Origin of the sequence: Flavobacterium sp. ZT3R18, from assembly GCF_007097385.1 — a bacterium.
GTDB lineage: Bacteria > Bacteroidota > Bacteroidia > Flavobacteriales > Flavobacteriaceae > Flavobacterium.
Genome location: NZ_VJZS01000001.1, coordinates 507,119 through 564,789, shown reverse-complemented (window position 1 = coordinate 564,789; position 57,671 = coordinate 507,119). Strand labels below are relative to the sequence as shown.

Sequence of the window (57,671 nt, the reverse complement as noted above, 5' to 3'; positions counted from 1 at the left end):
TTCCGCAAAAAAGATTCTTATCCGTATCTTTGTCTTTTCTAGATTCTCCCGATAAGAAAATGCTATTAAAGTCCGAGGTCCATTCCCAAACTAATCCATGCATATCATATACTCCCCAATAATTTTTAAAGGTTTTCCCGACTGGATTTACATAGGTTTTGGGCTTTTCATACCAAGATAAAATATACTTATTAAACTCTTCTTTTGATCGAGCATCAACACGTTTTTCATCGGCCATCGCTACATATTCCCATTCGTCCATGGTAGGCATGCGTTTTTCTTGACATTCACAATATTTTTTAGCAATAAACCAAGAAACATTTGTTACAGGCGCGTTGCTCAAATTAGTCTTTCCATAGTCAAAATCATTTTGCCATTGGGCTAAATAACTTTTCTCAGCAAAGATTCCTTTCATTTTTGAACGACTATATTCTGGATGCTTTTTCACAAATGCCAGAAACTGTGCATTGGTAATAGGATATACATCCATTTTAAAAGCGGCTACTGTTATTGGTTTTTTATCTGTGGTACCATAAAGGGGGACATAAGCCCCCCTTTTGATAAGAACCATTTGACTTTCTTGAGCACAAATAGCAAATGTTACTAGTACTAAAAATGTTGACCAGATAGTTTTCGAAAAGAACATATCTACCTCTTTTTTAATTTATAATACTTATTTTCTTTGTGCTTTCACCATTGCAGGTGTAATTGTGTTTTTTTTATTTCCCCAACTAGCATATACATACGTAAGTACATCTGCGATTTGTTGGTCGCTCAAAGCTTGAGCAGGCATAGCTGTAGTGTATTTTTTACCATTTACCGTAATAGGAGCATTAGACCCTTTGATTACTTGCTTAATAGCACGATTCACATCTGCATTCAAATAATCTGATTTTGCTAATGGCGGAAAAGCTCCAGGAATTCCAGCTCCCGTTGCTTGATGGCAAGCAATACACGTTTTAGTATAAACCGCTTTTCCTTTATCTACATTTTGACTAAATCCTTGTATTGCAAACCCTAATATTGCAATAGTGAAAATAAACTTTTTCATAATTTTAATTTTAATTGATTTAATGTATACCGTTTGGTTATTTCTAATATTAAAGAACAAATCTATTTGAGTAGGAAAGATATTCAATAAAAGAGCTATATCCAAACGGCATACTTTTTTATTTATTAATGTTCTGTTTTGCTTTTTTGAGTTTTTACCATCGCTGGAGTTATTACTGTTTTGTTATTGCCCCAACTGCTGTATACATACGTTAGAACATTAGAAATTTCATCAGCAGTCAAGTTTTGGCTTGGCATTACACTATTAATTTTCTTGCCATTGACAGTGATTTCTCCACTTAACCCTTTTAACACTACATCAATAGCACGTTTTGGATTCGCATTCAAGAAATCTGATTTAGCCAAAGGAGGGAAAGCACCTGGTATTCCTTGCCCTTCTGATTGGTGACATGCAAAACATGTTGTTCCATAAATGGCTTTACCTGCAGCAATTTGTTGAGGCACTGTTAAAGCAACTTTTGCTTTTGCCGCTTCTTTTGCTTTTGGCATGGTTTGAATGGTTCCTCCTTCTGGTAAATAAATTCCTTCTTCAGTTGTTCCAGAATATATCGTTTTGTCAGCAGGCCCTTCCACTTTAAGCATACCTAATGCTCCTTTATTAAATGCTCTAAAGATAGAGTGGTCTACCAAGACCAATGTAGCAGGTACTTCACACTTAAATTCAACAATAGCGGCTCCTCCGGCAGGAACTAAAGTGGTTTGAACATTTTTATTGATAGCTTCTCCTCCTTCTATATATACTTTATCAAAAATTTCGCCTATCACGTGGAAAGAAGAAACCAAATTAGGACCTCCATTACCCATAAAGATACGAACAGTTTCACCTACTTTGGCAGTAAGAGCCTTATCCCCTACTAACGATCCTGTTTTACCATTAAAAACCACATAATCTGGTTCTTCTTTTACCGCTTTATTCATATCAAAAGCTTGTAATCCTTGATCTCCATATTTTCCTTGAGTATAGAAATCTCCTTGCATCACGTAGTATTCCTTATCCACTGGAGGCAATCCTCCTTCTGGTTCAACTAAAATCAAACCGTACATTCCATTGGCAATGTGCATCCCAACTGGTGCAGTAGCACAATGGTACACATACAATCCTGGATTTAAACATTTGAAATTGAATACTTTTTCATGCCCTGGCGCAACTAATGAAGAAGCAGCTCCTCCACCTTGTCCTGTTACAGCATGCAAATCGATATTATGAGACAATTTGTTGTCTGGGTGGTTTTCTAAGTGAAACTCTACCTCATCACCCACACGAGTTCTGATAAAACTTCCCGGAACTGAACCTCCAAATGTCCAATAAGTATATTTTACACCATCGGCCATTTCGCCTTCTTGTTCTTTAACTTCCATATGAACAATAAGCTTTGTTGCCTCTCTGTTGCCCACTGGTTTTGGTACAAAAGGAGGTGCGGTCAATTCAGCTTCCTGTTGCCCCTCTACTTTAATGTACCTGTTTGTATCAGCATCACTACCCGCAGTATAGCGATTGAATGCTAATAATCCTAACGAAACAGTTAAGCATGCTGCTAAAACTATTTTGATTCGTTTGCCTTTTTGTTGTTTTGGTTTCATATTAATTTAGGTTAAATGATAATTTAAATAAGAGACAAACTTGTCTTTTATCATGATGTAAAATTAAATGATGAACTTTAAAAATATCATGATAAAAATCATGTTTTTAACTTTTATTTATGAGTCTTATTTTAGACCAATAATCACAACTATAAGTAATCCCAAAGTCATTATTAAACTTATTTTCCAGAACGAATGTGCCTTTTTTAATTCCATAAATTGAAATGCGACCATAAAAAACTTTATGGAGGACAAAACCAAAATTAATGCTACCATAACAGTTGAAACTAACGATGAATTAGCAATCAAAGCTGTAGTTATGGTCATCACCAGCAAAAAAGCATATATTAAAATCAGAGATTTTTTCATTTTTAAAAAATTAAATATAAAACTGGGAATAACAATAACCAAATCAAATCGCACATGTGCCAAAAAGCAGCGCATGCTTCAACATCTTCAACAACAGTATCAGAATCTTTCTTTCTCATTCCGTAATTCGTCCAACCTAGAATAACCAATCCCATGATAACATGGATAACGTGAAACCCAGTTAATAACCAATAAAAGGTATAAAACATATTGGTATCCAATGAAATTCCGCTTTCAATTTTATGATAATATTCAATGCTTTTAAGTCCTAAAAACAAAATACCTCCCAACATAGCCAACTTAAAGAATATGGATGATTTCTGAATTTCATTTTCCTTAAATTGATGCACCGCATTGGCCATAAAAAATCCGCTTGTCAACAAAAAAACGGTATTTATGGCTCCAAAAGTGGTATTCAATTGCATTCTCGAATGATGAAAAACGGCTGTATTTTCTCTTCCGTAATACACAAATGCGACCAATGCCATCCCGAAAGTAATGAGTTCGAGAAAAATAATAATCCACATTAGGATTCCTCCCGGTGGATAATAGATGTTTTTGTAATTTATTTTTAGAACATTCATAATTGTTTACTATTTAAAAAGTTACCCACGGTTGAAACCGTGGGCTATAGTTCAAGCTAAACCATAGCCAACAGTTTCAACTGTTGCAGACGTTTAGATTGTCTTTTATTCCCAATCCAATAATCTTTTTTCGCCTTCAATTTTCTTGATGTCTGTAATATCCTGAGACATTTCAATCACACCTTTGTACTTTTTATTGGCATCCCTTACGGCAAAATAACGAATGTAAATCAGGCGTTCTTTGTAATTTATCCAAAACGAAGATTCATTTTGAGTTCCTTTTCTAAATTCATCCAAGATTTTAAGTACGGTTCCCACACTTTTCGGAGGATGGCAAAACTTTACTTCACGACCAATGATTCCCGCACTTCTAGGAAAAACTCGTTCTTCTCCCCTGTTGTAGAAAATCACTTTATCATTTTCATCGACATACGTCAAATCCAACGGCATGGTTTTGAAAAGTAAATTCACTTGTTCTACTGTCATGTAGCCTTCGTCAAAATGTGAAGTGTTTTCTAAAGAGAATGGCATTTCTCTAATGGTGAAATCTTCACTGGGATGTACATATTCTACTTTTGGGAAAGGCGGTGGCGTTTGCGATAACATCCATCCTATTTCTTCTTCGCCTTTGCGCATTTCGATCCAATCATTTTCGGTTAGTATCTCTAATGCATTTGGAAATAGAACATCTTCTTCAACCCCCATCAATCGAGAAATTCCAGCTGTCAAAAACGGTGTATTAACTTTTATTTTTTCTGGGTTATTCATTTTGAGATAGTACTGAATCAATCGAAATTGCTCTCTCAGATTATCATGAAACGACCACATTCCTTGCGAAGGCCCTACCCATCCTTTTTTTTCCAAAAATGGAAAAAGCTGATTTTCTTTGCGGGCAAAACGCTTCTCTATTGTAAGCAGCTGATGGAATATATTGGTATATTTTGGTAAATCTACCAACGGATTTACCGTTTTAATTTCTTCCAAAAGGCTATTGATAATCTCTTTTTCCTGAAAGTAATTCCAAACAGGATGTCCTTCTGGTAGTGCTGTGGTATTTGATGTTTCTGTCATTGTTATTGTTTTTAAACCATTAAGATTAAGGAAAATAAGTTTTGAAATGTCTATTTTTTTAAACCATATAAAAAATACTCTCGCTGTGTCATTTCGACGAAGGAGAAATCACATAAAGAGAGTAAACAATGTGATTTCTCCTTCGTCGAAATGACAAAAAAGACTTAATGAAACTTAATCCCTTACTGGTTCATTTAAAAAAATGGCTTATTTCATTTTCATTTTTGGTGTTTAATCTTTTCGTATAATTTCACTAAAGATTGTAACAACTCAACAGGGGTCGTTAGAATTTGATAGTGATTTTGCCCAAACATTTGAGGCAAATAATATTTGGCTTCGGCCTCAATGGCCAATGCATAGGAATTGATGTTTTTCGAATTGAGTTCGCGAAGGGCCTGTTTTACATCATTGATTCCATACTTCCCTTCGTATTTATCGTAGTCATTGGGTTTTCCATCAGAGATTAAAATGACCCATTTATTTTTGGTGCTTCGTTTGTCGAGACGTACACCTGCATGTCGCAAGGCCGCACCAATTCGGGTATAGCCGCTAGGTTCTACGGCTCCCACTTTATGCTTGGCGACATTCCAACTTTCGTCAAAATCCTTAACCGTTAGATAGGTCGAATAATTTCTGGTTTTGGAATAAAAACTATCTATCGAAAAATCGATATTGAACTCGTTTAAAATCTCTCCAAACAAAATTGACACCTCTTTCTCTACATCAATCACACGGTTTCCTGCGGCATACCCATCACTGGAAAGACTGATATCCAATAGAATCAAAATCGATAAATCCTTTTCTTTTTTTCGATTCGAAATATAAATTTTATCCGAAGGCGTTCTTCTGGAATGCACATCTACATACAAATCGGTTATGGCGTCAATATCAAATTCGTCGCCTTGGGTTTGGCGTTTTTGCTGTTGCATTTTATTATTGACATTGGTCAACATTTTGCGCAAGCCCATCAACGTGGATGCATTCTTTGTTATTGTTTTTTTGTAATAATCGCTATCCGTTTTGAGTTGTGATTTTGGATATACTTTACAAAAACTTTCTTTGTAACTATTTTTGCTAAAATCCCATTCATCGTAAGTATGATGAAATCCTTTTTCATCCACGGTAGCACTTTCAGAAATCGTGGTGTTCTCCATAAAATCGGCTTGATAGACCGAATGTGATGTATCATCAACCCGAACGGTGTATTTCATGCTCAATTCTTCCAATGCTTCCTGATGGTCTTCGAGTTCATCTGACCCATCAAAATCGCGCCAGTTTCCATTGAATTCTTCGGCGGTTTCTACTTTTTCAAAATTATGCAGCATGACATAATCCTCCTGTTGTTTTTTATCAAGCTCTACGGTGATAACTTCTTCGACAGCTTTTGCTTTAAGCGTAGTTAAAGGCTGAATTTCATTCGGTTTTTTAGTCTTATCCGAGAAGTTTTTCAACGTATCATCACAATCGATTACTACTTCATTTTTCATCCATTTGCCAAAAATCCAAGAATAATCAGGATCCTTTTTAGCGGTTGCTTTTTGAATAAAATGATTTTTAGTATCGACAAGAAACTGTGCATCAATAGAAAATTCTTGAAATAATACACTCAGAATTTCCTTGGAAGTTTCCAATGCCTTTTGTTGTGAAAGGATTAACGTTGGTTCAGTTTCTTCTACTTTCCAATTGTGATTGAGACGTTGTTGCACGCATAAATATAAAAGTCGAAAATGGTAAAAAGTAAGATTCTCTTCCAACGTAGGCAATTCGGCAAACGAGATTGGGAGGAAAAAGTTGTTGTTTTTATACCCACCTTCACGTTCAGCGGGAAATATCTCGATCGGATTACCGGTTAGGGCTCTCGCCAAAATCGTCAAACGCGATTTAATTTCGCTCAACGTAACAGTTCGGGCAGTAATTTCTGGAGAAACTTTTTTGCTTTTTTTTAATTGTTGAAAGAATTTCCCAACTAAGTATTCATCTATTTCGAAACCCATAATTTTTAGTTTTCAGTCTCAGTTTTCAGTCTCGGTCTCCGTTCACACTGCGACTGTAAACTGACCACTGATAACTTTTTATTATATCATCAAATTACATAAATCCTTCAATGCTTCTATGGTTTGTAGATCATCTGTTAAAGGCTCCACAACTGCTACATGTACAGACAATCGTTTTGGCAATCCGCTGTGAATGATTTTGGCAGCATCTACCAGAAGTCGCGTCGAAACCGTTTCGGTTAATCCTAATTCGGTTAAATTTCTAATTTTATTACCAATGGCTACTAGTTTCTTGGCTGTGTCATTGTCAATATTGGTTTCCTTAACCAATATTTCCGCTTCAATTTTCGGCTCTGGATAATCAAAAGAAGTCGCAATAAATCGTTGACGAGTGGATGGTTTCAGTTCTTTGAAACCTCTTTGATAGCCAGGATTGAAAGAAGCAACTAGCATAAAATCATCATGAGCTTTAATCGTTTCTCCCAGTTTGTCTATAAAAAGTACGCGTCGGTGGTCGGTCAGGGAGTGAATCGCCACAATTACATCGGGACGGGCTTCGGCCACCTCATCCAAATAAATAATCGCTCCTTCTTTTACGGCAGTGGTCAACGGACCATCAATCCAAACGGTTTCGGCTCCTTTGATGATGAATCGACCAATTAAATCGGTAGAAGAAGTTTCTTCGTGACAGCTAATCGTGATAAGTTTTTTATCCAATTGATGCGCCATGTATTCGACAAAACGGGATTTCCCCGTTCCTGTAGGACCTTTTAGCAAAAAAGGAATTTTGTTTTTATAGGAATGCTCAAAGACTTCTACTTCTTTGCCAACGGTATGGTAATACGGTGTGTTTTGTGACATTGTTTTGCTATTTAAAACCAATTAAAAATTAACCATATAAGAAATACAAGGGCATATAAGTAGTGTGAAAACACTTTATAAAACAATAGAATTGGCTCCAAAATTGAACTTAAATTATATACTTCAAAAAGCTTAAATGAACTTATATTTCTTATATGGTTTAAAAATTTTCTATCTGTTAATTCTACAAGCGTTAAAAAAAAAACAGAACGCGATATCAATTGTTTTTCTGGAAATGCAGTTCTAAAAAACCATCAATAAAGCGTTCTGATTAAAAAAAAGTGAATTAGTAATTTATTTATATTCTTTAGCTATTAGTAATTAGTCTTTAGTGATTAGCCTTTTAGGATTCCAAAAAACAGAAACAAATCTCTAAGCCATTCGTTTTTCAAAACTTTAGAACACATTAGCATTAAAACTTAAATTTATAAGCCAATTACTAAAGGCTATTCACTAATCACTTAAATAATTATACCTCTAAAGCTTCATCTGAAGGTCTGCCGTATTTAACAAAATCATAAATAAAGAGACCTATTCCGGTAGTGAACATGGTTGCACAAATCAACAATACCACAAAGTGAATACTGATTTCGTTTTGAACGACCATAAATTCCATTTTCATTTTTCTCTCTAAATAAACTTGTACAATACCCGCTACTCCAAAAGCAACTGTCATTCCTAACATTCCGATATTAGACAACCAAAAAGCAGCCATTCCTGTTGCGCTTTGGTATCTCTTACGGCCTGTTAAATTGGGTAATGCGTAACTGATTATCGCTAAAACAATCATAGCATAAGCACCCCAAAAAGCATAATGTCCGTGCATGGCAGTAACCAATGTTCCGTGAGTATATAGATTGGTTTGAGGTAATGTGTGTGCAAAACCTAACAAACCAGCCCCAACGAAAGAAACGATAGAAGAACCAATAGTCCAGAATAAGGCAATTTTGTTAGGATGACTTTTTTCGCCTTTGCGATACATATTCACCGCAAACAACGCCATTGCCAAGAAAGCCAAGGGTTCCAATGCAGAGAAAATTCCACCTACGATTAACCAAATTTTATTTACTCCGATATAATAATAGTGGTGTCCTGTTCCTAAAACTCCAGAAAGGAAAGTCAATCCCACAATTACGTACAACCATTTTTCGATCACTTCTCTATCAACCCCAGTCAATTTGATTAATAAATACGAAAGAATACCTCCCATAATTAATTCCCAAACTCCTTCAACCCACAAGTGAACTACCCACCAACGGAAGAATGAATCCATCACTTGACTATCAAACCAAATCATTCCAGGCAAATACAATAAGGCTGCAAAAAGCAATCCCATAGTCAGCACCAATGCGGTTGTGGTTTGGCGTTTTCCCTTGAAAAGTGTCCCTAAAATAAGACCCAAGAAAAGCAATACATTGATAACTACCAGAAAATCCAGTTCTCTCGGAATTTCAAGAAACTTTCTACCTTCCCAGTGGTTAAAGTGAAAACCAACAATGGCCACCACACCAACAACTGCGAGCGAAATTAATTGTACATAAGCCCATTTTACGCTAATCAATTCGCGTTGGGCTTCTTCGGGAATGATGTAATAAGCCGCTCCCATAAAACCCGTTAACAACCACACCACCAATAAATTGGTATGTACCGCTCGAGCTACATTAAAAGGCACAATCTCGTGTAATCCTTGTATTCCTATTCGATCAAAGCCCATGATAAAACCATAGATAATTTGCAGTGAGAACAAAAGCATACACAGTGCAAAAAACCAATAGGCTACTTTTTGTGATTTATATTTCATATTTGTAAAATTTAATTATTTTCTTTAGCTAATGGAGAAACGATACGGTCAAACCCATTCAAATCGATTTTTCCAATCCATTTGAAGTAAGCCACAACGGCATCGGCATCTTTTTCGTTCATATTATAAACTACCATTTTTCGCCCGTTTGGTGCCCATGGTACTGGCGACATTAAGACCGCCTTGACATATCCTTCGCCTCTGCGATCGATAACTTTGGTCAATTCTGGAGCATAATAGCCTCCTTCTCCCAAAATGGTGTGACACCCCATACAGTTGTTGTGTTCCCAAATTTCTTTTCCTCTCACTACTTGTTTATCAATGGCCTTGTAGTTGGTTTGATCATTTCTGGGCATGAATGAATAAATAGTCAATCCTATAAAGATTAAAAAGGTGACCAATGTTCCTCCCAGAAAAAATGCTCGTGCTTGTGATTTTGACAGCATAATAATCTGTTTTTTGTTAGTTATTAAATTCAATTTTAAATAAAAGATAAAATTGTCCTTTATTTAAATGCAAATATAAAAGATAAATTCATCTTTTATTCTAATAATTATCATTTTTTTTAATAAAAATATTTTTTTCACTTTTCATTGAATAGAATCCTGCGTAGTTCCTCAAAAATTTGATTTTATAAGTTTTCAACAACCAATTGTTCTTAACTAATGTTCGGAATATGATAAAAATCATATTCCGAATTTTTTAATATTCGTAAAATTATATCGTCTAAAAAAAGACATTTAAAAATTACATTCTTTTCTTTATCAAATATTTACAAAAATTTAAAATTTAAAAAATTAATTAAAGATAAATTTGTCTTTTATTAAAATGTTGCCTAATTTTGTATTCTAGATTTTAATTAAAAAAAACAATATGGAAACTTTAGAGATAATTACAATAGGTGAATACGTGGCAAAAGACTTTAGAACAGCCGCTTTATTTTCAAAATACGGTATTGATTTTTGCTGTAATGGCAATAGAAGTATTGAAGAAGCTTGCGCGAAAAAAGCAGTAGAACCAAATGATTTATTACAAGAAATCGAAACTATTTTGTCTTCAAAAACGGATTCTGGAATCGATTTCAATTCATGGCCTATTGATTTATTAGCCGATTATATTGAGAAAACACACCACCGTTATGTTTCCGATAAAACACCTACTCTACTTCAATTTTTAGACAAATTAAGTCGAGTACATGGAGCCAATCATCCTGAATTATTAGAAATAAACGAACTATTTAAAGGTTGCGCAGCTGAACTGGCCCAACATATGAAAAAAGAAGAACTGATTTTGTTTCCTTTTGTCAAAAAAATGGTTCGAGCCAGTATTTCGGATGAATTAATTGAGCAACCTCATTTTGGGACGGTAGAAAATCCTATTGCCATGATGATGGACGAACACGATGCCGAAGGGGTACGTTTTAGAAAAATAGCTGAGTTAACAAATGATTATACTCCACCTTCAGATGCTTGTAATACCTATAAAGTAACCTTTGCGATGCTGCAAGAATTTGAACAGGATTTACACAAACACATTCATTTGGAAAACAATATTTTGTTCCCAAAAGCAGCCAAACTGGAAAAAGATTTTTCGGCACAACACTGAGGGCTAGTCCTAAAACAATTATAAACACTAAACATCAACAACTATGGAGAATTACGTTATCAAAAGGAATGGAAAATACAAACCATTTGAAAGTTTTAAAATTAAAGATGCCATTGAAAAAAGTTTTAAAAGTATCTCCATAGCAGTTGATGAAAGTGTTTTTGAAAACATAATGATACTGTTGAAGGTAAAAGAAGTTTGGGCGGTTGAGGAAATTCAGGATTTGATTGAAAAAAAGTTATTCGAAAAAAATTATTTTAATGTCATGCGTTCTTTCATGTTGTTTCGACACACTCGAAAACTACAAAGGGAACATGTCAACGGACTGAATGATGACACCACTTATGTAGACAGTACGCAAACCATACAAGAATACATCGAACAAACCGATTGGCGCATCAACGCCAATGCCAACACTTCTTATTCTAATGCAGGATTGGTCAACAATGTTGCGGGAAAAATCATAGCCAATTATTGGTTGGATAAAGTCTATACCAAAGAAGAAGGTTATGCACATCGTAATGGCGATATTCACATTCACGATTTAGATTGCCTCACGGGTTATTGCGCAGGTTGGAGTTTGCGTGTGTTACTTAACGAAGGTTTCAATGGTGTTCGTGGTCGTGTGGAGAGTAAACCGCCTTCCCATTTTAGAGAAGCATTGGGGCAGATGGCTAATTTTCTTGGGATTTTGCAAAGCGAATGGGCAGGAGCACAAGCCTTCAGTTCTTTTGATACTTACTTAGCTCCTTATGTTTTTAAAGATGATTTAGATTTTGAGGATGTTCTAAAGGCTGTACGAAGTTTTGTTTACAACCTGAATGTTCCTGCACGTTGGGGACAATCGCCTTTTACCAACATCACGCTGGACTGGATTGTACCAGATGATTTGAAAACTCAGATTCCAACAAAGAACGACTTGCATTTTTTTGAAAATAATTTTGAATACGACCTTTTGGTAAGAGCCAAAGAACGTGGGGTTGTAAAAGTCACTGATTTACGCTACGAACATTTTCAAAAGGAAATGAACCTCATCAATAAGGCGTATTATACTGTAATGACCGAGGGCGATGCCAATGGACAACCGTTTACCTTCCCGATTCCAACGGTAAACATTACCGAAGAATTTGATTGGGACGGAGAAAACACCGATTTACTTTTTGAAAATACTGCTAAAATCGGGTCTTCTTATTTCCAGAACTTCATCGGAAGCCAGTATATTTTAGACGAAAACGGGAATAAAATTGAAAACGAAAATGCGTATAAACCCAATGCGGTTCGCAGTATGTGTTGCCGTTTGCAGCTTGATTTACGTGAATTATTAAAACGGGGAAATGGTCTTTTCGGAAGTGCCGAAATGACAGGAAGCATTGGTGTTGTAACCATCAACATGGCTCGTTTGGGCTATTTGAATAAAGGAAATAAAGAAAAATTATACACTAAACTGGATGAACTTTTATACATCGCCAAATCGACTTTGGAGAAAAAAAGGGTATTTATCCAAGAGATGTATGATCGTGGGTTGTATCCGTACACCAAACGCTATCTAGAACATTTCAGAAATCACTTTTCGACTATCGGGGTGAATGGAATGAATGAAATGATACAGAATTTCGCCTATGATCAAAACAACATTACCTCTGAATCCGGTATTGAATTTGCCTCCGAAATACTGGATCATATTCGAAACAGGATGAAAGAATTCCAAGAAGAGACCGGAAATCTATACAATCTGGAAGCCACTCCTGCCGAAGGAACCACCTATCGTTTTGCTAAAGAAGATAAAAAACGATATGACGAGATTATTCAAGCGGGACAGGAAGAAAATATCTATTACACGAACAGCTCTCAAATTCCTGTGGATTTTACACAAGATCCGTTTGAAGCTTTGATGCTACAGGATCAATTGCAATGCAAATATACTGGAGGAACCGTTTTGCACTTGTACATGAGTGAAAAAATCAGTTCACCTGAAGCTTGCAAACAGTTTGTCAAAAAAGTAATTACGAATTTCAGATTGCCTTATATCACCGTAACTCCTGTATTCAGCATATGTCCATTACACGGTTATTTGAACGGAGAACATGAATATTGCCCGAAATGTGATGACATTATAATTGCCGAAAAAGCGAAATTTATTGAGGTTTAAAAGGTTAAAAGTTTAGAAAAAAGGTTTGGGAAGTTTAGCGTGTTTTAATCTCGTATAAACTATTTAAACTTTCAAACTCTCCAGCTTCTAAACCTTCTAAACTCATAATCCTTCTAAACCATCTAAACTCTCCAACTCCTAAACCTTCTAAACTCATAACCCTTCTAAACCTTCTAAACTATCTAAACCCATAACCCTTCTAAACTTTAAAAAAAATGAAACTAACAACCAACCAGATTTTAGAGCAAAATCAAGAATTACGCACCAAGTGTTTGGTGTACACACGAGTAATGGGCTATCACAGACCCGTAGAAAGTTTTAACATAGGAAAAAAAGGTGAACACAAACAACGAACCCATTTTACAGAAGGAAAGTGCTGCTAAACCCATTTACAGCCTCACCCCTTTTACCTTATTAGATTACCCACATAAATCAGCTTGCATTCTTTGGTTTGCAGGCTGTAATATGCGGTGTTTGTATTGTTACAATCCCGAAATTGTTTTTGGCAAAGGAACCATTTCATTTGAGAAAGTACTTCAATTCCTGAAAAGCAGAATTCATTTACTGGACGCTGTTGTTTTTAGTGGTGGCGAATGTTTATTGCATAAAAAAAGCATTTCGTTTATTGCCGAAGTCAAAAAAATGGGGTTTTTAATAAAAATAGACACCAATGGTTCTCAACCAAATGTACTTGATGAACTCATCCAAAAAGAGCTCATCAATTATGTAGCGCTCGATTTTAAGGCAATGCCAAATAATTTTGAAAAGATAACACAGTCAAAACTTTTTATTCCCTTCGAAAAGTCATTACTTTTATTGCTTCAAAGTGGTTTACCATTTGAAGTCCGCACAACAGTGCATTCCGAATTATTAAGCAAAAAGGACATTCAGGAAATGCTTTGTTATTTGGAAAAAACAGGATACAGTGGCAATTATTACATTCAACATTTTGTGAATGGAGCACCGACAATAGAAAAACTAGGGCATTCGTTCAGGGAATTAGAAAACGAAAATCTTTCAACAGCAAAAATAAAAGTACATTTTAGAGGATAATTATGAGAAAGAGCTGGATTTTGGTGTGTTTTGTCAATTTTTTCATTGCTTCGTTGATGGGATTATTGCTTCGATGGATGTATGTTGCTCCCATTGAAGGAGTCAATTTTCAATTTCTAATGCACGGGCATTCACATGTAGCCATGTTAGGTTGGGTATATTTGATGTTGTACTGTTTGATTTTTTACTTTTTTATCCCCAAAGAAGCCGAACAAAAACCCATTTACAACCGATTGTTTTGGGTTACCGAATTAGCCGTTGTTGGTATGATGATTGATTTTCCAGCGCAAGGGTACGCCTTTGCCTCTATTCTCTCTTCGACTTTACATATTTTTTGCAGTTATTATTTCTGTTATTTGATTTGGAAAGATGCCAAACCAAGTACATTTCCTGAAAAAAGAATGTTGCGAACTGCTTTGTTTTTTATGGTTTTCTCCACACTGGGCGTTTGGTGTTTGGGTCCCGCAGTAGGATTAATGGGTAAAGGAAGTGCTTTTTACCAAATTGCGATTCAGTTTTTCCTTCATTTTCAATTTAATGGGTGGTTCGTGTTTGCGGTTTTGGCTTTGTTTTTCAAACAATCAAAAATAGAAATAGACGAGAAAAAGTTTCGCCTATTTTACCGTTTATTCGTTGCATCTACGTTTTTAACATTGGCTTTGCCTGTAAGTTGGTCGCTATCCAGTCCTGTTTTTTATTGGATAAATGTCGTTGGAGTTGTACTCCAATTATCTTCGGCGGTGCTTTTCATACAAATGATCCGACCTCAATTTAAAGCGTTTTTCAGCAACTTACAATCCATAGAAAAAATCGTATATCGCTTTGCTTTGTTTTCATTGGCTTTAAAAATCATCATTCAATTGGTGGTTTTAGTTCCCGAATTGGCGCAGGTATCACATCATATCCGGAATTTTGTCATTGGATACATCCATTTGACGATGTTGGGTATTATTACAGGTTTTCTATTTGGATTTGCCTTGCAAAATGATTTTATAAACACGAAAAACATCTTTCTAAAATGGGGAATCAAGATTTTTCTATTAGGATTTGTGGCTACGGAAATCCTTTTGTTTCTTCAAGGTCTTTATTTGCTTTTCGAGAAAGGCGAGTTTCCTAACTATTATCAAAATCTGTTTATAGCCAGTATTGCTTTACCTTTGGGCTTGTTGTTCATAACTGCCAGTCTTTTGTATAAAACCAAATTTCAGCTTTCTACCATTAGAAACTGTACTATTTAGCACTTGAGAATACAACTTATTTCTCTAATTTTGTAAAAAAATAATTATGTTTTCTAAAACCTGTGAATATGGCATTCGAGCCACGATTTTTATAGCTTCGCAATCCTATCAAAACAACAGAGTAGGACTAAAAGACATTGCCCAAAAAATTGATTCTCCCGAAGCTTTTACTGCCAAAATTCTTCAAATATTGTCCAAAAACAACATCATTAATTCCATAAAAGGAGTTGGTGGTGGTTTTGAAATTCCCAAAGAAACGATGAGCGAAATAAAGCTTTCGCACATCGTAACCGCATTAGATGGAGACTCTGTTTTTACGGGTTGCGGCTTGGGACTCAGTCAATGCTCTGAGGAACATCCCTGCCCGGTTCATGAAAAATTCAAATCGATTCGAAACGAATTGGCTTTTATGCTCGAAAACACGAATCTGGAGGAATTAGCTTTAGGTATAAAGACGGGCGATACTTTTTTGAGGTATTAATACCATTTAGGCCAAGAATCTAAAAAAATTACGTTTCCGCAAGGTTGAAACCTTGGGCTATAGTTCTGCTATGACAGTTACAAATAAACCAAAAAAAAGGCCTGATTTTCATCAAGCCTTTCCTGTTTTTAAACCACTACTAATTCAGGAATACTAAGTTCGAAAAGTTCTTTCTTATATTGTTTCAATTGATTTTCGATGTTCTGTTTACCTTTCTCAAACCAAGTATTCGAAGCAATTAATGATTGATAATATTCTATTCCTTCATTCAAATTGCTTTTGAAAGCTTTCAATTTCTTTACTTGAGGAGCTGTTATTTGTTCTGAAAACTCATTAATTTCATTTTTCAAGTAATCCATGTACATTTTCAATTCATTGATAATGACATTCGGACGGTCTTTATTCCCCAGTACCGATGCATTGCCATAAATGTGTTTTACCATATCCGAAAGCGAAACTTCTTTGTCAAAATAAGCCAAATTAGGCCCTGGACAAATTACCACACCTTGCGATTGCCCTTTTATTTTAATATTATTTTCTAAATAAGAAGCATTCGCCAAACCAACACAAAGACATGATTTCTCGGTAATACTGTTTTTCTTTTTATCAAAAGAGTCTTTAGATATAGAATCTTTTACGGCTTCTAATTCCTCTAATTTTAAATCTTGGTATTTTTTTGATGCGGGACACATTCCTTTTGGACCATACTCTTTGCTTAAAGCCAAGAATTTTTTCGGACAAGAACTTCCAGCTTTATCCTCTTCAATTCTTTTTTGTTTAAAAAACTCATTCGTAGTACCTTTTACTGCATTGAATGGAATGCCCAGTGGCGAAATATGACTCAAATAAAAATCGTCTTCTTTGGCTTTTTCCAATAATGTTCTTGTTGCGGAATCTACAGAAGTTGCTTCGGGAACCAACAAAAAGGGAGAACCCCAACCCACTGAATCTACTTGATATTGCTCTAATAAAAAATCATGCTCTTCGGCAGTACCAACACCGCCTTGCACAGTGATTTTTAATTCTAATGGAGTTTCAGGCACATGCAGTCCTTTTATATCCAAAGCCTTAACCATCAACTCATGCGCTGATTGGATTAATTGCTCTTTCTTTTGTTTGAATTCTTCCAAAATCGGACCTAACAAATACCCATCGGTTGCAAAGGCGTGACCTCCACAGTTTAGACCTGATTCAATTCTATATTCAGAAACCCAAAGTCCTTTTTTGGCCAAGAAATTGCCTTGAATCATAGCCGAACGAAAATCACTTACTTTCAAAATAATTTTCTTTTGCAACGCATTGTTCTCATCTGGATAAAAAACAGGGAAATTTTCAAAATAAGCGTACAATCTCGGATTCATTCCCGCCGAAAGTACTACTGATGATGACAAATTACTATTGGCAAAACCACGAAGTGAAGCATGAGCATCATTAAACTCCACTGGTAATTGTTCGTCTTTAATAAAATTATCTTTATCAACTTTGGTCATAATATTAACGTCAATCTCTCCTGGAGAAAGGTTGTTTTCAAGGTAACTTTTGATATTATCCTTGAAAGCAATTCCATCATCAATCAAATTTTGCAGTCCTTTTTTAATCTCCGATTTATTAGGTAACATCGCAATGTAATTGTCTAGAGCCTGTTTGCTTTCCGCCAATTCTACTTTAAATTTTTCGAACTTTTCTTTTACGATAGTGTCCATCAAATTCAAATAGGAAGTGACACGTTCGGCACGGTAATCATGGATTTTTTCTGTGATTTCTTGGTATGGCATTTTGAATTTCTCGCTATAAAAAGCGTTCATTCTTTCGATTAAATCATCGTCTATAATAGAAACTACGGATGATATTCCGTATTGTGCCACTCGTATCGGGCTATCAATGGTATACGCCAATCCCATTACTGGTATATGGAAAGTATGTAGCGGTTTTTTTGTTATCATGCGTCTTATTGGTTTAATAAACTTATTTTGCAAAGGTCAAAAAACTTATTAGCTTAAAAACTGATAAATATCATACTATTAAGAAACATATTAGAATACATTTGCAGATTGTAAAATACTTAAAAAACAGTTATTTAACAAAAACCTCACTATAGAACCTTTTCTAAAGCTTTTAGAAAGAGGTACCTTCAAAGTTTTACCTTATCTTTGCAAAAAAATAATCTTCAATTAAGAAAACACAATTAAAGTTTCTAAAAATGAAAAGTCTTAAAGAACGTATATTGGAATTGAAAAAAGAGAAAAATGCGGTAATCTTAGCCCATTATTATCAAGAAGCCGATATTCAAGATGTTGCAGATTATGTAGGTGACAGCTTAGGATTGTCTCAAGAAGCCATGAAAGTGGATGCTGATATTATTCTTTTTGCTGGAGTTCATTTCATGGCCGAAACTGCCAAAATTTTAAATCCTACCAAAAAAGTAATTCTGCCAGATTTGAACGCAGGTTGTTCCCTTGCCGAATCTTGCCCTGCTGATCTATTTCAAAAATTCACGGAAGCACACCCCGATCATATCGTAATCACTTATGTAAACTGTTCTGCCGAAGTAAAAGCGTTGACAGACATTGTGGTTACCTCCTCAAATGCAGTTAAAATTGTAGAGTCTATTCCAAAAGACAAACCTATTATTTTTGCACCAGATAAGAATTTAGGAAAATATGTAATGGAGCAAACCGGTAGAGAAATGCTACTTTGGGATGGTTCTTGTGTGGTTCACGAAGCTTTTTCACTAGACAAGCTTATTGCACTATACAAACAAAACCCGGATGCCCAAATTATTGCACACCCAGAATCTGAAACACATATTCTAAAAACGGCAAACTACATTGGTTCTACCGCAGGAATGATTAATTATGTAAAAACCAATCCGAGTAACAAATTTATCGTTGCAACTGAAGCGGGTATTTTGCATAAAATGAAACAAGAAGTACCAAATAAAATTCTTATTCCAGCGCCATCAAACGAAGATAACACTTGTGCTTGTAGCGAATGTGGGTATATGAAAATGAATACACTTCAAAAAGTATACGACTGTCTATTGAATGAATCTCCAGAAGTTAATGTTCCGGAAGACATTAGAAAAAAAGCATTAATCCCAATAGAACGTATGCTCGAATTATCTTAATAATGATTACAACCAATTATCTAGTTATAGGTTCGGGCGTTGCCGGATTGACATTTGCCATCAAAATTGCAGACCGCTTTCCGGACAAAACTATTACGATTATAACCAAAGCCAACGCTGACGAATCGAATACCAAATACGCTCAAGGCGGCATTGCCATTGTTACCGATAAAACCGAAGATTCGTATCAAAAACACATCGAAGACACCCTTATTTGTGGTGACGGACTGTGTGACGAAGCTGTAGTGAAAATGGTTGTTACCGAAGGCCCTAAACGGCTGAAAGAACTGATAGAATGGGGAGCGCAATTTGACAAAAATGCCAAAGGTACTTTTGACTTAGGTAAAGAAGGCGGCCATTCTGAAAATAGAGTGGTACATCATAAAGACCAAACTGGTCACGAAATTCAACGTGCCATTTTAGAACAAGTAATGCATAAAGAGAATATTACCGTTCTAGATCACTACTTTGCCCTCGAATTAATCACGGTAGATAACCGTTGCATAGGAGCTTATGCCCTTGACGAAAAAACAAACGAGATCATTACGTATCAATCTGATTTTACTTTATTGGCAACTGGAGGTATCGGACATTTATATGGTCACACCACCAATCCCATTATTGCTACAGGTGACGGAATTGCAATGGCCTATCGTGCCAACGCTACCATAAAAGATATGGAATTTATACAATTTCATCCAACAGCTTTATATGACACCTCTGCTGGTTCTAAATTTTTAATATCTGAAGCCGTTCGTGGTTTTGGAGCTCGATTGAGAACCAAAAAAGGAGAACTGTTCATGCATAATTATGATTCTCGAGGGGACCTTGCCTCTAGAGACATTGTCTCCCAAAGCATTGACTTAGAGCTCAAAAAATCGGGTGATGAATGTGTTTATTTAGATTGCACCCATCTGGAAATAGAAGGATTTAAAAATCACTTCCCCATGATTTATGCACATTGCAAAAATGTAGGGATTGACCTTGAAAAAGAGTGGATTCCTGTTGTCCCTGCCCAACATTATTTATGCGGCGGAATTGTAGTAGACATAAACGGAAAGACCTCTGTAAATAATTTATTTGCGTGTGGCGAATGCTCCAGAACTGGTTTGCATGGTGCCAACAGACTGGCTTCAAATTCCTTGTTAGAAGCTTTGGTGTACTCAGATAAGGTTTACCATTATTTGGCAGAGAATCCTTTTATTGCTCCAAAAACAGAAAGTACCATCCCAAAATGGTCTATTGAATCTAAAGCAAAAATTGCTCCCGAATATATTGCCCAAATGAAAGCGAAACTACAGCTTTTGATGCGTCAAAATGCGGGAATCGTTCGATTTGATTCGGATTTATTAAAAGCTAAGGAGCAACTCAAAATCATGCAAGACGAAATAGATGAAAAGATTCAAAATCATCTCGTTTGCACTGATTTATACGAATTGAACAATATGATTGACATTGGAAATCTTATCGTACAACAATCTATTGATCGTAATGGGAATTGCGGTGGATTTGTAAAATTTACTTCGAAGGATATCACAAAGTAAAGAGCTTAAAAAAATAAATATAAAAAGTCCCTTGACAGAAATGTTAAGGGATTTTTGGGTTAGCTTAATGACTTCGCTAATTCGCCATTTCTTGTGCAAAAAAGTAAAGGTGAGGGATAGAAGTTGACTACCGAAGTGCGGGGGTCACGCCCAAATCAATCATAGTTTTCTCCCTTTCCATTTCATTCTTTTATTCTTTTGAATATTTGAAAAGTAAACTTGATTTTTCTCCTAAAAGAAAATAATTAATTCCTTTTGAAATAGATCGAAATGGAAAAGTTAAAATCCAAAAAATATACATTGTTCAAAAAAAAAGATGTTCCGATAATTGAAAACAGTTTTGAATATATGACTGTCCGTAACTAATACCAATAAGATTATTACACGAATTGTTCAATAAATGTAAAAACTTGAATGTTTTTATTTGACACAGATTTCACAGATTAATTTGTGAAATCTCTGTCAAGAAAATCAATCATGGTCTGCTTAACGGATTGTCATATTTGAATATACCAAATTGGATTCAAAGCAGAATGAAAAACGGAGATAATTTTACCTACAGAGTTTTAAAAAATAATTTTTCGACTCTATACTTTTAAACCAACAACACTCCTTCTTTTCTATATTATTTTCAATGAGTAACGACTTAACATTATCAAACGTTACTGATGCGATTTGAGTTAAAGCTTCATTGGCAAAAAAAAGAATAATGTGATATTGCACCTATACTATTTAGTGAATAAATTACTACCTTTGAAATATTATTAACAGCAGAAGTCAATAATTTTGTGAATTGACGCTTTAGAATCAATCTTTTTAAAAACTACTTATTTACAGATGAAAATTAGAAAAATCGGAACCAACAAAGATCTACATGATATCAATAATAAAAATCCTTACAAAATCATTCTCATTACTTTAATCATTCTCTCTACAGCAACTTTTTTTGGGTTTAAATATTTTAAAACGCAACCTACTAATGTTTGCTTAGATTCAGATACCAAAGTCTACAACGAATACAAAGACGCAGTTGTACTTATAAAACATAGGTATGGTTATTTTGCAAAAATTAAGGGAAAAGAAATTCAGCTTACTACTGAGGATGCCAAAGAAGAAACTGTTTACGGAACTGGTTTTTTTGTAGATAAAGACGGGAAAATATTGACCAACAGTCATGTTTTGCAACCATGGAAGTCATCAAATGAAGAAGATGAAAAAACAAATACAACTATAAGAAATCTAAGAATGAAAATTGCTTCAATTCTTACTACTGATGTTTCTGAAGATGAGTACGAAAGTTTTATTGAAAGAAACTGGAAAATTGCTTCGGCGTATGACGAAAATGAAGGCGAAGGCGAAGGTGATTATGAAGAAGGAAATGAAGAAGGAAATGAAGAAAGAAGAGAAGAACCAGCTGGTGAAGAATTTATCAGCTCAAATGATACCGAAGTAGATACATCCAAAGTAGCAACAGATATTGCAGCATCTATTCCGGTTAAAGAATACGTATCGAGGGAAGATATTGAAGTGTATGTAAAAACGGTAGATATTGAGGTAGCACTTCATGATTCGGATGAACAATGGCTTAGTTGCGAGATCGAAAAAATTTCAGAAGATACCAATATTGATTTAGGCATTGTACAACTAACAGATCATACAACCCCAGAAAGTGTTGCAAACATCATCAATCTTGACAATGCAGTTGAGGATGATGCCTCTTTAAATCCCGGCCAAAAAGCGATAATGATAGGCTATCCTTTGGGAATGGATTTGGCAAAGACAGATTCAGGTATTAAAGTGCAACTTTATGATGGTAAAATAAGTAAAGAATCAGACGGTAATAAAATTCAATACAGTATCACTTCTACACATGGCGCTAGCGGTGCACCGGTATTTAATGAATGTGGCCAACTGATTGCAGTCAATTTTAGCGGAGTAGATCAGGTACAGGGTTTTAATTTTGGAATTGTTGCCAAGCATATTCACAATTTTTAATTAGAAGTTATCTTAAAACTCTAAAAACCCTTAGTAAATGTTTTAAAATAAACCTTTACTTATTAATTTTTTAGTTTTTCTTCTTCGTAATCAAATAAAAAATCGCTTTTTTAATATGAACAAAATTTTCACAATAGGTGCGTTAATGGTTTTTAATGCCGTTTTTTCTCAGATTCCAACTCTGGATATAGAAAATCAGAAAAAAAATCTAGTAATCCTGCAAGAAGTAAAAATTGACACCCAGATTTTAGGCAATCTTGCCACAACAACAGCCATTTACACATTTTACAATCCTAGCAACAGAATTTTAGAGGGTAAACTTACCATTCCGTTACCTGAAGGAGTAAGTATAAGTGGCTATGCTTTAGATATCAACGGGAAATTAAGAGATGCAGTTCCTGTTCCCAAAGAACGAGCTAAAGAAGTATTTGAAAGTCTTGAAAAAAGAAATATTGATCCAGGTATTATTGAAAAAGTAGCTGGAAATAATTTCAGAACAAGAATTTATCCGATTCCGGTGAAAGGTAGCCGAACCATTAAGATTACCTATCATCAGGAACTAAAAAACTTCGCTTCAGAATATCTCTATTTTTTAAGTTTTGCCAATGCAGTCAGTATTCCAAAATTTAATCTAAAAGTGTTGATTAATGAGAGTCTGACAACTCCTAAAATTACGGAAAATCCAGATGGAAGTTTTGCTTTTCAGAAACAAGGAAATCAATGGGTTGCTGAGATTAGTAAAGAAAATTTTACACCAAGCGAAAGTCTTAAAATAACAATCCCAAAAGTAAACCAGTCTTCAAATGTGCTGCTACAGAAAGCTTCTGGTGACAAATTTTATTTTGCTGCCAGTGTTTCGATGGATTTCCCTGTAAAAGAAAAGCCAAAATCTCAGAAAATTGCCATTATTTGGGATAATTCTTTCAGCGGATCAAAGAGAAACCTTGAAAAAGAACTTGACTTTCTTAATGCCTTTTTTTCCAGCAACAAAGATATTTCAGTAACTTTTGTTCTTTTAAATAATATTCTAGAAAAAGCAGAAGAATTTACTGTTTCCGGAGGAAACTGGAGTGCATTAAAAAATAAAATTATTAACTTGAAATACGATGGGGGAACCGACTTTGGTGCATTAAAAGAAATTCCAGAAATAGAAGAATATCTTTTATTTTCCGACGGAATTTCAAGTTTTGGCGATTTAACTTTAAAATTCAAAAAACCACTAAACAGTATAGTAAGTACACCTACTTCAGATTTTAACCTGCTTAAACTTTTAGCATCACAATCTGGAGGGAATTTTATCAATCTTAATGAATTAGACACTCAATCTGCACTAAAAGCATATAACAAACTGCCTGTTAAATTTTTAGGATTTAAAGAAAATACGACTATTCAGGAGTTGTTTCCAAATGTTGGAACTGTAGTAAATGAGCCAGTGAATATATTTGGAATTTCATCTCCAAATTTGGGTAAACTTACCGCTCTTTTTTCTGTAGGGAATAAGAAATATGAAGTGCCTATAGATTTTAATACCGCTGTGCAAGTAGATAAATGGCCAATTGCACAATTTTGGGCACAAAGAAAAATTAATGATCTTGAACTTAATTCAACTCAAAATCGCGATGAAATCAAAAATTTGAGCGAACAGTTTGTGGTGGTAAGTAAAAATACCAGCCTTATTGTACTGGATGACATTAATGATTATGTGCGTTACGGAATTACACCACCTCAGGAATTATTATCAGAATACAATAAAATCGTTTCGCAAAATAAAAAGGAAATTTTAGAAAAAAGAAAAAATCTTCTATCCAAATCTTTTGATATAACTCGTGAACTGATAACTTGGTGGAATACAGAATTTAAACCCGTCGAGAAAAAGCAATATCCTACAATTTCTAATCAGTCGGTTAGAGAAAACCAATTAGCAGAGTCTGTTGTTATTAGTGACCGGAAAACTGGCGCGGAAAGTGTTGCCGAAAATAACATTGTTGCATCTATGAAACCGAAAGGTAAAATAACTTTGGTAGATGTAGAAAGCAACGAAGAATATATGAAAGATTTTCAGGCGTTGCAGACAGCTGAATTGATTTACCAGAAATATCTTGAAAATCGTCCAAAATATGAAAAGCAGGTTACTTATTATTTTGATGTGTCTAAATTACTATTCAAAAAAGGAGATAAAGCGCTTTCTTTAAAAGTTTTAAGTACATTAGCAGAGCTTGATCTGGAAAATGAAGAATTATACAAAACGATATATTATCTGCTAAAACAGAGAGGTAATTATGAAAAAGAATTGTGGATTACCCAAAAAATTCTAGAATGGAGACCGTTCGATTCTCAAAGCCACAGAGATTATGCATTGGCTTTGATTGATAATAAAAAACCTCAAGAAGCTCTTAATGTCTATAAATCCATGCTTTATCAGGAATATACCGATGAGATTTCTGTGAGAGACAATGGCATTGAAGAAATTTTGATTATGGAAATCAATAATATTTTGATCCAAAACAAAAATGTTGATGCAAGCAAAATAGATGATCGTCTAAAAGCAAATCTCCCGATAGACATCCGAGTTGTAATCAACTGGAATAAAGACAATACAGATATAGACCTTTGGGTTACAGATCCGAGAGGAGAAGACTGTTCATACTCTCATAAATCTACCGAAATCGGAGGCAGATTAAGTAACGATTTCACTCAAGGTTTTGGTCCTGAACAGTTTTTACTAAAAAAAGCCATCAAAGGAAAATATACAATTAAAACCAATTTTTTCGGTGAGAGACAGAATATCCTTTCTGGACCAACAACTGTGATGGCGGAAGTGTATCTCTATTATTCTGATGGAAGGCAAGAACGCAAAATTGCTGTTTTCCAGAGTCAGAAAGAAAATAAGCGTGAAAACGACAGCAAAATTCTGATTGGAGAATTTGAGTTTTAGAAAAAAGCATATAAAAATACCGAAGATTAACGCTTCGGTATTTTTTTTAAAAAAATTTCCCTAAACTCAAGACTTAAGCAATTGGTTTAAAAAAAAATTATTTATAATTTTTCTTCTCTTCCATTTCTTCTTTTATTCTTTTGTTGATATCAACTTTGGCCCCTTTTAATACATAAATTGTAATCTCCGGCTCTCTGGAATATTTATTGCTTCGCTTCCCAGCTAAATAAACAGTATTAAATAATGGTTTTTCAACTTTTCGTTCTGGGTCATCATCACCTTCTTCTTTTACTAAAACGACATTTTTAATTTTCATGTCTAATGGAAGCCAATCAATATAATCCGCATTAAAGGAACTCGCAACCACTTTTCTATTGTTGGTGTAATAATTGATAGCTCCTGCTTGCCCATAATTATCACAAAGGATTAAAGTATGTTCAAGATCGGGTATTGTTGCACAAACCGAATCAACTTTCATAGCCAATTCTTTCCAACCCAACATATCGGCAAAATCTTGTGGCAATAAATGATCTTTACCATCTTCCCATCGAAGCAAGCCGAATTTCTGATACGGTTTAGCATGATTCACTATGTATTCTGGACTTTTGTTTGGAAAAAAAGCATTGTACATCGGAATAAAAAGTAGAATTGGCAGTACAATTAAAACAGGCTGCAAATATCTTTTCCATCCCTCTTTTAATTGGTTCGCCAGATAAACGGATCCAAAGGAAATATAAATAGGATAAAGTCCAATAGCATAATAATCTTTGGCTTTAAAATACATAAAGACTACAAGTGTAAAAATAATGGTCCAAAAGAACAATTTGTATTTTTGGAACGGTTTGTACAACAATAAGGCTAACCATCCCGATACAATAACAAAAAAAGAACCAATAAAAAAAAGCAATTGTGATTTTAAAAACCCGAATCTATCCACATAAACCAATTGCGTATCGGCTAACTCCTTTAAATGATGAATCACTGGGAAGTTGTTATTATATTGCCATAAAAGGTTTGGTGTAATTAATAACAATCCTAGAACAAGGGCAGCATACAATTTGGGTTGACCAAATATTTTACGCTGGTCGGTCAATACAAGAGCGGGTATCAAACCAATAATTAGAAAACCGATGTTGTACTTATTTAGAAAACCAAAGACAAATACGATTGCGCCAATGAAGAGCCATTTTTTATTTTCGGTATTGATGTATTTGATTAGAATAAAATAAAAGGTTGTCCAACAAAAAACATCAAAAGAATTGGGTTGATATAAAGTGTTTAGCCTTAAAAGCGCAGAAAAGAATACACAAGTTGCCCCCAAAACTAAGGCGAACAAATTTCCTTTTAATTCTTCAATGGCTTTCCATACTACCACAATGGTCAAAGCGCCAAACAAGGCTGGAAAAAATTTAACCCAAAAAATCGAATTCCCCAAAAGATAAATAACATAAGAAATCCAAGAGGTGAAAGGCGGAACAGACAAATAACCCCAATCCAAATGATGCGCTTGGTCAAGGTGTAAATATTCATCTCGCTGCAAGTCGTAATCGGTACTTATTAATGAATATTGCAAAACAAATTTTAATATAATGAACCCTAATAGTAGTAATGTCTTTTTTGTCATAAAGTGTTATCTCTTAAAATTATCGCTAATACCCGTTCGTATAAAACCTTTAAATCAAACTTTTATTGCAATTTGTTGTTCTATACTCTCCTTTGCTTTTTCCCATTCATTATTCAAAATACTGTAAAAAGCAGTGTTTCTCGGTACTCCATTTGGCTCAATTTTATCTTTCCTTAAAATTCCTTCAAATACGCCTCCAATCTTTTCAATTGCTCTTCTTGAACGTAGATTATTATCTTTTGCCCTAAACTGAACTCTATTGGCTTCTAAAGTTTCAAAACAGTAGTTTAGCAATAATAATTTACATTCTAGGTTTACGGTTGTTCCCCAAAATTCTTTCATAATCCAAGTAACTCCAATTTCAAGTTTTTTATCATTGGGACATATTTCAAGCAATCTTGTAGTTCCTATAATCGTGTTTGAATATTTATGAATTATTACAAAAGGATAAACATTTCCGCTATCCCTTTCATTCAAGGCATTGTTAAAATTAGGATAAAAAATTTCCTTAACTGAATAATCTACGGATGTTAGCTCCCAGATTTCTTTATTAGAAGCTGCTAGAAATAAGTCATCTAAATGTGCTGCCTCTAAAGGAAGCAGCTCTACTTCATTACCTTCTAAAATTATGGGATGATCGATCCAATTGCCTTTCATATCTTTTTATATATTAAGCTTACCGCTAATGTTAGTACATCAAAAAAATTAGATGAACCGATTTTTATTAATTAGAGCGTAAATATAGCAGATTAAAACTACAACAAAATAACTTCTTGCAAAAAGACAATATGGTAGAATTGCTTGCGGGGATTCCTTTACCAATTCGGCTAATACCCTCGTGTCCTTGTTCCTCGAAATTTGAAGCTAGTTACCGAAGTAGCGCAGATAGCTCGACAGCAGTAATAAAAGGGCGAATAAGCAGCGTGAGTAGCCATTTTTATTACTGCTAGCACTCCCAAATGAGTCTTTTCTAAAAAAAATCCCAGTCGCTAAACTGGGATTGATCATAAGGAGTTATTGGCTGTTACTATTATTGTTGCCTTTTATTGCCTGTTGGCAAATAATACAACCACGAAAATCCTATTAGAAACAGGATCAATGAGGCGATAAAAGCTGGTATCAATATTTCGCGATTGTTTTCTAAAGCATTGTTCAACGAGGCATACAACAACCAGATCTGTATGGTTACATTCAAAATTAATATAAAAATTAAAGTCGAAAGGATGTTGTTCAACTTGTTGGGATTTGCTTGATTTTGACTGGTTCTAAAGGTGCTCATATTTTTTAGTTTTCGGTTTTCGGTTATCAGTTTTCGGTTATCAGTTTTCGGTTGTGAGTTGTGAATTGTGAGTTATCGGAATGAAACTAAAAATGATGTGTTTTACTCATAACTGACAACTTTTCTACACTGCCTGTTCTTCGTGCTGAGACGCTTTTACATAGATGTCGTTTTCCTTGAAAAATACCTCTAGGCTTGGCAAGGCTCTTGGTGGCGGGCCTCCCAAAACATCTCCCGTTTTGGCATCAAATGATCCTTCATGACAAGGGCAATGAATGATCCCAGTGCCAGGTTTGTAAAATACGGAACACGACAAGTGGGTGCATTTTTGCTCGTATGCTTTGAAGTCCCCGCTCTCCAAATGAATTAAAATATACGGTATGGTACTACCCTCGATCACAAAAGCACGAGTTCCGCCTACAGGTACCTCATCCTTTTTGCATACAAAATGATCGCCTTGCACTTCTTCTTTGGGAAGTAAATACGCTTTGGCGGCCACAAGACCACTACCTACCATTAATCCCCCAGAAACGAGCGTGAGGAATTTGGCAAAATCACGGCGACTTACATTGGTCGCTTGCTGCTTGAGAATTGGAAAGTCTTTCTTCCAATTTTTATTTAAATTATCTTCTTTTGACATGGGATTCGTTTAATAAATTTTTAATTCCGTACTTCCTTTTGGCATCATAATATTGACTTTGGTATTGACAATTTCTTTCCCAAATATAAAGGTGTTGACAGGCGTGCTGTTCGGACGCATTTCTTCGATTTCGGCTCTGGAGCCGAAAAACAAAGCACCACTTGGACAAACAGTGGCACACATTGGTTTTTTTCCGATGCTGGTTCTGTCGTAGCACATCGTACATTTCATCATTAAATCGTACGATTCTTCTTTTTTGGGTACGCCAAAAGGGCAGGCCATCACACAGTTGGAACAACCAATACATCTTTCTGTATTGGCGGTATGTACGATTCCATTTTCGTCTTTAGATATGGCATCGGCGGGACACACATTGGCACAAACGGGATCATCACAGTGCATACACACCTGAACGGTAGTTTGAATCGTTGAAGCGCGGTCAACATAATTCACGTGAATTAAGGTTTCCTGACCGTTGGTTTCACATTCGGCGCAAGCCATTTCACAGGCTTTACAGCCAATACAGCGTTGCATATCTACAAAAAATTCCTCGTTTTTATTGAAACTGGTGTAATTCATATTCCTTTTTTATAGATTAAACGCTTGCATACGCTGTTGATTCTTTGGAAGGCCCCGCAATTTCCTTAAGCGGTTCTAAATGACAAGCACATACCTTAAATTCAGGTATTTTTGAGATTGGATCTAATGTTCCCGGCGTTAATTGATTGGCCGATTTTTTACCAGACCAATGGTACGGAATAAAAACGGTGTCCTCCCGAATGGTTTCAACAATATTCGCAGGAAAAACTCCTTCTCCTCGTCGGGTTGAAACTTTTATCAATTCTCTTTGTTTGATTCCGTATTGTTGCGCCAATTTAGGATGAATTTCCAATAATGGCTCTGGATACTGGTCGACTAACTTCCCTATTCTACGGGTTTGCGTACCGCTCAAATATTGAGACACCACACGTCCGGTTGTCAAAATCACAGGATAATCCGCATCGGTTATTTCGCCCGGAAGCTTGTACGGTGCAGGATTAAAATGCGCTTTCCCATCAGGGGTTTTAAATTTTTTGTCTTCCCACAATCGCGGTGTCCCGGGATGATCTTCGGTTGGGCAAGGCCAAAAAATTCCCATATTCTCCTCAATTCGTTTGTAGGTGATTCCGTTGTAATCAGCCGTTCCGCCTTTGGAAGCTACACGCAATTCATTAAAAATGGCTTCACTATTTTCGTAGGTAAATTTATCTTCAACACCCAGACGTTTGGCCAATTCGAGAATTATGGAAGTATCTGTTCTTGCGTCTCCCGGAGGCGTTACCGCCTGACGAATACGGATTACTCTTCCTTCTGCCGATGTCGTAGTTCCTTCCTCTTCTTCCTGCAAAGAACCCGCCAACACGATGTCGGCATGACGAGCCGTTTCGTTCAGGAAAAAGTCAATACAAACATAATATTCCAGTTTTTCTAGAGCTTCCCGAACGTAGTTGCTATTAGGCAAAGACACCAACGGGTTGAAACAAATTGATATCAATCCTTTTATTTCTCCACGATGAATGGCTTCGATGATTTCGTAAGCCGAAAGGCCTTTTCCGGGCATATCTTTCTCGTTGATTCCCCAAACTTCCGAAATATACTTACGGTGTTCCGGATTTTCGATGTCTCTGTTTCCGGGCAATTGGTCGCATTTGTGTCCGTGCTCTCTACCGCCTTGACCGTTTCCTTGACCGGTAATGGTTCCGTAACCACAATAAGGCCTACCAATTCTTCCTGTTGCGAGTACCAAGTTGATACATCCCAAAACATTATCCACCCCTTTCGAGTGGTGTTCTATTCCACGGGCGTGAAGCAAGAAACTTGTTTTGGCTTTGCCCCATAACTCGGCGGCTTCTTGTATTTTATATTTATCGATTCCCGTCACTTCCTCTGCCCATTCTAGCGTATAGTCTTTTACGGCATCTATGGTTTCCTGAAAACCAGAAGTATAATTGTCAATAAAATCGTGATCCAGCATATCGTGATCCACCAAGTATTTTAGCATCGCACCATATAAGGCCGAGTCAGTTCCCGGTCTCACATCCAAATGAATGTCCGCAGTTCGCGCCAGTGGAATCATCCTTGGGTCAATCACTATAATTTTGGCACCGCGATCACGGGCTTTCCAGATCCAGTGTGTCAGCGTTGGAAATGTTTCGCTAATATTGGCACCGGCCACAATAATCACTTCGGCATATTCCAGATCCGAATAATTATTCGAAGCCCTGTCCAATCCAAACGCTTTCTTGTTACCCGCACCCGCACTCACCATACACAAACGCCCGTTGTAATCCAGATTTTTGGTTTTTAGAGCCACACGGGCAAACTTCCCAACAAGGTAACTTTTCTCATTGGTCAATGAAACCCCCGATAACATAGAGAACGCATCATTCCCGTATTTTTCCTGGATGCGTTTGATTTCCGAAATCGTTTTACCCATCGCATCGTCCCAAGAGACAGGCACAAATCCTTGCCCCGGAACGCTTTTTAATGGAGATAAAAGTCGATCTGGATGGTTGTTTTGCAAATAGCGTTGCACCCCTTTTGGACACAGTCTCCCTTCATTAAAAGGAAATTCCATCCAAGGCTCGAAACCAACCACTTTATTGTTTTTTACCAACAATTGAATCCCACATTGCATTCCGCAAAAACAACAATGTGTTTTTACAGCTTCGTCTGGTTCATCCCGTCCTTCATATCCATCCTTTGGCGCATAATTAAGAGTGGGACCAAAATGTTTAATTATATTCTCCTCTGCTACTGGTAATTTTGCCATTTTATATTTTTTACAGTTGTATGTTGTCTGTTTTCATTTTCAAAAATCTAAAATCCTAATTCTAAAATCTGCAATCTTCCTCCTCTGGGCGTGCCCCCGTTGAGAAAAGGGGCTTACTTATAGCACCGCTTACAAAGCCCCTTTCCTCAACGGGGTCGGGCTATACGCGCTACTTCGGTAGCTAGCTGCTATCCCTCACGCAACGCAGTAGTAATCAACATCAGTATTCAATGAAACATTTTGTTCTTTCAACATCATTCCTCCGTCTTTCAATCTGCTTTCTGAAATCTAAAATCTGCTTTCTAACCTCTTTTTTCTATTTTCTATTCTCTTTTTTCTATTCTCTTTTTTCTAAATTCTAACCTCTAACTTCTAAATTATCCAAACAAATTCCCGCCTGCCAGCCTAGCTTTCAAATGCGCTTGTGCCAGTCGTGATCTTTTCCCCTCAGGGCTCAAATCCAAATGTGACGTTCCGTCTTCGTGAGTAAAATTGAAACCCAATTGTTCCGTTACGGTTTTCAAATCCTGAATATGTAATTTAGTGGCAAACTCTTCTCCTGTGTGCGGGCAAACTGCCATTCCCATTTTCATTCCTTGTTTCTTGTAAATATGCGCTCCAATTTGGGCTGGACGCTGAATAATATGAAAAAACTTTCCAAACGGAATCCAAATCAAAAACATAATTACCGTAACGGCGTGTAATACCGCCAAGAAATCAAAGGCAAATCCTTTCATGAATTGGTACGAATACGTCAATCCCAATCCCGTTACCGAAATGGCAATCAACAAAATAAGCGGCAACAAATCGCCCTCAAAAGATTGCGTAGCAATCAATCCCGGATTCGTCAAACGTCTTCTCAAATAATATAGAGATCCAAAAATCACCAAGTACGAAGACCAGTTCAAAGCATGGAAAGTCAAAAAAGCGATTATAGAACCCAGTTCGAAATCCATCACTTTAAAACCAAAAAAGTAAGCCTCATATACCGAAATGGTATTGGGAGCCATCGCAAAATGAATCCAACCAAAAGTAAGCGGAATAGTAATCAAAAATGCCGAAGTACATCCCACCGCTATCATAAAATGCGCCACCCAACGGTATTTTCCCCTCGGATAAATAAATTTCTGAAAAGCGATATTCTCTACGGTCTCTTTCGTGGCAAACCAAAAATGCGAGAACACTTTTCCCGTTACCAAATATGTAATTCCACGTTTGAAATAAATCCAAGTAGGTGGTCTTTGTAACCAAACCGAATAGCGGTACACAATCCCGAAGAAGGCAAACACGGTCCCGAATAAATAAGTAACCAGTGCCGCGTCAAAATTTTGCAATTTTCTGGAACCAAAAAACACAAGAGCAATCATAAAAATGGAGAGTCCCGTTGCAATCAGTAAGGCTTTGGTGTTATAGGTTTTGTTTTTCATGTTTTATGCGTTAATAACAAATAAATTAAGAGATTTTTGATTTAAGATTAACGTCCCGATAGCTATCGGGATTGAATTCAGATTTCGTGCTAGTGAATAAAAATTCATCAATTTTACGAGTCTCGCACATCTGAAATCAAAAATCGTTAATCAAAAATCTTCAATCAAAAATATTTTAACTCGGTTTCTCACATCCCTTGCGGTTGTAAAACCACCAGTTGATAACTGTAGCTAAGATAGTGAAAACAATCAAGCCAATAAAAAATTGATTTACAGTACCATTAGCCGAAATATTGTTTCCTATTAATTTAGAAAAGATAAACGGTCCAAATGCGGCAATGGCGGCAGTCCAACCAATTACACCTGCTGCCTGACGTTGATTCTCGGCAAAAATGATAGGATATTGTCTAAAAGTACCTGCGTTACCAACTCCCGTAAAGAAGAACATAGCCAAAATCACTCCCACAAAAAGCGGAAACTGATCCATACTTGTAGGCGCAACCAATCCTTGAGTCACTAAGATAATGGCTCCTGTCAAAATTCCGATTCCGGTAATAGTCGTCAATATAGCACCTCCCACTTTATCGGCCACAAAACCAAAAGCGATTCTGCTGGCAGAACCAATAAGGGGTCCATAAAAAGCATACACTAATGGATCTGGAGCATTAGGAAAATCTCCATATAAAAATTTAATCATCAACGGAAAAGCAGCTGACATACCTGCGAATGTCCCGAAAGTCATCACATAGGTAATGGTGCAATACCAGGTGTGTTTGTTTTTAAAAATATCCATCTGCTCTTTTATTGAAGCTTGCATCGGGATACTTCTTAGGTAAAACCAACTGATAATAGACAAAATCAAAAGGAAAGGAATGTACCAAAAAGCTGCTGATTGGATGTAGATCTCTTTGTTTTTTACCGCCGTATTGTCTGGACTGATTTTGTTTAATATTTTCTCAGCCAACTTTGGATTGGCATTGGCAATGGCTTTCGATTTTGCTTTTAAGGGCAATGCTGCAAAAATAACTGCATTATCGGTAGCTTGAGTAGCCGCTTTAACCGAATCCAATACCGGTTTTTTTACATTCGATAGTATTTTAGTTTGCACTTCGGCGTCTAATGCCGCAAATACTTCTTGTTGTTTTTCAATGGTTGAATTTTGAAAAACAGTAAGCGTTTCTTTCGGGTCAATACTGGTAAAAACCGATGCCGCTCCATAAATACTCACACTGATGATCAATGGTGTCACAAACTGTGCTAGAGAGACCCCAAAATTCCCAATCCCCGCCTGTATTCCCAAAGCGGTTCCTTTGAGTCTTTTCGGGAAAAACAAACTGGTACTTGGCATATAAGAGGAGAAATCCCCTCCACCAAAACCACAAGTAAAAGCCAAAATCGCAAATACCCAAAAAGGAGTATTGACATCCATCACCGCAAAACCAATTCCGATAACTGGAATCAATTTAATCAAAGTAGCCCATGCCACCACGTGTCGTGTCCCAAAAATTGGCAATATAAACGTGTGTATGATTCTTAAAAAACCGGCCGCCAAACCAGGTATGGCCACCAACCAAAACAGTTGATCTTTTGAAAACGGAAAACCAAGACCCGGTAATTTAACCGCAATCACACTCATCATAAACCAAGAGGCAAACGACAAAATCAATGATAGTGTTGTAATTGTTAACGTTTTCCAAGCAATTTTACTCCCTGTGTTTTCCCAGAATTCTTCATTTTCCGGTTCCCATTTGTCTAGCCAAGTTTTCATATTATGTTTATTTATTATGTGAATAGTAATTAGTGATTGGTAATTAGCTTTAAGCATCACAAATTGCTTTTTATTTTTTTTCTAATGTTAAGTTCTGAAAATGCTGAGCCGTTTTCAGTCATAAATCACGTATCGCAACTAATCACTAACGGCTAACAGCTAATCACTTCCTCAATGATTATGCTCGATGTCTTTTGTAAAAGTCGGTGATTTGATTCTTAAGATTTTGATAATCGTACGATGCATCCAAAGCAGACAAAGAATGGAAATCACAAAAATGAAGATCCAAGAACTCGTCCAAAGTCCGGTGGAGTTCAGAAGATACCCAAAGATAATTGGCCCTACGAAACCACCCAATCCGCCTATCAATCCGACCATTCCGCCTACAACACCCACTTCATTTGGAAAATATTCCGGTATGTGTTTGAAAACGGCCGCCTTACCTATACCCCAAGAAATCCCGATAAGGATAACCAACACCAAGTACACCCACATATTGGCCTCAAACTTGATTTGCGTAATTCCTTTGGCTAAAAGTTCTTTCTTTTTTACCTCTTGGTTTTGCTGTACCACAATTTCCTGCCATGATTTTTTAACGGGAAGAATCGATTTTACTTCTTTTTCAGAAACCTCTTTGGTATTTACGTTTTGTACTTTCCCGTCTATTTTTATTTCAACGGCTGATATTTCGGTAACCACACCCGATTTTGCGGCTAAAACACCAGGCCCTGCGGTAAGGATTTCCATTTTTGGAAACATCAATAAAAAGCTGATGACAATAGAGGATCCCAATACCCAATACATCACTTTCCGAGCACCAAATTTATCCGACAAATAGCCTCCAAAAGCTCTAATGATTCCCGATGGCAAACTAAACATGGTGGCAAACATTCCACCCATCACAAGAGAGGTTTGATATACATTCATAAAGTTGGGCAACAACCATTGCGAATAGGCGACGAAACAACCAAATACCAAAAAGTAGTACGCCCCAAAACGCCATACCCTAACTGATTTTAACGGTATCAATAGTGTTTTGATATTTTTGGAATCCCCAAGAGGCTTTTTATTTTTAGCAAATACGATGAAGATGACACCTATTATAACCAATACAACGGCATAGGTAATGGGCAACATTTTCCAACCATTAATAGGATCATTTTTGGAGAAATTATTCAATAAAGTGGGTGCCACAAAAGTGGTGATGGCAGCACCTGCATTTCCCATTCCGAAAATACCCAAAGCCCTTCCTTGCCAATTTTGGGGATACCAAACCGAAGTGTACCCTATACCCACGGCAAAACTGGTTCCTACTAATCCGAAAAGAAAACTCAATACCGCAAAACTCCAAAACGAATTGGCCAGCGGCAATAAAAAAAGAGGAATAGAACACAATACTAATAAAGTTGAAAAAATTATTTTCCCTCCATACTTATCAGTTAAAATCCCGATTGGCAATCTAAAAATGGCTCCTGACAAAATAGGAATTCCGAGTAACCATCCTACCTCAACCACAGACCAATTAAAAATTCCTTTGTCAACCAGAAAAGTAACCAAAACACCGTTTAAAGTCCAACAAGCAAAACATACCGAAAAGGCTAAGGTATTTAGAAATAAAATTTTGTGGGATTGAGATAAATTGCTCATATTCTAAATGTTCATTTATAAATTCAGTTCACTTATTTCCTTAGATTCAAAAGAGATATAATAGTCTTTTATTCTTTGATGTAAAATTAATGTGTAAATAAAAATTAAAATATGATATTTATCATTTGGGTAAAATAAGTAAAAAATGAACCATTTAATTTTATGCTTGTCCGTAAAATAGTAATGCCTTTTGAGCCAATGGGTGTTGTCAGTTCTGTTTGTAGCTACTATTAATTCGACAAAAATCTTTAGTCAAACTTATTTTACAAATTATAACGTAAATATAGCCCATTAAAACTACAGTAAAAGTGCTTCTCGCAAAAAAAACTATTGCAGAATAGTATTGCAGAGACTCCTCGTTCCTACCATTGACGTTTTTTCTAAACTAATAAAAACGCCATTTCATATTGTTTTTTTAGAATAAAAACTCCACCTCCTAAGGACAAGTTTGTGGGAAGACAATATTATGGATCAGCTTGTGGTTTTCTATATATTGTTGTACTGGGAACCTTGGATGACGCCCCTGTTTTCGATTGCAGAGTCGATATAATGTTGGATTTGGGTCTTTTTGAGTCCCCAATTTGGTGCGATAAGCAAATCCCAATCGGAGATTCCGAAGAGTCGCTGAATGACAATATCGGGGCGTATATTTAATTTTCTTTTGTCATACTAAACCTATCCTCCAATCTTAATCATGCTTCTGTTTTGAGAAAACAATGCCGGATTTTGAAACTTGGCATCATCGTCCATTCCACCGCGCATGGCATGTTTGGATTTTATATTTTGAAAGATGAGCGGTTCTATCGATTCTCCGGCTCGTAGCGTATCGAGCAATGAAGTTTCTGAATTGGAAAACAAACAGTTTTTCAGTTTTCCGTCGGCTGTTAAACGGATGCGGTTGCAGCTGCTGCAAAAAGGATTGGTCACCGAACTGATCACCGAGAAACTGCCTTTGTAGGATTCTATTTTGTGATTTTTGGCCGTGTCGTTCGGCTTGTCTTGGGTGCGTTCTACCTTTTGTTCGCTATAAAAAGCATTGACCTGCGAAAGGATTTCGGCGTAACTCACCAGTTTTTCTTTGTTCCATTGATTGCCGTCAAAAGGCATGAACTCTATAAACCGAATCTGAATGTTTCGGTCTTTGGTCATCTCTATAAAATCGATGATTTCGTTGTCATTAAAACCTTTGATAACGACAACATTTAGTTTTACCTGAAACCCATTTACCTCCAATAAATCTAGATTTTCAATTAGTTTTTCAAAATAATTACGACGGGTAATTTGGTTGAATTTGTCTTTTTGTAAACTGTCTATACTCACGTTCAAAGTGGTAATTCCAGCTTCTTTGAACGTATCTATGAATTCGTGTACCAAGATTCCGTTGGTGGTCAATGTCAGTTCGACACCGAGTTTTCCTAATTGTTCTATAATGGTTTTGGCATCTTTCCGTACCAAAGGCTCTCCACCGGTCAATCTTATTTTGGTCACGCCCAGTTTTACGAAAGTTTGGGCGATGGTAACAATCTCGTCTGCAGTCATCAGATGCGCTCTTGGGGTAAGCACAATCCCCTCGGCTGGCATACAATAAGTGCATCTCAAATTACAATGTTCTGTAATCGAAATGCGGAGGTAATTGTGCGCTCTGCCGTGGTTGTCCTGCATTGGATTGATTTTATTTTCCATGGTTGAAACCATTTAATATTTTGAATAAATGCAATATGGAAGGAAATACCGCATCCATAGATTCACTGGCTCCAGCTGTGGAACCTGGCAAGGCCATAATCAGGGTATTCCCCTTGAACCCTACCACACTTCTGGACAACATTGCATAGGGAGTTCTGTCTTGCCCGTACGAGCGAATGGCTTCCTCAATACCCGGAATGCGTCGGTCAAGCATTGGGATAACGGCTTCGGGAGTGACATCACGATTGGACAAACCTGTTCCGCCAGTGATGATAACCAAATCGGTTTCTTGGGTACACAAGCTGTTTATGGTGTTTTGAATGTCTAAAACCTCATCTGGAATAATGATATAATTTGAAACTTCTAACCCCAGATTCTTGACTTTATCCGAGATTACTTTTCCTGCTCGGTCTTCTTTCTTTCCGCTGGAAACACTATCGGAACAAACCATGACCGCCACAGATAAATCCTGAACTTCTTTATTTCCGTAATCGGATTTTCCGCCTTTTTTGTGGAGTAATTTTATGGTCGAAATTTCGACTTGCTTGTCAATGGGTTTTAGCATGTCGTACATCGTTAGGGCAACTATAGAAGCGCCGTGCATGGCTTCGACCTCAACGCCTGTTCTGTAAATGGCTTTTACAGTTACCTTAATCAACACTGAATCTACCCCCATTTCGTATTCAATTCCAGTGAATTCAATTGGCATTGGATGACAATCCGGAATGGAGTTCCAAGTGTTTTTGACAGCAAACAAACCCGCTGTTCGTGCTACTTCCAACACATCGCCTTTTGGAACGGTTTTGTTTAAAATAGCCTGCATCGTTGCTGGCGAACCTACTTTTACGATTGCCTGTGCAGTAGCGGTACGTTGTGTGATTATTTTATGAGTGATGTCTACCATTTTAACTTTATGATTTATTTTTTTAACCTTTTGATGTCTGCTTCAATTTCTTTTAAACTCTGTTCTTTTTCAATTGCAGTTTTTGTTACCTTGTATTTTTCAAATTCAGCATTTGATTTTTCAATAGCCATATCGTGACTTATTTTTCCCGCATGTGTCAAAAGTTCTCTTCCATTGAGTTGCAATATGCTGTCCAATCGTTCTGTCCAATCTTTCATATACATTGGCATTTGCTGTTGCGCCATAGTTTCGGCAAATGCTAAATATTGCTCCACTAATAAACCTAGTAACTTTATTTCATTTTCGTCGAGATAATTTTTAGCTACGCTTACATCTGTCTTTTTAATTTTAGCAATATCTTTTTTATCTAATGATTGCATTCCCAAAAGAGGCAAAGAAGCATCAACTCGTCTGTAAACCAACTCTGCCGCTGTATTTTGAGATATCGCCCAAAGCAACTTATTTTGCACTATCTTGAAGAACTCAATAGTCTTTTCATCTTTTGGATTATAATCTATACTTGTGGTATAAATATCTTTAATCTTTTGGTAGAAAAAGCGTTCCGATAATCGTATCTCTCTTATGCGTTCTTGTAACTCAGTGAAATAATTCATCGAATTACCTGTTTTGAAACGATCATCATTCAAAGCAAAACCTTTCACAATGTATTCCTTCAATCGTTGTGTTGCCCAAATACGGAATTGCGTTCCTTGCTGGGATTTGACCCTATATCCGACAGAAATAATAACGTCCAGATTGTAATGTTTCACATCTTTTTCCTGTGTCTTTCCTTCAATAGCACCGTGCGGACTGGTGAGTCGGAATTCCCGACATACCACTTTTTCATCCAATTCACCTTCATTAAAAACATTTTGAATGTGCTCTGTTATTGTCGTTCTCCCTTTAGCAAAAAGCAAAGCTATTTGTGCTTGTGTCAACCAAACGGTTTCTTCTTCAAGCCGAACATCAATTTTGATGCTCCCTTCTTGATTTTGATATATCAGTATTTCCCCATTACTCATAAGCTTATTAACTTTTATGTGTTTTTTTTCCAAGTATAACTTTCGTCTTCAAAAATTTCTTTTCCAAAAACGGCGGTTTTTTCTTTTATTTCTTCCACCAAAAACTCCAAAGCTTCGTAAACCACTTTTCGTCTTGGTGCCGAAACAAAAACAAACAGACAGATTTCGCCCGTTTTTACCGTTCCCAAACTATGGTAAATGTGCAAACACGAAAGCTCATATTTGGCGAAAGCCGCTTCCCGAATTTCACAGAACGTTTGCTCTGCCATTTCCTCGTAAGCCGTATATTCAATGGCGGCGACTGTTTTTCCTTCAATCACATCGGCGCGAACCTGCCCCAGAAAAATATTGTGGGCGCCAATCGTAGTTTTACTTTGATGTTTGGCAATTGAATTACCAATGAATTCGGCTGTTATCTGTCCCTGAATAAAGGAACTTTTTTTGGGTTTCTCTGTTGACATGAGTATTGTATATTTTTTTGTTTTTTAAAATTGTTATTGAAATTGTTATTGACATTGTTATTGCAATTGATTTTTCAAAGATTCAATGCCTTTTCCTAAATGAAAAACACCAACAAACCCTGATTTTTTCAAATAATTCATAGCTGCTTGACTGCGTTGACCCGTTTGACAAAACAAAACGATTTCTTGATTTTTATTCAATTTCTTGCTGTAATCTTCTAATCCGCTCAAAGGAATTCGAATAACATTATTCCTTTTAAACTCCGGTGTTTCTCCCAATTCTCGAACGTCAATAACAACAATTCCTAATTGATTGCATTTTTGTAAAAACGATTCGGGAGTTAAGTCTTCTACAGTTTTTTTACTGTTCAAAAGCAAACTTCCATTTATAAATCCTTTTTCAACAGCTTTGGGATTCTTTGCAAAATCAATCACTTGCGTTTGAAAATGCAGTCCGTCATACAGCAACAATTTTCCCGACAGCACTTCCCCAATTCCGAGTATTATTTTGAGCACTTCGGTGGCTTGTAACGTTCCAATGGTATTGGGCAAAACACCCAAAACTCCAGAAACGGCGCAATTGGGAACTACATTTAATCCCTCCTGTTCGGGAAACAAGCAACGGTAACTGGGCCCATTTTTATAATTAAATACCGAAACCTGACCTTCAAATTTATGAATCGAAGCATAGACTACCGGAATTCTTTTGGCCACAGCCACATCATTAATCAAATAACGAACGGCAATGGCATCCGTACAATCGACAATGATTTGGTATCCTTCAACAATTCGAGTCGCATTTTGAGCCGTGAAAAATTCTGGAAAAACCGTCACATTAACCTCGGGATTGAGTTCCAAAACGGCTTTCTTCGCTGTTTCGGCCTTGCTGTTTCCGCAGTCTTTTAATGTGTACAGTAATTGTCTGTGCAAATTGGTTTCATCCACCACATCTCCATCTACAATCCCAATGTTCCCAACTCCTGCTGCTGCCAAATTTTGTAAAACAGGACAGCCCAAACCACCAGCACCAATTACTAGAACACGAGCATCGAGTAATTTTTGCTGACCTGTTTCTCCTATTTCCGGGAGTGTCATTTGTCTGGAATAGCGTGTTTTGTTTCTCATTTTATTTTAAAACATTGAAAGTTTTTTCAACCACACTTCGACTTCGCTCAGTGCAGGTATAAGTAGTACAAGCTCATATTAGTTTTTCTTTTTGGCTAAAGCCAATTTGACATTCATTTCTTTTGCTCCAGCTAAAGCTTGAGGCAATTCAAAGAGAAATTCATACCAATTTTCATTTTGAGAATTTGAACACATCCTAATTTCGTCAATTCAGATTCCATCTAAAATCAAAAATCGTTAATCCAAAATCTTAAATCTTAAATCTGCAATCTAAAATTCCTCATCCTCCCGCAAACGGTGGCAGAAAAGCAATTACATCTTGATCTTTTACGGTTGTTTGCAATCCGCTCATCGCTTGATTAACCGCAATGGTGTAGGTTGTATTTTGCATCGTTTGGTATTGTGTTTCGATTTTAGATTTTAAAGTCGAAACCGAAATCGTCTCTTGTTCGACAGTGAATTGTTCCTCTTTCAATTGCGTAATATCGGCGAGTAAACCAAAATATTTTAACGTTATGGTCATTTGATTAAATTTTGATATTCTTCTTGTGTATTTATATTCTGAACCTGATCCTTCCATTTTTCGGGAACTTCAATAGTTTGATGCATGACATTCTCAATTACCTGTTGCAATTTCAACTGGTTTCCAGCCAAATGCTCCCCAAAAACAGTTCCCATCGAGCGATCGTAAACGCCAATGAGCGGATTTGCTTTGCCTTCGTTTTTCGTTTGGGTAACCATAAACGTTTTATCATGGCTTTTTAGCAGCCATTCTAATAATTCAGTCGAAACCATCGGCACATCCACACTCAAAACCAAATTTATTTTAGTTTTAGATTCATTCAAAGCAGTGTAAAGTCCACCAACCGGACCTTTATTTTCAATACTATCTTCCACTCTGGAAAAGCCTAAAAGATCATAATCTTTATTAGCAGACACAATCAAAATGTTTGATCCTACAAGGGGTTGCAAAGCGTCGCAAATGTGTTTTATGAATGGCTGCCCCTCCAAATCCAATAATCCTTTGTCGGTTCCCATACGTTGGCTTTTTCCGCCTGCCAAAATTATTCCTGTAATTTCATTTTTCATGTTCCCGTTTATAATTCCCATTCCATTCCCCCTTCAGGGGGTTAGGGGGCTATGCTGTTGTATATAATTTAAAAATGGCGATTCCAATAACAACAGATAAAACATAACGCAATCCCTTCGAATTGAATTTGGTACTTCCGTAATAGGCGCCAAATAATCCTCCCATAAAAACCAATCCAATTAACATTCCCGAAGATGCTGGCAAACTTCCGCCTTGGGAAACAAAACCAAAAAGTCCGGATATTGAATTGACCAAAATAAACAATGCCGATATAGCAGCTGTTTGTTTCATCGTCGCCCAACCCATCAATAATAAAACGGGACTCAAAACAATCCCTCCACCAATACCTAACAAGCCTGACAAAAAACCAATTACTGCTCCAAATGCCAATGCCATCGGAACATTGATGGATTTTAAATTTTCTTTTTCTTTGCCAAAAAGGCCCAACAAACGCATTACCGCAAAGACCAAAACAGTGGCCAGAATTATTTTATAATAAAAAACATCAATCTTTAGATAGCCTCCCAAAAATGAAAAAGGAATAGATGTGAGTGCAAAAGGATAAAAGAGATTCCATTTAAAGTTTTTCTTCCTATAATAAAAATAAAAAGAAATCCCCGAAACCAAGATATTCAACACCAAAGCCGTAGGCTTCATAAACGTCATCGGGAATGCAAAAGCACTCATCAAAGCAAGATATCCACTGGCACCACCGTGACCCACACTGGCATACAAAAAAGCCACAATGGGAAACAAAAGCAATAATAAAGGCATGTCTAATAAATATTCTACGTTCATAAGGAATGTTTTTTAAGTTGCTGGTCCAGAAATTCCCAACAAGCAATATTGATGGCATCAAAAGATTCGATAAGGGATTTACCGTAGGGTGTCAAAACGGTTCCTCCTCCTTTATTCCCTCCCACTTGTGTCGCTATCAAAGGCTCTTTGGAAGCTTTATTCGAAGCATCGATCAATTTCCATGCTTTTTGGTATGAAATATTCATTTCCTTGGCGGCTTTATTGAGCGAACCCGTGGACTCAATTAACTTTAGCAATTGAATACGCCCCTCACTAATGAGGATTCCTTCATCGGTTTCGATCCAAATTTTACTCTTGATTTTCAAAGCTCCTCTTTTTCGTTATACTTTTACAAATATAACGAAATGATTGTTTCCTAAAAACAAAAAAACAACCTAGCAGTACATTTTTTGTTATAAAAAAAATGGCTATTGACACACTTGCTACCTTTAATTATTAAAAACAAGACAATAGCAAGATAATTACTCCAAAAAAATTCGCTTAAAAAATAAAAAACAATTATATTCGCTCTCCCTATTTAACCATAACCACCTTTAAATGAATATAAAACAAGCCACTACCATAGACGAAGTCATTCAGTTTTTGGATGAAATAATAGAATCATCAAAACAAGAACAAAGCGCCATCGGTTTATTTACCACATTATACCGTGAAGTAACGCTAAAGATAAAAGAAGGCATCGATAATGGTTCGTTTCAGGACGGAGCTAGAATGGAAAAACTGGATGTCATTTTTGCCAATCGGTATTTGAATGCCTATTATCAATACAAAGTAAAGCAAAAGCCATCAGAGTGCTGGGGATTTTCTTTTCAAAAAGCCGAAACCTATTGGCCCATAGTTGTGCAACATTTGTTACTTGGAATCAATGCCCATGTGAATTTAGATCTAGGAATAGCTTCTGCCCAAGTCAGTACCGTAGAAAATATCGAGACCTTAAAATCCGATTTCGATCAAATCAACACCATTCTTAGCAATCTGGTAGGAAGTGTCGAAAAATGCTTAATCAAAATTTGGCCGACGCTGACTATCATACTAAAATTATCAGGCAAAATAGACAATTTCTTTATTGACTTTAGCATGAAAACCGCAAGAGATGGAGCGTGGAAATTTGCCAACGAATTTGTGGTGCTACCAGAAAATCAAAGGGAAGCCACGATACAAGAAAGAGATATTAAAATAACCCAAATCGCCCGATTAATTTCAAATCCGGGGTATTTAGTTAGTGGTGTTTTCAAATTCATTCGCTTATTTGAAAAAGGAACTGTTTCCCAAAAGATAATCGATTTAGGGAAAATTGAATAAAAACAGGCTTGCTCGCAATGTTACCTCACATCTACATGAAAATTGCACGCAGATTTCGCAGATTTTCGCAGATTAAAAACTAAAACAAACCTAGAAGCGGACCTAAGAAACTTTGCAAATACTTTTAGATATAACTTTTCGAGTAAAATTTATCTGCGTAAATCTGCGAAATCTGCGTGCTAATTTTTTTCCCAGCAGATTTCAGCAGATTAAAAACTAAAAAAAACTTACTTAAGCTTGCTCTTTTACAAATCCAGCAATAACCTCCTGATAATAATTAAACGTGATTTTGGCAATCGATTCCCAGCTAAATTGCTCCAAAACCCGCATTCGACCTGCTTTACCCATAGCCATTGCCAGTTCTTCATTATCCAACAATACATTTACTTTGACGGCAAAGGCTTTCTGGAAACCCGTTGGATCTATTGGATTAAAATTGGTTCTCGAAACACTTTCCAGCGGAATCAAATAGCCTGTTTCTCCCTCTACCAGTATCTCAGGAATTCCGCCCACATGACTACCCACAACCGGAGTTTCGCAAGCCATCGCTTCTAGATTGATGATCCCGAAAGGTTCGTACAAAGAAGGACAGGCAAAAACTCGGGCATGACTGTACAATACTTTTACTTTCTCGCGGGGCAGCATTTCCGAAATCAAAATCACTCCATCCCTTTTCGCTTTAAGCTGATCGATAAGCGCTGCGGTTTCAATAGCAATTTCTTCGGTATCGGGGGCACCGGCGCAAAGCACAATTTGGCAATTTTCATTAAAATATTGAGCCGCTTCTATCAATTGCGAAATTCCTTTTTGACGGGTAATCCGACCCACAAAAAGCACAAACGGAATCTTTGGATCTATGCCGTATTCCGCCAATAAAGCTTCATCAAAAGTAGGTTTATAGAAATCCGGATCAATTCCGTTATGAATTACGGTTACCTTTTTCGGGTCTACGCCATAGGCCTCAATCACGTCGGTTTTCATTTGCTCACTTACGGCTATAACTCCATCGGCGGTTTTATAGGCGTTAGTTTCAATCCATCTGGACATAAAATAACCGTTCCCCAATTGTTCGACTTTCCAAGGACGATGCGTTTCTAAACTATGCGTGGTCAATATCAACGGCACCTGCAACAATTCTCTACTAAAAACACCAGCCAAATGGGTGTACCAAGTATGACAATGAATAATATCAGCAGTTGGAGTTGCTTGAGCCATTTCGACATTTCGGCTTAAATTATGAAACATCTTAATATGTTCGTTTTCGGGATCGATCCTTTTATTCAAACAAGAATTAATTCCCTCCACGTGCATGGTTTCCTTATTTTCCTTTTGATCTCCAAAACATCGGACTTCAACTTGGGCCAGTTTAGCCAGTTCCTGACTTAAAAAATCAATATGAACTCCTGCTCCGCCATAAATATTTGGTGGAAATTCATTGGAATAAAGCGCTATCTTCATTTAGTTATTTTATAGTTAATAGTATTTGATACAACTAGAGTACACCAATTAAAGTTTTGAACAACATAAAGCATCAATTGAGTAAAAATACAAAACCACAATTTAATTCGCCTTGAAACAAACCATTATTTTGAAACATTTTAGCATAAAAAAGTCGCTTTTGTCTGCACAAGTTTTAATATAAAACATACAGGGTTTTAACTTTAGATTGCAAAATATTTAAACTTATATGAATATCTGTAAGGAGTACCCAAAAAACTGATACTATGTTTCGAACAGATTTCAAGTGTATTTGTCAAGTTAAAATCTGCGCAAGTCTGCGAAATCTGCGAGCAATTTTTCACGCAGACTTAGCAGACTTACGCAAAAAAAATCATTTGGTACTCGTTACGGACAGTCATATAAACTTACCATAAAAGACATCATTATTTAATACCAATAATTACTACATTTTAACTAGATTAGCTTAATAATCTTTTGGCCTTTTTATTCATCAAAAAATATCTAGATATGGATCAAAACAACTCCAACTTCAACAGTTTCAATTTCGAAAAAATTGCCGACACCATCATCCGACTCGGAGTCCTATTTTTGTTAATCGGTTGGTGTTATGACATCTTGAAACCCTTTGTTTTAATCTTAGTCTGGGCGGTTGTCATTGCCATAGCATTCAGTCCTATCTACGAATCTATTGTAAAATTATTTAGAGGCAAAAAGATTTTGGCCACTATATTTCTGGCTTTGCTATTACTCAGTATTTTAGTGGTTCCAAGCGTATTGATCTCCCAATCGCTGTATGAAGAGATTAACAATTTCAGCACTTCATACCAAGCTGGAGGACATTTGATTCCGCCTCCCGGAGAAAGCACAAAAGACTGGCCTACTATAACTAAACCAATTCTTGAAATATGGAAAAGTGCCTCCGAAGATGTTTCCAATGTTGTATTCAAATATTCCGATCAATTAAAAGTCGTTGGAGAATGGCTGCTTTTTACCTTAGCTGGAATCGGAAAAGGTATCCTTCAATTTATCATCTCTATCATAATTGCCATGGGGCTGTTGTTGTATTCTGAGTCACTAACTGCCGTTTCCAAAAATATCTTCATCAAATTAATAGGCAAAAACGGCGAACACTACGCTTTGATTACCGTAGCAACGATTCGTAATGTTGTAAAAGGATTTTTAGGAGTAGCCCTAATTCAATCGCTAATGGTGGGTGTAGGATTCTTTATGGCAGGCGTTCCCTTTGCTGGAATTTTAACCATTATTTGTCTTATCCTTGCCACCATACAAGTCGGAATTGGTCTCATTGCGATTCCCGTCGTGATTTATATGTTCTCCGTTACAGACACCACAACCGCGACTATTCTCGCCATTTGGATAGGCATTACCATGATTTCAGACAATATATTAAAACCCATATTTTTAGGAAGAGGCAATCCTCCTGCCCCAATGCTCGTGATATTTCTTGGAGCCATCGGAGGTTTTCTTTACAACGGCTTCATCGGATTATTCCTTGGTGCAGTTATCCTAACCTTGGGGTACAAATTCTTCCTTTCTTGGATAGAAATGATAGAAGAAGAGAATATAGAGGAATAGCTTTTTACAAACGCAATAACCTTTTGGGCGTGCCACCATCAAGCAAAGGGGCCTACTCAGCAAACTGTCGAGTCGGCCCCTTTCCTTGTTGCTGTCGGGCTATCCGCGCTACAAGGTAGCCAGCTTTTATCCCTCACGCAGCTCACAAGATCTTTAGGAAAAGTAACAGGATTTTGTTTTCTTGAAAAAATAAAACATTGAAACTTCAAGTTTGTAAATTGTAATAAAAAACACCTACATTAGCAGAATATCCAAAAAACAATTCCAACACAAAGCCAGCCCAGTTTGGGTGGATAACGGAATATTTATGGCTGGTATAAATAAGTTGGCAGAAATTATCAACCAAAAAACGAATAAACAATGAACATTTATTTTGATGAAGCTGGCAATTCTGGACAAAATCTATTGGATAAAGAACAACCTATTTATGTTCTTGTTTCACATAACTTTACAATTGAAGAAGCTGAAGAAATATTAAGACCTTTAAAAACATTCTCGGAGGAGATTCACTTTAATAAAATTAAAAAATACCCAAAATACCAAATACCAATTGAAAATATTCTAAATCATCCTTCGATAAATTATGATAGAATTAAAATAGCATACTACAATAAAAAATTTGCTCTTTGCGCACATTTGGTAGATCAATTAGTGGAAACGACCTTTTATAATAATGAATTACCGTATTACGAAAATGGTTTAAATATCGCTTTTGCTCAATCTCTTTTTTTGCAAACCGAATTTTTCGATTTGAAATCAAAATATTGTGAGCTATTAGAACTATTTCAAAAAATGATTCGAACTAAAGATTCTGATTCTATCGATAATTTTTATCATAAAGCAAATGAAATTTTTAATGCTATTATTGAACCTGGAGAAAAAAACTTTTTCTTTCCTATCTTAAAAAGTAAAGAATATATCGATGAAATTTTAGAGTCAATAAATAAATTTTCAATTGATTTGGCGTTACCATCTTTAACTTTACTTAGCGACATATGGTCTAAAAAAGAAAATGTTAGAATCAATGTAATTCACGATGATTCAAAACAAGTTGAATTCTGGAAAGAATTTATTTTTTTTCTTTCTAAAGATATAAGTAAAGAGAAAGTAGATGTTGGTTTTGACAATAGAAAATTAACATTTCCGTTACAAATTGATTCAATAGAAATGGTAGATTCAAAACATAATATTCAAATACAACTCTCAGATTTAATTGGAAGTTCATTTGCTTACTATGCCAAAAACATTTTACTAAAGTCAAATGAAACTGATAAAATGGCTAATATAATTGCAAATACACGATTAGCAAAGATGAATGTCCATCCTTTACAACCAGATTTATCCTTACTAACTAAAAAATATAAAAGCACGAAAACGGATATAAATCCTCTTGCTTTTTTAGCGATGAAAACTTTAGAAAATGAAGATAAATTTAATGAAGCTTACCCAAAATAACTTCTGCTAACAGCTACTACAACGTTAGCTGTAATATCACAAAAAAAGAATGACAACAATTGAACAAAACATACAGACTTACGGACTTGTGACAGAATTGACGAACTCTCAAACTGCCAATTTTAAAATCATACAAAAACATTGGAAAACCTTTAACGAGCAACTGAAAAAATATAAGCTAAACCAAAACCGTGGAAATTGGGATAAATTTGGAATAACATACAAGACTGACGAAAAGTATTATTACTTGACAGCAATTCCGGCAATTAACCAAGTCTTTCCTAGTCATTTTACTGGTTTGGAAATGCCGAAAGGCGATTATGAAATATTTACTCATAAAGGTAAAATGGAAAATATCAAACAGACCCTTTTTGAAATTTACAAAGTCATATTGCCGAAATCAAATCTAAAAATTGAAGACAATACAAAGACAGGATTCATACACTTTGAAAAATACGATTATCGATTTCAATGGAACAAAGCCACTTCAATCATTGACATCTATTTACCTTTGAAAACTAACTTTGAATAACGAAAAGCTACAGATTGCAAGGCAAAAACGCGGACAAATTGACATCCAGTTTTTAGTACGAGACACATTGTAACGGGCACGGATTGCAAATCCGCGCTATCGTATTTAAAAATACTTACAAACCTACCCAAAAAGACATTATAAAATCTAAAACCGCAAATGGATAATACAGAAGGATTTATAAACAAAATTGCACAGAATGAAATTGACTTTAATGAAGGAATTAATCAATTATTACTTGATGAAAATTTTAATTTTGATGAACTCTTTACAATTTTGAAAAATTATATATTCAACTCAATTCCAAACAAAGACACTTATGAAAATGTGGCGTATAAAAAAGCCATAAATTCAATTCCTTTAAAACAAAACTGTACACCGATTGTAATATTAAATAACTTTGAGACTAAAATTGCATTCAATAAATTATCAAGCCTTTCAGATTCAGAATATCAAAAAACAATTATTTCTTTAGTTTGGATTTTCAAAATCACTGATACAGAAAGAAGAAATACTGAATGTAAAGACGGATGTAAACATTATTGGCATAACCCGATCGCTCGGATGTAGTATTTTTTTTCGAGGCGATAGCACTATATTGAATTTATGTAAGTAACCCTAAAAATAAAATTTACTACTATTTCCTGATTTTTCAATAATTAGAAAATAATGCTACAACAAATACACTTTAACCATTTCTCCTTTTTTCAATTCATAATGGCCGTGGGGCATATAAATCAATCCGTTTGAAACCGAAAAAGAGTTGAGCATAGACGAGTTTTGATGCGACAAAATTTGTGTTTCCCCATTACTGATATTCGCTTTCAAAAACTGACAGCGGGTATTTTTTACATCATAATTATGGGCTAATGGAAGCAAAACGGCTTGTTCATAATTGGCTACAGCGCCAGACAGTATTGCCAGTGTAGGCAAAACATACACATAAAAACAAGTCAGGCAAGCGGCAGGATTTCCAGGCAATGCAAAAACCATTTTATCGTTTAACTTACCTGCAAATAAAGGCTTCCCCGGTTTTTGGTTGATTTTGTAAAATAAAGTTTCTACGTGAAGTTCTTTTAAAGCTCTTGCCACAAAATCATAATCCCCAACCGAAATTCCGCCAGAAACCAAAACCACCTCATTGGTCGTTAAAGCCTCTTGCAGTTTATTTTTAGTATTTTCAAAATCGTCATTGACTTCATACAAGGTAACGGCATCATAAAAAGCGTCAATCAATGCAGATTGCAACATAATCCCATTACTCTCATAGACCTTGCCGTACTCAAGCGGCATTCCAGGTTTGGTCAACTCATTGCCGGTAACTACTATTCCGATTTTTGGTTTTTTATAAACCGTAATGGCTGTAAAACCAAGTCCCGCCAAAAACCCGATGGCAGCGGCGTTCAACAAAGTTCCTTTTTCGAGCGCCAAATCCCCAGCCGAAATTTGTTCGCCTATGGGTCTGACATTTGTATCTGGTTTCACTAATTCGTCCACTAACAATTGCGTTCCGTTTGCGGCTACTTTTTCAATTTGAATTACGGCTTGCGCTGTATCAGGTACAGCTGCTCCCGTAAAAATCTTGACCGCCTGCCCTGGAAGCAATTCGACCAAGTGGGAATCCCCAGCTTTTATTTCGCCGATAATTTCATAGACCAAAGCGTCGTGCAAACACAAAGCAAAGCCATCCATCGCCGATTGTCGAAAAGGAGGCATATTGATGGGCGAAAAAAGTGATTGTGCTAAAATATGTTTTCTAGTTTGAAAAAGAGGATACGCCACCTCTTGCAAAGTGGGTAAGTTATTTTGTAATATCGAAAAGGCTTCTTGAACGGAAATCATGGGTTAATGTTTAATGGTATCCAAAAATACAACTTGGAAATGAATTTTAATAACATTAAACCTATTGATTCTTTTTTTATTCATTGTTATCGGATTAAATTCAAAGACCTTTTTTTTGTATTATTTACTACCAATGACGTTTTTTTTAAAACAGGTACAAAACCAACCTTGTAGACACAAATAGTAAAGGTTAAATTTGAACACGAATTTCACAAATTGTCACGAATTCGTTCGTGAAATTATTACACGAATCAAATTAATCGCATAGGTTCGTGACAATTCGTGTAATTCGTGTTTATTTTTTAGACTTATAATAGCTGTAATACGTCATTTTATATTGCTTTTTTCAGAATAAAAATTACACCTCGCAAAGTCGAAAAACATAGTATCCTTTTTCTTAGCGACTTGGCGAGAAATTTTAAAACATGCGAGCCATTCGTTAATCCCTTAAAAGCAATTAAAATTCAGTCATTAAAACACTTTAAAATCTTTATCAGACAAACAATTATTTTTACTAGAAGCCAAAATTTAAATTCAAAACAAAATTTCTTCCTTTGCTTGGGATATTATTCCAACTTGAAAAAGTAGAATAATAAGCATCAAAAATATTCTCTACTCCTACCCTTACATTCCATTTGTTTTTTTCAACATAAAAGGAATAACCTACGAAAGTATTTAAAATAGCATAATCTGGTGTTTTATTTTCGCCATAATAAGGGCTGAATTGCGATTGAGTGCTATTTCCGACAACAGCAAGAGCTGCCGAAACTCGGTTTTTAAAATAATTAAAAGTACTCGAATAACTAAACGGACTGATAAAAGGCAAATTCCTGTTATTGCTATCTTTCCCGTACGCATAAACCATCTGCCCTTGCCATTTTAAGCTTTCTGAAATCTGACATTCTAAATTCAAATCCATATTAAAAAGAGTCGCATAATCAAGAGCTGTGTATATTTTTACCCCATTGGCACCAATCGTCATTGGAATCAAATTGGTATCTGGCGCTCCTACAATATAATTGGACATATGAAAAAAAGTAGCCGATAGTTTCGAACTCCATTTGTTTTTGGAGTAACCCAAAGACATACTCGATTCCAAGGATTGCTCGTTCTTTAATTCTGGGTTTCCTATATAATCGTACCCATCAAAACTGTTGAATAAATAAAAACCATACCCTTCAGAAACCGATGGTGCGCGTTCTCCATACCCTAATCCCAACCCGTATTCAAAACCGTTGTGGTTGTAGCTATAATGTGTTGAAAAACTGCCCAGAATTCTATTATTAGTAGCATCCATATTAGGATAAAAAATCTGTAAACTTTCCAGACCAAATTCACTGGCGACTTTGTTACTATGACTCGCAATACTGGCGGTAAACAGCACATTAGAACTCGTATTCAATACTAGATTATCTTCCAGAAACAATCCGCAATACAAAGTCCTAACATCAGGCCAAGTGTACATAAACATTAGATTTTCGTTGGGATCTTTGGGATACATCGTCATTTCAGCAATAGAACGATTGTAAAACGAACTTACATCAGCAGTGAAATTATGTTGACCAAAAACACCTTTTGCTTTAGAATACATTCCGTACGTATCACTCCAACCTGGCATATCCATGTGAATAGGAACATCAGGGCGCTTGGTATCATCCATAACATGGGTAACGGTATTGTAATACAACTTGGTCTCCCACGATCGAACAGCGGCTGCAACAGGAACATATTCATAACTCAAAGAAGATATCAATGCTTCGGCCAAAGAAACATCCATAGTCAAAGCGGGATAACCCACATCAGTTGCTTTATCATAAATAACAGCTGCTTTTAGCATTTTATTGGCATCCAACTTAACCCCGGAAGAAGCCGAAATATTAAACTTTTGAAATTGGGAAAAAGGTATTTCTTCGTTATTTCCTGCAAAATAGTTATCCGCTTTTCGGAACATAAAATCAGTGTCAATATAAAACGATTCATCTACATAATTGACCACCGTCCCTATAATTTTCTGATTATTATTGGTTTCATAACCTGTATTCAAATCGGCTTTCCAACCTAAATTCAAAAAACTGCTTTGATTTTTTTTTAAATCAATAGCGCCGCCAATTGTAGCGCCATGACAACCTCCTTGCTGACCCGAAACCACAGTAGCTTCCCCCAAATTTGAAACTTCTACATACGAAGTAATAGGATCCATTTTATCGGTGCAGGCTCCAAAAATCCGCATCCCATCAATGGTGATTAGCGTTCTCTCGGTAGCCATACTATTGATTATAGGTTCCCAGGCATAACCGCCTCTTTTAATCATAGCTACTTTGGAAGACTGCTGAAGGTATTCATCAATAGAAGCTAATGGTTTGTTTTGTTTTTGATACAGCTTTGTTTTTTTTCCAATAACAATAACTTCATTCAATGGTTTGGGAACAATCGAATCCTGTTGTTCTTGTTGAGCAAAAAGAGTTACGGAAATAAAAAAATATACCAAAAGGAAAAATAATGGTTTTTGCATCGAAATAAAATTTTGATTTGTATAGCATCATTCGACCCACACAAACGTTAGTAGTGCTAATTAATCGTGCTTGACTTAATTTCAAACAGATTTAAAATTTAAAAAAGGTCAAAAATCACATTCGACAATTGACCTTTTTAAATTCAACTAGAATTCTATTTCAAAGTAAATACTACTTGCAGGAACAGCATCTGTAATGGCTTCTCCCTTTAAAACTTCATTATTGGCATTCAATAATTGCAGGTTTATTTTCCAATAACCCGTCATGGTAAGCGACATTTTCCCTTTATACAATCCACCAGCAACACTCTGTGTTAAATCTACATTGTTAGGAGAGCTATGATTTCCCATACTTGGCATTCTTGGATCGATTTTCAATTTAAAATTATCCACAACCGGAAAAGTCATCATGTCTTGCATTTTAAAAATCGCCACTTCAATATCATTTACCGCCACTTTTGGGTGATGAGGCTCTGCGTAGGCAACAATGTATTTTACACCGTCTGTCCCTTTGAAAGTAGTGATAGTTCGTTTTGCAGAAGCCGGCACATCAATAACGGATATAGCTGTAAATGCAGTTCCGTTGATGGCATAATCAATTTTTAAATCCCAGTATTCCGTTGCATTTTGTGCCATTTGAAAAGCAATATACCCTTCGTACAATGTCCCTTCGGCTGATGCTTTTTTAATTTCCGATTTTGGACAGGAATGTGTCATTGAAGTCATGTGCATCACAGGCATCCAGCTTGCCTTTGCATTTTTAACATATTGTCCAGTTGAATTGTCCTTGATTCTAAAGGCAATTTCGTTAAATCCTTGCACCAGCCCTCCCATGTGTTTGTACAACTCGATGGTATGGGTTGTGTTTGTTATTTCTTTAAATTTTGTTAGTCCGTCGAGTTCATTCACGGTAGGTTCAGTAGCATCAGATGAACAAGAAGCAAAGGCAAGAACAGTAAATAGTAATAGAATACTTTTTTTGAATTGAAATTTCATTATGGGTGTTTTTTTTATATTTTTAAATTTAATGTTGACAGTGTTTGCCATTTAGAAAAAGCAAACATTGATTCCATAAGAGTCTTACCATTTGAAAAAAATCAAACAGTATAAACTTTAGAAACCTAAAAAATTTAAGATATAAAAATGGGTGGTCGAAAAAGGGTTTCCAAATGAGAATTGGAATATGAAATGGAATAATTGTAGTTTCTTTTTTCTTTATTTAAAAGAGCTAAAGACACTATTGCAAAAGTATCAATTTCCTGAAAAAACAACAGTTCGACAACTGGAGTGTAGCCTTTTTTGTCTGAAGTAGCCGGCTTTTCATTTTCATTAGCCTTCGCTAATTCTTTCATCAAATGACATTTTCCGTTACAGTGCATAATGGGTTTTGCCTTGTTTTCGCAAAGTACCTTCGAAATATATTCATAATTGACCATGTATTCTATAACCGGAAAAATTGGTTTTAGAAAAATAGCAAGGATGACTATGAATACGAGGTTTTTCACAGGGCAAAGATAAAATTTCCTTTTTAAAATTGCATGACAAATGTCAGTTTTCTAGTAAAATTTTGACACGTAATTAATGGTAAGTCGTATTGTTTACTAAACCCTAAAAAACATAACATGATAAAAATCATATATTTATATTTTGTATATTTATATTTTTACTGGCAATACATTTTCTTTACCGCAAATCAAAAGACACCTTTTAAACCTTAAAACTAATGCAAATAGACATAGATTTACTATTTACTTGGGGAGCTGTTGCTAAAAAATACAAAAAACACGAAGTGATTTTTGAAGAAGAAGAATCGGCTAATTTTTATTATCAAATAATTGATGGAGGCGTTCGAATGTTTAATCTAAATCTTGAAGGAAAAGAATACACTCAAGGACTTTTCAGCAATGGAGATGGATTTGGAGAACCTCCTTTATTTATAGACGAAACCTATCCATCAAAGGCGGTTACGACTCAAGACAGTACCATTATCAAATTATCTAAGGATAAGTTTTTGAAAATTATTGATGAGTATCCCTCCATTCAAAAATCATTTTTATTTTTGCTTGCCCGAAAAGTATATACGAAATCTAAATCCTCCAACGAAATTATCAACCATAAACCAGAGCACCGAATTATGGCTTTTTTAAATTCATGCAAGAAAAATGCCGAAAACAAAGATGCAAAGTTAATAATTCCATATACTCGCCAAGAAATCGCCAATTATACTGGCCTGAGGGTTGAAACCGTAATTCGTGCTTTATGTAAAATGAATACTTCCAACAAAGTAGAAATCATTAATCATAAAATATATTATTAAATGCACCACCTCAAATTCTGGCTTAAAATTTCCTTGTTAAACCTTTGTATTGTTGCCTTTCTTGGCGTTTTAATGCGCTATAAAATAGGCTTTGAATTTCCTTATTTCGAACAAAAAAATCTACAGCACTCCCATTATAATTTTGCTTTTTCGGGTTGGATAAGTCATACATTAATAACTTTGATGGTTCATTATCTTCAAACTAAAATAGCCTCTTTCAACGGTAAAACATATAAAGCCATACTAATTGCCAATCTAATTTGTTCCTACGGACTGCTAATCAGTTTTATCATACCAAAGTCTGATTTGTTTTCCATTATTTTTTCTACCCTCTCCATTTTTGTAAGTTATGTTTTTTGTTATCAATATATAAAAGACTTGAAACAACTGGACAATGATTATTTAGCAAAAAAATGGTTTAAAGCGGCGTTACTTTTCAATGTTTTATCCTCTTTCGGAAGCTTTTATTTGGCTTACATGATGATCAGCAAAAACATCATTCAGGATGTGTATCTATCCTCTGTCTATTTTTACCTTCATTTTCAATATAACGGTTGGTTTTTCTTTGCCTGCATGGGTTTGTTTTACGGTTTTTTGAATCTAAGAAAATCAGACCACCCTTTTTTCGAAACCTTTTTCACTCTATTTACGGTCGCTTGCATCCCTGCTTACTTTTTATCTACACTGTGGTTAGATCTGCCGTTATGGCTTTATATCATTACGACACTAGCGGCATTCATACAACTAATTATATGGTTTAAATTCCTTAGCGTTTTAACAAAAACAAGAGAGGGATTTCTGGAAAACTATCCCTTACGTTATATTTTAGTCTTTGTAGGTCTTGCCTTAAGCATAAAATTAGCCTTGCAATTAGGCTCAACACTACCAACGGTC

At 35.9% G+C, this 57,671-nt stretch carries 52 protein-coding genes (2 of these 52 running past the window's edge); 17 read left to right on the top strand and 35 right to left on the bottom strand.

Annotation, left to right across the window (positions count from 1 at the left end):
• The 10 genes from FNW52_RS02465 to FNW52_RS02420 form a co-directional block, all read right to left on the bottom strand.
• Positions 1-571 carry the 5' portion of a formylglycine-generating enzyme family protein gene (locus FNW52_RS02465; RefSeq protein WP_370511559.1) on the bottom strand. Its footprint begins 128 nt before the window's first position, so the window shows 571 of its 699 coding nt (coding positions 1-571); the start codon lies at positions 569-571; its stop codon lies off the left edge, out of view.
• 102 nt (positions 572-673) lie between these two features.
• Positions 674-1,051 carry a cytochrome c gene (locus FNW52_RS02460; protein WP_143375830.1) on the bottom strand — a complete coding sequence of 126 codons (378 nt, stop codon included), beginning with the start codon at positions 1,049-1,051 and terminating at the stop codon, positions 674-676.
• A gap of 125 nt (positions 1,052-1,176) precedes the next feature.
• Positions 1,177-2,652 (bottom strand): copper-containing nitrite reductase, encoded by a 1,476-nt coding sequence (gene nirK / locus FNW52_RS02455; RefSeq protein WP_143375829.1) that lies wholly within the window; start codon positions 2,650-2,652, stop codon positions 1,177-1,179.
• 126 nt (positions 2,653-2,778) lie between these two features.
• Complete coding sequence (locus FNW52_RS02450) at positions 2,779-3,021, bottom strand: cytochrome C oxidase subunit IV family protein (protein WP_143375828.1); 243 nt, start codon at positions 3,019-3,021, stop codon at positions 2,779-2,781.
• A 2-nt stretch (positions 3,022-3,023) separates the two neighbouring features.
• The gene (locus tag FNW52_RS02445; protein ID WP_143375827.1) at positions 3,024-3,605 is read right to left on the bottom strand and encodes a cytochrome c oxidase subunit 3; all 582 of its coding nucleotides are present in this window, start codon (positions 3,603-3,605) and stop codon (positions 3,024-3,026) included.
• A 105-nt stretch (positions 3,606-3,710) separates the two neighbouring features.
• Entirely contained in the window at positions 3,711-4,676 is a 966-nt protein-coding gene (locus FNW52_RS02440) for a DUF438 domain-containing protein (RefSeq protein ID WP_143375826.1), read from the bottom strand.
• A gap of 218 nt (positions 4,677-4,894) precedes the next feature.
• On the bottom strand, positions 4,895-6,670 hold the full coding sequence (locus FNW52_RS02435; protein ID WP_143375825.1) for a nitric oxide reductase activation protein NorD: 1,776 nt from the start codon (positions 6,668-6,670) through the stop codon (positions 4,895-4,897).
• An 81-nt stretch (positions 6,671-6,751) separates the two neighbouring features.
• Positions 6,752-7,531 (bottom strand): CbbQ/NirQ/NorQ/GpvN family protein, encoded by a 780-nt coding sequence (locus FNW52_RS02430; protein WP_143375824.1) that lies wholly within the window; start codon positions 7,529-7,531, stop codon positions 6,752-6,754.
• A 469-nt stretch (positions 7,532-8,000) separates the two neighbouring features.
• Positions 8,001-9,332 carry a cbb3-type cytochrome c oxidase subunit I gene (locus FNW52_RS02425; RefSeq protein ID WP_143375823.1) on the bottom strand — a complete coding sequence of 444 codons (1,332 nt, stop codon included), beginning with the start codon at positions 9,330-9,332 and terminating at the stop codon, positions 8,001-8,003.
• A gap of 11 nt (positions 9,333-9,343) precedes the next feature.
• Positions 9,344-9,778: a cytochrome c gene (locus FNW52_RS02420; protein WP_143375822.1), complete on the bottom strand. Its 435-nt coding sequence runs from the start codon at positions 9,776-9,778 to the stop codon at positions 9,344-9,346.
• Between the two features lie 427 nt (positions 9,779-10,205).
• On the opposite strand from FNW52_RS02420, the gene ric reads away from it, so the two are divergent.
• Together ric and FNW52_RS02410 are read left to right on the top strand one after the other, a co-directional pair.
• Positions 10,206-10,937, top strand: coding sequence for an iron-sulfur cluster repair di-iron protein (ric, locus tag FNW52_RS02415; protein ID WP_143375821.1), 732 nt, complete (start codon positions 10,206-10,208; stop codon positions 10,935-10,937).
• A 43-nt stretch (positions 10,938-10,980) separates the two neighbouring features.
• Positions 10,981-13,086 (top strand): ribonucleoside triphosphate reductase, encoded by a 2,106-nt coding sequence (locus FNW52_RS02410; protein ID WP_143375820.1) that lies wholly within the window; start codon positions 10,981-10,983, stop codon positions 13,084-13,086.
• A gap of 34 nt (positions 13,087-13,120) precedes the next feature.
• Here FNW52_RS02410 and FNW52_RS21035 read toward each other — a convergent pair whose 3' ends face one another.
• Entirely contained in the window at positions 13,121-13,243 is a 123-nt protein-coding gene (locus tag FNW52_RS21035; RefSeq protein ID WP_255515457.1) for a hypothetical protein, read from the bottom strand.
• A 58-nt stretch (positions 13,244-13,301) separates the two neighbouring features.
• Between FNW52_RS21035 and nrdD the strand changes: the two genes are divergently transcribed.
• The 4 genes from nrdD to FNW52_RS02390 are packed head-to-tail and all read left to right on the top strand — an operon-like array spanning position 13,302 to position 15,858.
• Entirely contained in the window at positions 13,302-13,469 is a 168-nt protein-coding gene (gene nrdD, locus FNW52_RS21265; RefSeq protein WP_116763518.1) for an anaerobic ribonucleoside-triphosphate reductase, read from the top strand.
• A complete protein-coding gene (locus FNW52_RS02400; protein ID WP_143375819.1) occupies positions 13,423-14,139 on the top strand; it encodes an anaerobic ribonucleoside-triphosphate reductase activating protein in 717 nt (238 codons plus the stop codon). Before nrdD ends, FNW52_RS02400 begins: the two co-directional genes overlap by 47 nt.
• Before the next feature lie 2 nt (positions 14,140-14,141).
• Positions 14,142-15,377 carry a hypothetical protein gene (locus tag FNW52_RS02395; protein WP_143375818.1) on the top strand — a complete coding sequence of 412 codons (1,236 nt, stop codon included), beginning with the start codon at positions 14,142-14,144 and terminating at the stop codon, positions 15,375-15,377.
• Between the two features lie 46 nt (positions 15,378-15,423).
• Positions 15,424-15,858, top strand: a complete 435-nt coding sequence (locus tag FNW52_RS02390; RefSeq protein WP_143375817.1) for an Rrf2 family transcriptional regulator — start codon at positions 15,424-15,426, stop codon at positions 15,856-15,858.
• A 128-nt stretch (positions 15,859-15,986) separates the two neighbouring features.
• Here FNW52_RS02390 and FNW52_RS02385 read toward each other — a convergent pair whose 3' ends face one another.
• Positions 15,987-17,801, bottom strand: a complete 1,815-nt coding sequence (locus FNW52_RS02385; RefSeq protein WP_143375816.1) for a hypothetical protein — start codon at positions 17,799-17,801, stop codon at positions 15,987-15,989.
• Positions 17,802-18,058: 257 nt separating this feature from the next.
• On the opposite strand from FNW52_RS02385, the gene nadA reads away from it, so the two are divergent.
• The 4 genes from nadA (at position 18,059) to FNW52_RS02365 (ending at position 25,459) form a co-directional block, all read left to right on the top strand.
• Positions 18,059-18,985, top strand: coding sequence for a quinolinate synthase NadA (gene nadA / locus FNW52_RS02380; protein ID WP_143375815.1), 927 nt, complete (start codon positions 18,059-18,061; stop codon positions 18,983-18,985).
• Positions 18,986-18,987: 2 nt separating this feature from the next.
• A complete protein-coding gene (nadB, locus tag FNW52_RS02375; protein WP_143375814.1) occupies positions 18,988-20,529 on the top strand; it encodes an L-aspartate oxidase in 1,542 nt (513 codons plus the stop codon).
• A gap of 837 nt (positions 20,530-21,366) precedes the next feature.
• Entirely contained in the window at positions 21,367-22,524 is a 1,158-nt protein-coding gene (locus tag FNW52_RS02370) for a serine protease (protein WP_143375813.1), read from the top strand.
• A 115-nt stretch (positions 22,525-22,639) separates the two neighbouring features.
• Positions 22,640-25,459 carry a VIT domain-containing protein gene (locus FNW52_RS02365; RefSeq protein ID WP_143375812.1) on the top strand — a complete coding sequence of 940 codons (2,820 nt, stop codon included), beginning with the start codon at positions 22,640-22,642 and terminating at the stop codon, positions 25,457-25,459.
• Between the two features lie 97 nt (positions 25,460-25,556).
• Here the strand turns inward: FNW52_RS02365 and FNW52_RS02360 are convergent, their stop codons facing one another.
• The 18 genes from FNW52_RS02360 to FNW52_RS02270 form a co-directional block, all read right to left on the bottom strand.
• Positions 25,557-27,083: a glycosyltransferase family 39 protein gene (locus FNW52_RS02360; RefSeq protein ID WP_143375811.1), complete on the bottom strand. Its 1,527-nt coding sequence runs from the start codon at positions 27,081-27,083 to the stop codon at positions 25,557-25,559.
• A gap of 54 nt (positions 27,084-27,137) precedes the next feature.
• The gene (locus FNW52_RS02355) at positions 27,138-27,740 is read right to left on the bottom strand and encodes a GNAT family N-acetyltransferase (protein WP_143375810.1); all 603 of its coding nucleotides are present in this window, start codon (positions 27,738-27,740) and stop codon (positions 27,138-27,140) included.
• 373 nt (positions 27,741-28,113) lie between these two features.
• Positions 28,114-28,362, bottom strand: coding sequence for a DUF6755 family protein (locus FNW52_RS02350; RefSeq protein ID WP_143375809.1), 249 nt, complete (start codon positions 28,360-28,362; stop codon positions 28,114-28,116).
• A gap of 124 nt (positions 28,363-28,486) precedes the next feature.
• Positions 28,487-29,002: a Rieske (2Fe-2S) protein gene (locus FNW52_RS02345; protein WP_143375808.1), complete on the bottom strand. Its 516-nt coding sequence runs from the start codon at positions 29,000-29,002 to the stop codon at positions 28,487-28,489.
• A gap of 9 nt (positions 29,003-29,011) precedes the next feature.
• Positions 29,012-29,581: a 4Fe-4S dicluster domain-containing protein gene (locus tag FNW52_RS02340; RefSeq protein ID WP_143375807.1), complete on the bottom strand. Its 570-nt coding sequence runs from the start codon at positions 29,579-29,581 to the stop codon at positions 29,012-29,014.
• 16 nt (positions 29,582-29,597) lie between these two features.
• On the bottom strand, positions 29,598-31,814 hold the full coding sequence (locus tag FNW52_RS02335; RefSeq protein ID WP_143375806.1) for a molybdopterin oxidoreductase family protein: 2,217 nt from the start codon (positions 31,812-31,814) through the stop codon (positions 29,598-29,600).
• 377 nt (positions 31,815-32,191) lie between these two features.
• Complete coding sequence (locus tag FNW52_RS02330) at positions 32,192-33,241, bottom strand: MFS transporter (protein ID WP_143375805.1); 1,050 nt, start codon at positions 33,239-33,241, stop codon at positions 32,192-32,194.
• A 175-nt stretch (positions 33,242-33,416) separates the two neighbouring features.
• Positions 33,417-35,009, bottom strand: a complete 1,593-nt coding sequence (locus tag FNW52_RS02325) for a magnesium transporter MgtE N-terminal domain-containing protein (protein WP_143375804.1) — start codon at positions 35,007-35,009, stop codon at positions 33,417-33,419.
• Between the two features lie 171 nt (positions 35,010-35,180).
• Positions 35,181-36,656, bottom strand: a complete 1,476-nt coding sequence (locus tag FNW52_RS02320; protein ID WP_143375803.1) for a nitrate/nitrite transporter — start codon at positions 36,654-36,656, stop codon at positions 35,181-35,183.
• 675 nt (positions 36,657-37,331) lie between these two features.
• Complete coding sequence (moaA, locus tag FNW52_RS02310; RefSeq protein WP_143375802.1) at positions 37,332-38,339, bottom strand: GTP 3',8-cyclase MoaA; 1,008 nt, start codon at positions 38,337-38,339, stop codon at positions 37,332-37,334.
• Positions 38,329-39,243 (bottom strand): bifunctional molybdenum cofactor biosynthesis protein MoaC/MoaB, encoded by a 915-nt coding sequence (moaCB, locus tag FNW52_RS02305; RefSeq protein WP_143375801.1) that lies wholly within the window; start codon positions 39,241-39,243, stop codon positions 38,329-38,331. Before moaCB ends, moaA begins: the two co-directional genes overlap by 11 nt.
• A gap of 14 nt (positions 39,244-39,257) precedes the next feature.
• Positions 39,258-40,265 carry a RhuM family protein gene (rhuM, locus tag FNW52_RS02300; protein WP_143375800.1) on the bottom strand — a complete coding sequence of 336 codons (1,008 nt, stop codon included), beginning with the start codon at positions 40,263-40,265 and terminating at the stop codon, positions 39,258-39,260.
• 14 nt (positions 40,266-40,279) lie between these two features.
• A complete protein-coding gene (locus tag FNW52_RS02295) occupies positions 40,280-40,726 on the bottom strand; it encodes a molybdenum cofactor biosynthesis protein MoaE (protein WP_143375799.1) in 447 nt (148 codons plus the stop codon).
• A gap of 57 nt (positions 40,727-40,783) precedes the next feature.
• Positions 40,784-41,851: a ThiF family adenylyltransferase gene (locus FNW52_RS02290; RefSeq protein ID WP_143375798.1), complete on the bottom strand. Its 1,068-nt coding sequence runs from the start codon at positions 41,849-41,851 to the stop codon at positions 40,784-40,786.
• A gap of 280 nt (positions 41,852-42,131) precedes the next feature.
• Positions 42,132-42,374 carry a MoaD/ThiS family protein gene (locus FNW52_RS02285; RefSeq protein WP_185965896.1) on the bottom strand — a complete coding sequence of 81 codons (243 nt, stop codon included), beginning with the start codon at positions 42,372-42,374 and terminating at the stop codon, positions 42,132-42,134.
• Positions 42,371-42,961, bottom strand: a complete 591-nt coding sequence (locus FNW52_RS02280) for a molybdenum cofactor guanylyltransferase (RefSeq protein WP_143375796.1) — start codon at positions 42,959-42,961, stop codon at positions 42,371-42,373. The genes FNW52_RS02285 and FNW52_RS02280 overlap by 4 nt, the downstream gene beginning before the upstream one ends.
• Positions 42,962-42,989: 28 nt before the next feature.
• Entirely contained in the window at positions 42,990-43,739 is a 750-nt protein-coding gene (locus FNW52_RS02275; RefSeq protein WP_143375795.1) for a sulfite exporter TauE/SafE family protein, read from the bottom strand.
• Positions 43,736-44,065, bottom strand: a complete 330-nt coding sequence (locus FNW52_RS02270; protein ID WP_143375794.1) for a winged helix-turn-helix domain-containing protein — start codon at positions 44,063-44,065, stop codon at positions 43,736-43,738. The genes FNW52_RS02275 and FNW52_RS02270 overlap by 4 nt, the downstream gene beginning before the upstream one ends.
• Before the next feature lie 232 nt (positions 44,066-44,297).
• Here FNW52_RS02270 and FNW52_RS02265 point away from each other — a divergent pair, with 232 nt between their 5' ends.
• On the top strand, positions 44,298-45,062 hold the full coding sequence (locus FNW52_RS02265; RefSeq protein WP_143375793.1) for a DUF5995 family protein: 765 nt from the start codon (positions 44,298-44,300) through the stop codon (positions 45,060-45,062).
• A gap of 231 nt (positions 45,063-45,293) precedes the next feature.
• Here FNW52_RS02265 and glgA read toward each other — a convergent pair whose 3' ends face one another.
• A complete protein-coding gene (gene glgA, locus FNW52_RS02260) occupies positions 45,294-46,520 on the bottom strand; it encodes a glycogen synthase (RefSeq protein ID WP_143375792.1) in 1,227 nt (408 codons plus the stop codon).
• 510 nt (positions 46,521-47,030) lie between these two features.
• On the opposite strand from glgA, the gene FNW52_RS02255 reads away from it, so the two are divergent.
• From FNW52_RS02255 to FNW52_RS02240, 4 genes are all read left to right on the top strand, one after another.
• Positions 47,031-48,119 carry an AI-2E family transporter gene (locus FNW52_RS02255; protein WP_143375791.1) on the top strand — a complete coding sequence of 363 codons (1,089 nt, stop codon included), beginning with the start codon at positions 47,031-47,033 and terminating at the stop codon, positions 48,117-48,119.
• A gap of 360 nt (positions 48,120-48,479) precedes the next feature.
• The gene (locus tag FNW52_RS02250; protein ID WP_143375790.1) at positions 48,480-49,574 is read left to right on the top strand and encodes a DUF3800 domain-containing protein; all 1,095 of its coding nucleotides are present in this window, start codon (positions 48,480-48,482) and stop codon (positions 49,572-49,574) included.
• Positions 49,575-49,623: 49 nt separating this feature from the next.
• Complete coding sequence (locus FNW52_RS02245) at positions 49,624-50,106, top strand: GyrI-like domain-containing protein (protein WP_143375789.1); 483 nt, start codon at positions 49,624-49,626, stop codon at positions 50,104-50,106.
• Positions 50,107-50,265: 159 nt separating this feature from the next.
• Complete coding sequence (locus tag FNW52_RS02240; RefSeq protein WP_143375788.1) at positions 50,266-50,676, top strand: DUF5958 family protein; 411 nt, start codon at positions 50,266-50,268, stop codon at positions 50,674-50,676.
• A gap of 102 nt (positions 50,677-50,778) precedes the next feature.
• On the opposite strand, the gene FNW52_RS02235 is transcribed toward FNW52_RS02240, so the two are convergent.
• From FNW52_RS02235 to FNW52_RS02220, 4 genes are all read right to left on the bottom strand, one after another.
• The gene (locus FNW52_RS02235; protein WP_143375787.1) at positions 50,779-51,948 is read right to left on the bottom strand and encodes a molybdopterin molybdotransferase MoeA; all 1,170 of its coding nucleotides are present in this window, start codon (positions 51,946-51,948) and stop codon (positions 50,779-50,781) included.
• 514 nt (positions 51,949-52,462) lie between these two features.
• Positions 52,463-54,460 carry a TonB-dependent receptor gene (locus tag FNW52_RS02230; RefSeq protein ID WP_143375786.1) on the bottom strand — a complete coding sequence of 666 codons (1,998 nt, stop codon included), beginning with the start codon at positions 54,458-54,460 and terminating at the stop codon, positions 52,463-52,465.
• A gap of 147 nt (positions 54,461-54,607) precedes the next feature.
• Positions 54,608-55,456, bottom strand: coding sequence for a FixH family protein (locus tag FNW52_RS02225; protein ID WP_143375785.1), 849 nt, complete (start codon positions 55,454-55,456; stop codon positions 54,608-54,610).
• Between the two features lie 134 nt (positions 55,457-55,590).
• Entirely contained in the window at positions 55,591-55,965 is a 375-nt protein-coding gene (locus tag FNW52_RS02220) for a hypothetical protein (RefSeq protein ID WP_143375784.1), read from the bottom strand.
• A 218-nt stretch (positions 55,966-56,183) separates the two neighbouring features.
• On the opposite strand from FNW52_RS02220, the gene FNW52_RS02215 reads away from it, so the two are divergent.
• Both FNW52_RS02215 and FNW52_RS02210 read left to right on the top strand, forming a co-directional pair.
• The gene (locus FNW52_RS02215) at positions 56,184-56,777 is read left to right on the top strand and encodes a Crp/Fnr family transcriptional regulator (RefSeq protein ID WP_143375783.1); all 594 of its coding nucleotides are present in this window, start codon (positions 56,184-56,186) and stop codon (positions 56,775-56,777) included.
• On the top strand, positions 56,778-57,671 hold the 5' portion of the coding sequence (locus FNW52_RS02210; RefSeq protein WP_143375782.1) for a hypothetical protein. Its footprint extends 321 nt past the window's final position; the window shows 894 of its 1,215 coding nt (coding positions 1-894); it begins with the start codon at positions 56,778-56,780; its stop codon lies beyond the right edge, outside the window.

Bases quoted from the DNA above. Each gene is read 5' to 3' on its own strand.
- FNW52_RS02390 (WP_143375817.1), top strand. From the start codon at position 15,424: ATGTTTTCTAAAACCTGTGAATATGGCATTCGAGCCACGATTTTTATA.
- FNW52_RS02230 (WP_143375786.1), bottom strand. From the start codon at position 54,460: ATGCAAAAACCATTATTTTTCCTTTTGGTATATTTTTTTATTTCCGTA.
- FNW52_RS02450 (WP_143375828.1), bottom strand. From the start codon at position 3,021: ATGAAAAAATCTCTGATTTTAATATATGCTTTTTTGCTGGTGATGACC.
- FNW52_RS02420 (WP_143375822.1), bottom strand. From the start codon at position 9,778: ATGCTGTCAAAATCACAAGCACGAGCATTTTTTCTGGGAGGAACATTG.
- nrdD (WP_116763518.1), top strand. From the start codon at position 13,302: ATGAAACTAACAACCAACCAGATTTTAGAGCAAAATCAAGAATTACGC.
- FNW52_RS02280 (WP_143375796.1), bottom strand. From the start codon at position 42,961: ATGGGAATTATAAACGGGAACATGAAAAATGAAATTACAGGAATAATT.
- FNW52_RS02275 (WP_143375795.1), bottom strand. From the start codon at position 43,739: ATGAACGTAGAATATTTATTAGACATGCCTTTATTATTGCTTTTGTTT.
- rhuM (WP_143375800.1), bottom strand. From the start codon at position 40,265: ATGAGTAATGGGGAAATACTGATATATCAAAATCAAGAAGGGAGCATC.
- FNW52_RS02365 (WP_143375812.1), top strand. From the start codon at position 22,640: ATGAACAAAATTTTCACAATAGGTGCGTTAATGGTTTTTAATGCCGTT.
- FNW52_RS02395 (WP_143375818.1), top strand. From the start codon at position 14,142: ATGAGAAAGAGCTGGATTTTGGTGTGTTTTGTCAATTTTTTCATTGCT.
- FNW52_RS02325 (WP_143375804.1), bottom strand. From the start codon at position 35,009: ATGAAAACTTGGCTAGACAAATGGGAACCGGAAAATGAAGAATTCTGG.
- FNW52_RS02250 (WP_143375790.1), top strand. From the start codon at position 48,480: ATGAACATTTATTTTGATGAAGCTGGCAATTCTGGACAAAATCTATTG.
- FNW52_RS02215 (WP_143375783.1), top strand. From the start codon at position 56,184: ATGCAAATAGACATAGATTTACTATTTACTTGGGGAGCTGTTGCTAAA.
- FNW52_RS02240 (WP_143375788.1), top strand. From the start codon at position 50,266: ATGGATAATACAGAAGGATTTATAAACAAAATTGCACAGAATGAAATT.
- moaCB (WP_143375801.1), bottom strand. From the start codon at position 39,243: ATGGTAGACATCACTCATAAAATAATCACACAACGTACCGCTACTGCA.
- FNW52_RS02340 (WP_143375807.1), bottom strand. From the start codon at position 29,581: ATGAATTACACCAGTTTCAATAAAAACGAGGAATTTTTTGTAGATATG.
- FNW52_RS02225 (WP_143375785.1), bottom strand. From the start codon at position 55,456: ATGAAATTTCAATTCAAAAAAAGTATTCTATTACTATTTACTGTTCTT.
- FNW52_RS02370 (WP_143375813.1), top strand. From the start codon at position 21,367: ATGAAAATTAGAAAAATCGGAACCAACAAAGATCTACATGATATCAAT.
- nadA (WP_143375815.1), top strand. From the start codon at position 18,059: ATGAAAAGTCTTAAAGAACGTATATTGGAATTGAAAAAAGAGAAAAAT.
- FNW52_RS02345 (WP_143375808.1), bottom strand. From the start codon at position 29,002: ATGTCAAAAGAAGATAATTTAAATAAAAATTGGAAGAAAGACTTTCCA.
- FNW52_RS02285 (WP_185965896.1), bottom strand. From the start codon at position 42,374: ATGACCATAACGTTAAAATATTTTGGTTTACTCGCCGATATTACGCAA.
- FNW52_RS02255 (WP_143375791.1), top strand. From the start codon at position 47,031: ATGGATCAAAACAACTCCAACTTCAACAGTTTCAATTTCGAAAAAATT.
- glgA (WP_143375792.1), bottom strand. From the start codon at position 46,520: ATGAAGATAGCGCTTTATTCCAATGAATTTCCACCAAATATTTATGGC.
- FNW52_RS02290 (WP_143375798.1), bottom strand. From the start codon at position 41,851: ATGAGAAACAAAACACGCTATTCCAGACAAATGACACTCCCGGAAATA.
- FNW52_RS02295 (WP_143375799.1), bottom strand. From the start codon at position 40,726: ATGTCAACAGAGAAACCCAAAAAAAGTTCCTTTATTCAGGGACAGATA.
- FNW52_RS02320 (WP_143375803.1), bottom strand. From the start codon at position 36,656: ATGAGCAATTTATCTCAATCCCACAAAATTTTATTTCTAAATACCTTA.
- FNW52_RS02385 (WP_143375816.1), bottom strand. From the start codon at position 17,801: ATGATAACAAAAAAACCGCTACATACTTTCCATATACCAGTAATGGGA.
- FNW52_RS02355 (WP_143375810.1), bottom strand. From the start codon at position 27,740: ATGAAAGGCAATTGGATCGATCATCCCATAATTTTAGAAGGTAATGAA.
- FNW52_RS02235 (WP_143375787.1), bottom strand. From the start codon at position 51,948: ATGATTTCCGTTCAAGAAGCCTTTTCGATATTACAAAATAACTTACCC.
- moaA (WP_143375802.1), bottom strand. From the start codon at position 38,339: ATGGAAAATAAAATCAATCCAATGCAGGACAACCACGGCAGAGCGCAC.
- FNW52_RS02430 (WP_143375824.1), bottom strand. From the start codon at position 7,531: ATGTCACAAAACACACCGTATTACCATACCGTTGGCAAAGAAGTAGAA.
- FNW52_RS02350 (WP_143375809.1), bottom strand. From the start codon at position 28,362: ATGAGCACCTTTAGAACCAGTCAAAATCAAGCAAATCCCAACAAGTTG.
- FNW52_RS02445 (WP_143375827.1), bottom strand. From the start codon at position 3,605: ATGAATGTTCTAAAAATAAATTACAAAAACATCTATTATCCACCGGGA.
- FNW52_RS02410 (WP_143375820.1), top strand. From the start codon at position 10,981: ATGGAGAATTACGTTATCAAAAGGAATGGAAAATACAAACCATTTGAA.
- FNW52_RS02360 (WP_143375811.1), bottom strand. From the start codon at position 27,083: ATGACAAAAAAGACATTACTACTATTAGGGTTCATTATATTAAAATTT.
- FNW52_RS02330 (WP_143375805.1), bottom strand. From the start codon at position 33,241: ATGAAAAACAAAACCTATAACACCAAAGCCTTACTGATTGCAACGGGA.
- FNW52_RS21035 (WP_255515457.1), bottom strand. From the start codon at position 13,243: ATGAGTTTAGAAGGTTTAGGAGTTGGAGAGTTTAGATGGTTTAGAAGG.
- FNW52_RS02245 (WP_143375789.1), top strand. From the start codon at position 49,624: ATGACAACAATTGAACAAAACATACAGACTTACGGACTTGTGACAGAA.
- nirK (WP_143375829.1), bottom strand. From the start codon at position 2,652: ATGAAACCAAAACAACAAAAAGGCAAACGAATCAAAATAGTTTTAGCA.
- FNW52_RS02435 (WP_143375825.1), bottom strand. From the start codon at position 6,670: ATGGGTTTCGAAATAGATGAATACTTAGTTGGGAAATTCTTTCAACAA.
- FNW52_RS02335 (WP_143375806.1), bottom strand. From the start codon at position 31,814: ATGGCAAAATTACCAGTAGCAGAGGAGAATATAATTAAACATTTTGGT.
- nadB (WP_143375814.1), top strand. From the start codon at position 18,988: ATGATTACAACCAATTATCTAGTTATAGGTTCGGGCGTTGCCGGATTG.
- ric (WP_143375821.1), top strand. From the start codon at position 10,206: ATGGAAACTTTAGAGATAATTACAATAGGTGAATACGTGGCAAAAGAC.
- FNW52_RS02440 (WP_143375826.1), bottom strand. From the start codon at position 4,676: ATGACAGAAACATCAAATACCACAGCACTACCAGAAGGACATCCTGTT.
- FNW52_RS02265 (WP_143375793.1), top strand. From the start codon at position 44,298: ATGAATATAAAACAAGCCACTACCATAGACGAAGTCATTCAGTTTTTG.
- FNW52_RS02425 (WP_143375823.1), bottom strand. From the start codon at position 9,332: ATGAAATATAAATCACAAAAAGTAGCCTATTGGTTTTTTGCACTGTGT.
- FNW52_RS02460 (WP_143375830.1), bottom strand. From the start codon at position 1,051: ATGAAAAAGTTTATTTTCACTATTGCAATATTAGGGTTTGCAATACAA.